The sequence below is a fragment of the Rhodococcus jostii NBRC 16295 genome, from assembly GCF_001894825.1.
GTDB lineage: Bacteria > Actinomycetota > Actinomycetes > Mycobacteriales > Mycobacteriaceae > Rhodococcus_F > Rhodococcus_F jostii.
Window position 1 is genome coordinate 55,489 of sequence record NZ_BCWY01000005.1, and the last position, 55,626, is coordinate 111,114.

Consider the following 55,626-nt stretch of genomic DNA (forward strand, 5'->3'; position numbering starts at 1 on the left):
ACCGTTCTCGGCCATCCGCAGTCCGATGCCGCGGAGCACGCTGGGCATCGAGCTGCCGATCAGTTCCCGGAACGGGCTCTCGCTGATCTGATCCTGCTTCTCCAGCTTGATGAACGTGGGGCTCTCCTGCATGCGGAGCCGGATGAACACGGCGACCGCGATCAGGAAGATGGAGGCCAGGAACGGCACCCGCCACACCCAGGCGAGGAGGAGTTCGCGATCGATCTGGCCGAGGATCGCGAAGACGCCGGACGCCATGAGGGTGCCGACCATGATCCCGACGAACGGGAGGGCGGAGAAGAATCCGCGTCGCGCGGTGGGGGAGTACTCGGCCATCAGGGTGGTGGCTCCGGCCTGCTCGGCGCCGGCGCCGAATCCCTGCAGCAGTCGCAGCGCGACCAGCATGATGGGGGCCCAGATGCCGACCTGTGCGCCGGTGGGCAGGACACCGATCAGGGTGCTCGCGCCGCCCATGATGGCGATGGTGATCATCAGGACTGCCTTGCGTCCGAGCCGGTCACCGAGGGCGCCGAAGAAGATGCCGCCGACGGGCCGGGCGAGGAACCCGACAGCGTAGGTGCCGAAACTGGCCATCAGGGCGGCCGACGCACCCATCGCGGGGAAGAACAGCTGGCCGAAGATCAGCGCCGACGCCAGGCCGTACAGGGCGAAGTCGTAGTACTCGAGCGCGCTGCCGATGGAACTGGCGAGCGTCGCGCGTTTGAGGTTGGCGGCGTAGTCCGGGTCGTCCGAGGCTCGCACGGGCACGCTGCTTCCTACTGGCATCTTCGATTCAGGGGACATCTTCTGCTCCGTTGTGGGACGGGACCACGTCGAGCGCGGTCACAAACAGGTCGGTGTAGTGACCCAGGTCACTTGCATGCGGAGGACGATACAGCGGATCGAGCTATTTGTCATACATAACTGCAAGTGTTGACTGAATCACATGATTAGTGCACAGTTTTTGTTCTGAACATATGGTCAGCATCGGCCCGTACCGGAGGAATCTGCAGTGAGCGCACACGACCCGAAGCCACTCGACGGGCGACTCCGCGTAGTCGCCGCGACCCCCGTGAGCGAGGAGCTCATCAGTCTCGTCACCCGGGCGGAACCGCGCATCGACTTCATCCGCGATCAGGATCTGCTGCCGCCCTCCCGGTTTCCGGGTGATCACGCCGGCGATCCGGCGTTCACCCGGGGCGCCGAGCAGCAGAAGGCGTTCGAGGACCTGGTCGATTCGGCGCAAGCCCTGTACGGCGTCCCGGACGAGAAGCCCGCGGCGCTGACGCGGACCGCGCGCGTCAACCCCGGACTCCGGTGGGTGCACACGATGCCCGCGGGCGGCGGCGCCCAGGTGAAAGCGGCCGGCCTCACCGACGAGCAACTCGCGCGCATCGCGTTCAGCACGTCCGCCGGCGTGCACGCGGAACCGCTGGCCGAGTTCGCGGTCTTCGGACTGCTGGCCGGCGCCAAGTCGCTCCCGCGCCTACTCGCGCAGCAGCGCGACAAGGTGTGGAGCGGGCGGTGGGCCATGGGCACCGTGTCCGGGCAGCGCATCGTGATCGTCGGGCTGGGCAGCATCGGCCGCGCGACGGCGCTGAAGCTGAAGGCGCTCGGCGCCACCGTCGTCGGAACGAGCCGGCGTGACACCGCGGTCGAGGGAGTCGACGAGATCGTGCACCCCGATCGGCTGGCCGACGTGGTCGGGGACGCCGACGGCATCGTCGTGACGCTGCCCGGAACCAGTGCGACCGAAGGACTCGTCAGCGCAAAGGTGTTCGGCGCCGTCAAACCCGGGGTGACGGTGGTGAGCGTGGGCCGGGGAACCGTCGTCGACGAGACCGCCATGACCGCGGCGATCGAGGACGGGCGGGTCGGGTTCGCCGCCCTGGACGTGTTCGCCTCGGAGCCGCTGGCGTCGGACAGCCCGCTGTGGACTCACCCCAACGTGCTGGTCAGCCCGCACACCGCAGCGCTGAACCCGGCGGAGGATCGACTGATCGCGGAACTGTTCGCGCGCAACGCCACCCGCTTCCTCGACGGGGAGACACTGATCAACAGGGTCGACACCGTCGAGTTCTACTGAGGATTCGGAGGTGGCGACCGCCTCAGGATTCGAGCAGCTTCGCCTTCGCCGCCGCGAACTCGTCGTCCGTGAGCACCCCCGCGTCCTTCAGGCGGGCAAGTTCCTGGATCCGCGACACCAGGTCGTCGCCCCCAGCGGGTGCGGGTGGCGGCGGCGGGGCCTGCTGGGCGTACTGCTGTTGCGCTGCCTGCTGTTCCGCGTACTGCTGCTGGGCGGCCTGGTCGATCCGCTCCTGTTCCTCCGCCTGTTTGTTGGCGGCGCGACGGTTCATCGCGTTGGACGTCGCCCGCGCGGTGCCCGTGATCACCGCGGTCCGGGCGACCGTGCCGAGCAGTCCGGGACGTCCCATGCGGCGTGGACCCCTGAAAACCATGTCGTTTCTCCGTTTCTGTGCGTGACGAGTCAGGTCGCCGCGGCGATGGCCGCCTCGACCACCTCGCGCGGGATGTGCACGTGGAGAGCGACCTCGCCACCTGCTTTTCGGGAGGCGGCCGCGACTTTTCGCGCCCACGTCTGCTCGTAGACGATCGCGACGGCGGACGAGCCCGGCTCCAGCGATTCGCGCACCACCTCGAGGTCCTCGTCGCTGATCAGTTCGTTGGCCTCGAGCGACAGGGCGGCGAGACCGATGCTGTCGAGGTCCTCGTCCACCTCGACCTGACGCATCGTTCCGTCCGTTCCCTTGGAGAGGAACACGAGGTCGAGGATGGTGACCAGACCCTTGTCGACTGCGTCCCGGAAGGTCTCGACCACTTCGGGATCGGCCTGCTCGCCCGGAAAGGTGAGAAAGAGAAACGCGACCGGACCGACATCTTCAGCTGAATTCGACATCTACTCTCCCTGCGCTGGGGTGCCCTGATGTCGATGATCACCACCGGCCGGGAGCGGCGCATCATCCACGACGGGTGATTCCGGGTGGTGGCGTTCATCCCTTACGGATGATGTCTCGTGATCCGGGCTCTGTGAGGCTCGAGCCCAGTGCTGTTTCCGGTGGTTCGAGAGACGGGGTGATGCATGCCTTCCGTGGGAGCCTCGCTGTTCTGGATCGTCGCGGGCGCGGTGGTGGCTCCGCTGCTGGCCGGGCTGTTTCCCCGGAAGCTGGTGCCGGAGGTCGTGCTGCTCCTCGTCGCCGGGATCGTGATCGGCCCCCACGTCTTCGATCTGGCGGTGGAGGGGAGCGAGATCGAGCTGTTGCGCGATCTGGGGCTGGGCCTGCTCTTCCTGCTCGCCGGGTACGAGATCGACACGGCCGAGATCACCGGCCGCGGCGGGCGGCGGGCCCTGGTGACGTGGCTGGTGTCGCTGGCGCTGGCGTTCGCGGTGGTGACGCTGCTGAGCCTCGTCCACGTGGTCGATGCGGGCACCGCGGTGGCGATCGCCATGACGTCGACGGCGCTCGGGACGCTGCTGCCGATCCTGCGGGACGCCGGAGCGCTCGACACCCGGCTGGGGAAGACGATCCTCAACCACGGTGCATTCGGTGAACTCGGCCCCGTCGTGGCGATGGCGGTTCTGCTCGGCTCCCGCGGGTCGGTGGCGTCGATCGTGGTTCTCGGACTGTTCACGGCCGCAGCGGTGCTGGTCGCGTTCATACCGGCCCGGGTGCGGCGCGAGGGTTCGCGCATCACCGCGATCATCCGGTCGGGGTCGGAGACGACGTCGCAGACCACGGTCCGGCTGACCATGCTGCTCCTCGTCGCACTCACCGTGCTGGCGGCGTCGTTCGGCCTCGACACCATTCTCGGCGCGTTCGCGGCCGGGTTCATCCTGCGGCGGGCCACCCCCGACGGCGACGAGACCCTGGAAACCAAGCTCGACGGCCTGGCGTTCGGGTTCCTGATCCCGATCTTCTTCGTCACGTCGGGCATGGCCATCGACGTCGCCGCGGTGGCATCGGAACCCGGAGTCCTGATCGCGTTCGTCCTCCTGATCATGCTGGTGCGGGCCGGACCGGTCTACCTCGCCGGCAGGTTCGACCGGGGAGCCGACGGCACGGACCCGCCCTTCACCGTCCGTGAACGCACCCAGCTGGCGCTGTACGCGGGAACGGGACTGCCGCTGATCGTGGCCGTCACCGGGGTGGCCGTCGACTCCGGCGACATGACGTCCGCCAACGCGTCCGTCCTCGTCGCGGCCGGCGCGATCACGGTCCTCCTCTTCCCGCTCGCCGCGACCTTGCTCGCCTCGAGCCCCGAACCGGCGGCCGACACGGCAGGCACCCCGCCGGGTGGCGACACGAACCCCGGGAGCAGACCGTGACTCGCACCGAAACGACGCAGGCACCGGCCCGGGCGACGATCATCCTCGCCACCCTCATCCTCGTTGCCGCCGTCGCCAACCTGAACCTGTCGGTCGCGAACGTCGCGCTGCCCGACATCGGCCGCGCATTCGACGCGAGTCAGACGCAGCTGAACCTCATCGCGGTGGCGTACTCCCTCGGGCTCGCCGCGTCCGTCCTCTATCTCGGGGCCCTCGGCGACCGCTACGGGCGCAAACAGATGCTGGTGCTCGGCATGGCGCTGTCGCTGCCGGCGTCGGCGATCGCCGGATTCGCGGGGAACTGCGAAATCCTGTTCCTCGCACGCGTTCTCGGCGGTGTGTCGGCCGGGCTCGCGTTCCCCACCACCCTCGCGATCATCACCGCACTGTGGTCGGGGCCGCCGCGGACCAAGGCGATCGCCCTGTGGTCGGCCCTCGGCGGCGCGATCTCCTCGCTCGGACCGATCGTGTCGGGCGCGCTGCTCGAGCAGTTCCAGTGGGGTTCGGTGTTCCTCGTGACCCTTCCCCTCGCCGGTCTCGCCCTCGTCTGCGCCATCGTGTGGGTGCCCGCCCACGTCAACGAGACGACCGATCCCGTCGACAATCTCGGTGGCATCATCTCCGTCGTCTTCATCGCCTCGCTCATCCTCGCGATCAACTTCGCCCCCGTCGACGGCGCGGGAGCGACCGCCCTCGGGCTCGGGGTGATCGCACTCGCCTCGGGCGCCGCGTTCTTCCTGCAGCAACGCCGGGCGGCGCACCCGCTGTTCGATCTGCACGTCGCCGCCCGACCGACGTTCTGGGTGGCCGCGGTCGGCGGGGTGATCGTGTTCGGCGCTTTGATGGGAGCGATGTTCATCGGGCAGCAGTTCCTGCAGAACGTGCTCGAGTACTCCACTCTCGCCGCCGGATCCGCGATCATCCCGGCCGCCGTCGCGATGGTCATCGTCGCGCCCCGCTCCGCGAAACTCGTCGAATCCCACGGCGCCCGATTCACGCTGCTGCTCGGCTACCTCTTCGTCGTCCTCGGACTGGTGGTCGCGCTGGTGTGGTGGGACGAGGACGCGACGTTCTGGTGGGTGGCGCTCGCCTACGCGTTCGTCGGTATCGGCGTCGGGTTCGCGGGAACCCCCGCGTCCCGCTCGCTGACCGGATCGGTCCCGGTGTCGCGCGCGGGCATGGCGTCCGGCACGTCCGACCTGCAACGCGACCTCGGTGGCGCGATCATGCAGTCGATCCTCGGCGCCGTGCTCACCGCCGGCTACGCGAAGTCGCTGTCGGCGCAGATCGCGGCGTCGCCGAACGCGAGCGAGGTGACACCGGAAACCCAAGCAGCACTGACCAAGTCGTTCTCCAGTGCCGAGGTGCTCGCCGAGCGGTACCCGCAGTACGCGGAGCAGATCATCACCGCCGCCCGCAACGCCTTCCTCGACGGCGACGACCGCGCGTACCTCGCCGCCATCCTCGTGGTGTGCGCCGGAGCCGTGGTGGTGTTCTTCTTCTTCCCGCGCCGGGACGAGGAGAAGCGGCTGCTGGCCGACTATGCGACCGAGAACACGGACTAGGGCGACCGAGGGAACGGACTAGGGCGAATGTACCGCTTGCCGCTTCGGAAGCGTCGAAAGGCACATTCGCCCCACGGTCGCGGAGTAAATTTCCGGCAGGGGCACCTCGACGACGGGACCGCACGATGACAGCTCAGGTCGTGACCAAGACGAATCGGCGACGGATCCTCACGGCAGCCGCAGCAGCATTGCTGCTGGTGGTGCCGGTGGCGTGCTCCGACGATTCGTCCTCGACGGGCGCCTCCGCCACCTCGACGACGGAACAGTCGGGGTCGCAGAGCACCGGGGCGGACGCGCAGATCGACCCCGGCGTCGCGGACCGGCTCGACGAGGCGATCGAGAAGACGATGTCGATGGCGGCGATACCCGGCGCGATCGTGGGCGTCTGGGGGCCGGACGGTAATTACGTGAAGGCGTTCGGTGTTGCGGACAAGTCGTCGGGCGAGCCGATGGAGTCCGACTTCTTCCACAGAATCGGCAGTGTGACAAAGACGTTCACGGTCACCGGCATTCTGCAGCTGGTCGACGAGGACAAGGTCGCTCTCGACGATCCGATCTCCAAGTACATCGAGGGTGTGCCGCTGGGTGATCAGATCACCCTGCGCGAACTCGCCCGGATGCAGAGTGGGCTACCCAATTATTCGGCCAACGAGGACTTCCAGAAGGCGTTGCTCACCGACCCGCAGACGCAGTTCACGCCGCAACAGTTGCTGGGGTACGCGTTCACGCAGCCCGCAACCTTCCCGCCCGGGCAGGGATTCGAGTACTCCAACACGAACACGATCCTGCTGGGACTCGTCGTCGAGAAGGTCAGCGGAATGCCGCTCCCGGAATACGTGACGCAGAAGATCATCCAGCCGCTGAAGATGGCGGATACGAGCTTCCCGACCACCAACGCCTTCCCCGAACCGCACGCGCAGGGCTACACCGAGCAGACCTTGGACGGCAAGGAAGCCACGGCCACCGACTGGAACCCGTCCTGGGGATGGTCGGCGGGCGCCATGATCTCGACCCTCGACGACCTGCGCATCTGGGCACCGGCGCTGGCCACCGGAACGCTGCTGCAGCCGGCCACGCAGGCGCAACGGCTCGAGACGGTGAACGCCCCGGGACTGGCGTCCGACGTCGGCTACGGTCTGGGCATCTTCGACATCGCCGGCTGGATCGGGCACAACGGCAGCCTGCCCGGGTACCAGACGGTGTGCATCTACCTCCCCGAGCAAAAAACGACCCTCGCGATCATGATCAACACCGACATCGCCTACGAGGACAGCGAGCCGAGTACGGCGCTGGCGGGGGCGATCACCGAGATCATCTCCCCGGAACACATCTATCACCTGAGAGCCGACGTGCAGAACCCGGACGCGTCGACCCCGGCGACGCCGACGCCGTCGGAGACACCGCAAACCTCCACGCCCGCCCCGCCCACCAGCTGACCCCAGGTGAGTGGCAATGCGTGCGCGAGCACACATTGCCACTCACATGCCTTGCCGCGGCCGCGCCGGGCTCAGTAGCGTGCAGGACATGACGATTCTGGTGACGGGGGCAACCGGGAACATCGGCAGAATGCTCGTCGACCACCTGCTCGCGCGGGGCGCGACGGACGTCCGGGCCCTCACCAATCATCCTGACAAGGCGCAACTTCCGGGTTCGGTCATGGTGGTCGAGGGATACCTCCGGAGGCTCGACAGTCTGCCCGCGGCGTTCGACGGAGTCGATTCCCTCTATCTCGCACCGACTCCCGACACCGCACCGGACGCACTCGCCCTGGCGAAGCAGGCCGGAGTGCGGCACGTCGTCGACCTGTCCGGTCCCCACGACGGCCACTGGGGCGACGTCGCGCGGGCCGTCGAGGCGTCCGGCATCGAATGGACGCATCTGTGGCCCGGCGAATTCATGGAGAACGCCGGAATCCTGGCCCCGCAGATCGCGGCGGGAGACACGGTGCGCGAACCGTATCCGACGGCAGCAAACGCGCCCATCGCGATGGACGACATCGCCGAGGTCGCGGCCGTCGCCCTCCTCGAGGACGGGCACGTCGGCGCGTCGTACGAACTCACCGGCCCCGAGACGATCACCCGCGCCGACCTCGTGCGCCTCCTCGGCGCCGCCCTCGGGCGGAACATCGAATACCGGCAGGTGTCCCTGGACGAGGCAGTGGAGGTGCTGAGCCCCGCGATGGGTGAGTACGCCCGCTGGTACCTGGACGGGATGGCGAGCCTCGTCGACGCTCCCCAGCAGTCGAACCGTCTCGTCGAGCAACTCACCGGACGCCCGGCAACCACCTTCGCGCAGTGGGCCGCAGCGCACGCCGGCGAATTCCGTTGAGGTCTCGTCGACCCGTCCCGGCTGCTCGAGTCAACGGTTCGGGGTGAGCGCGACGACGGGGATCGGCCTCGTCGTCTTCGTCTGATACTCGCTGTACCGGCCGTGGTTGATCTCGTTCATCGTCGCCCACATCCGGTCGTAATCCGGGTCGCCCGGCAGGACTTTCCGCGCCACCACCGTGATGTGCTCGCGGCCCACCTGGATCTCGCAAGTCGGCGCGGCCAGCACGTTGTGCATCCACGCCGGCGATGTGGGTGCGCCGCCCTTCGAGGCGACGACCAGGAAGGCGGCGCCGTCCCGGCCGTACGTCAACGCGGACGTGCGCGGCTGCCCGGACTTCCGGCCGACGCTGCGCAACAGCAGGGTCGGCATCCCGAACAGCAACCGGTGCCCCACCCAGCCGCCGCTGCGTTCGTACACGAACTGATGCAGCTGAAGGGTTTTCACGAACAGGTCGGCCACGGCGTCCTCGTCTCGGCACTCGGAACAGATCGTGCCCACACAGTAGACCGTCGTCAGGCGCGGCGAACCGCGTGCAGCACGGTGTCGCGAATGCTGACCGGCCTGCCCTCGGCGACGGGTTACGGGCTGTGGAAGGTGTAGATGCGGCAACCGCTCATGTTCGCGGCCGACACGACGCCGTCGGCTCGCGCAAAGTCACCCTTGCCCGCGAGGTTGTTGGCGAGGGCGGCCTGGTCGTCGCAGAAACTCTGATCGGTCGGGTTGGCCGGGGGATTGCTGATGTAGGTGTCGCCCGGTGCAGCCACGGCAAAGGCCACCGGACCGACGAGTGGGACGGCCGCTGCTGCAAACGCAATGGAGGCCGCCGCGACGATTCGGCGGATCATCATGCTCCTCCGACGGTGGTTCGAGTAGTTGGTGATGACATCATCCTGCACCGATCCGGGGCGCGCGACCAGACCCCCAGGGGTGGAAAATGCAACACCTTCACTGCCGAGGCGGGGAGTGCCCGTGTTCCAGAGCGTGCTGGACCTTGTCCGCGGCGACCACCGGATTCTCGTGCTCCCAGATCCGCACCACCGTCCACCCGGCGTCCGTCAGCCTCGTGTCGGTGTCACGGTCGCGGGTGACGTTCCCGGCGAGTTTGTCGGCCCACCACTGCGCGTTGTTCTTCGGGAACGTCGCGTGCTGCGGGCAGCTGTGCCAGAAGCAGCCGTCCACGTACACGGCCACCTTCCGTCGCGGAAACACCAGGTCGGCGCGACGCCGGACACCCTTCATCGGCGCCCGGTCCACGAAGTACCGGACCCCGCGCCGGTGCAATTCCCGGCGCAGAGCGAACTCGGGTGCCGTGTCGCGCCGCCGCTGCGCCCGCATCCGGGCGCTGGTCGCGGGATCGGTGGCGGGCATCGCGGATCCGTCCGCCTACGCGGCGGCCTCGGGGAAGCCGCCCATGCGGTCGAGGTGGCTCTCGACGTCGTCGATGAAACCGGGGACGAAACGCAGATTCCCCATCCGCGCCCGTTTCAGGAAGCCGGCGGTCGCTCGCGCCGACAGCAGTCGGGTGTCCTCGAGGAATCCGCTGAGATCCTCGTACGGTTCCTGCACCGGCCACGTCGACGTGTGCACCCGGAATGCCTGACGGTTGCTGCCCCACGCCGCCGCGGGCCAGGCGTCGCCCGGCTTCATCGGTGTCTCGATGCCCCGCTCGTAACCGGCCGGCTCGATCAGTCGCCGACCGACCCACGACGCCATCCGCACACTCACCGCATTGCCGACGAGCTTCCACCGATGACTGTTCCGCAGACCGGGCACCAGCGCGGCCGGCGCCGTCCAGTCGGGGTCGAAACCTTGCAGGCGTTCGGCGTCGACGAGTCCGGGGGTCACGATCTCGCCCGACGGCAGTCGCACGGCCGGCGGGCTCGCGATTCCGACGGACGAACCGCCCTTCAGCGTGGGCACCGCGTTGACGGCCCACCCGAGGCCGCGGGTGCCCTCGGTCCAGTAGAAGCCGCACGGGACGTCGGCGGGATCGTCGACGGGTCGTTCCCCGGCGTCCTCACCGAACAGGACCGCGCGCGGGTCCTCGGTTCGGGAGGCGAGCATCAGGACCCGCTGCCGACGCTGGGGGAGACCGAAGGCACGCGCATCGACCACCCGGTACGCCCACGTGTAGCCGAGGTCCTCCAAGGCGTCCGTGATGTGTCTCATAGCCGCGCCCCGGCCCAGCTGCAGCATGAACGGAACGTTCTCGATCAGGAGCCAGCGCGGGCCCTTCTTCCGCTTCACCAACCGGAACACTTCGTCGACGAGTCCGGAACGCGGGCCCGTGATGCCGGCGGTCCGGCCGGCCTGGGAGAGGTCCTGGCAGGGGAAACCGGCGGCCACGAGTTCGATGTCCTGGGGGAGGGAACGCAGCTTGGTGACGTCGGAATGCACAGGGACGTCCGCGAATCGGGTACGCAGAACCGCCTGGGCGCCCGGGTCGATCTCACAGAGCAGTTCGGTGTTCCAGCCGTGCTCTCTCAGACCCAACTCGAGCCCGCCGATACCGGCGAACAGGCCCACCATGCTCCCGGTTGACGTCACGGCACCCTTCCTCACGAACCAGTCACCCGAGAACGTTACTCGAGATCTGCGCCCGCTTTGACCAACGACCCGTGAGTACTTGTTAACCGCGGGCGGTTAACAAGTACTCACGGGCGCGAAGCGCACCTAGACTTCCCCTAGGTGGGAACACAGGGAGGCGCCATGATCTCGGGTTTCCGGCACCGGTCGCACCTGCTGCGTGACGCTCAGGGCAGCGGCCTCGTCGAAGCGTTCGTCATCATCGGGATCGTGACGATCCTGCTCACCCGTGCCTACCTTCACCTCACCGGATATCCGCAGGTCGGCGGCTCCTCGCTGCACATCGCGCACGTCCTGTGGGGTGGACTCGGAATGGTCGTGGCCCTCGTCACCGTGTTCTCGTTCCTCGGGATGAAACCGCGGGTCCTGGGTGTCGTGGTCGGCGGCATCGGGTTCGGGTTGTTCCTCGACGAGATCGGCAAGTTCGTCACCAAGACCAACGACTACTTCTACCGGCCGTCCATCGCGATCATGTACGTGGTGATCGTCGTGTTGCTGCTGGTCAACCGGTCGCTGCACGACGTTCGGCCGCCGACCCCCACGGAGGACGTCGCCAACGCCGCCGCGATCGCGCTCGGCGGGCTGGACCGCGGATTGGACCGCGGACGCCGGGACCAGGCGCTGGCCCAGCTACGCCGCGCCGCCGCCGGCGGGGCCGATCACGCGACGCTGACGTCGGTGCGGGATCTGCTCGCTCGCTGTCCCGACCGTGCCGGCCGCGCCGTCCCCACCGCTCGGGAACTGGCCCGGCGCGCGACCCCCGCCTTCGCCAAGGGTCGTGGCATGCTCTGGACCGCGGCCGTGCTGCTCACCCTGTTCTCCACCCTGGGACTGCTCAACGCCGTGGTCACCCTCGGCGACGACCTCCGCGGCGACGAGGGAACCGACATCACCACCATCGGCCAGCTCACCGGGTCCGCCATCGCCTTCGTGCTGTGCTGGGCGGCGATCGTGCGACTGCGGAACGGCAAGCTGTGGCCGCTGCAGTTCCTGCGGGCGGCCGCCCTGGTCACGGTCCTGCTCACCGAGGTGTTCGACTTCGTCGCCCAGGAGTTCGGGGCGCTGCTGAACGTGGCGGTCGGACTCGGTGCCCTCGTCGTGTTCTCGTCACGCATCGCGGTCACGGAACGCGCCCGGGCGCTGGCACTCGACAACTCTGCTGCAACGAAACTCGGCCCGTTGCCACCCCGGGAGCCGTCGTCGCTTACCGTAGACAGGTGAGCATCCAAGCCTCCGGTGCCTCGACCTGGCCCGCAGTACTGACGTGGCGGGCGGACAACGCACCCCGAATGGAATCGGTGCGCGTCCAGCTCAACGGCGACCGCATCAAGGCCGCAGGCCGGATCATCGGCGGCGAGTGCCCCGAGCATCCCGCGTTCAGCGCGTCCTATGACCTCGTCACCGACGAAAGCGGCGTCACCCGCCGGCTGTCGCTGCGGACGTCCGTCGCGGCCGGTGAGCGACAGATGTCGATCAGCCGGGACGAAGAGGGCACGTGGATGGTGGAGCACGGCGCCAACCACCAGCGGTCCACGTTCGACGGCGCGCTCGACGTCGACATGGTGCTCAGCCCCTTCTTCAACGCGCTGCCCATCCGGCGGTACGGCCTGCACCTCGGGTCCGAGGACGTCGAGGTCCCCGTCGTCTACGTGAACCTCCTGGACCTGCGGGTCGAGGGAGCGATCCTCACCTACAGCAGCGGCCCCGACGGCATCCACGTGCTGTCGCCGGTGTCGAGTTCGTCGGTGACCGTCGACCGAGACGGGTTCATCATCGACTACCCGGGCCTGGCCGAACGGATTTAGGCGGCGGAGCCGCTCGTGAGTGCTCAGCGAGTCTCTGCACTCGTCGAGCACTCACAGGCGGCGGAGCCGCCCTCCTCGCCGACCCGCGTCGCGCATCTCGTCGATCCAGCCGTCGCTGCCGGGGACGATGCCGGTGATCTCCCACGTCTCCTGGTTGTCGTACGTCAGGCGCGCGGTGTGACCGGCGTCGACGAGCGTCGCCGTGGACGACTGCTCCGACAGTTCGGTCCGCGCGTCCTGCAGCAGCACCAGGGCCTCGTCCAGGGCGACGAGCAGGGCGTCGCGGTTGCCCTCGCACATGGCCCGGACGAGTCCGGGCGAGCTGCCCGCGACCCGGGTGCCGTCGCGGAACGATCCGGCCGCCAGACCCAGCGCCAGCGGTCCGCCCCGGGCCCCGGTGATCGCGAGGGTCTCGGCCAGCAGGTGCGGCAGGTGCGAGATCCGTGCGACCGCCCGGTCGTGTTCCGCGGACTCGGCAGGTACGACAACGGAACCGCAGTCCAACGCGAGCTGCGTGACCTGCGTCCAGATGCCGGGGTCGACGCCGTCGTCGGTGCCGACCACCCACACGGCCTCCCGGAACAGGTCGGCGCTGCCGACGCTCCACCCCGACGCCGACGTTCCCGCCATCGGGTGCCCGCCCACGTAGCGGTCGGCGAGTCCCTGACGGGCCGCCGCCGCCGCGACTTCCGCCTTGACGCTGACGACGTCGGTGATCGAACAGTTCGGCGCGTACAGGGCGATCGCGGTCAGGGTCGCGGCGACCGCGGGCACGGGGACCGCGATCACGATCAGCGCAGACTCGGCCGATGCGCGCTGGAGCACCGCGACGAGGTCGGTGTCGGCGTCGAAGCCGTCCGCCCGGGCGGCGTCGACGGACGGCGCGGATCGGTTGTGACCCCATGCTTCGCGGCCCGCCCGGACCGCCGCACGCAGCAGTGAACCGCCGATCAATCCCAGGCCGAGCACGCACACCGGAGGTGCGGAAGCGGTATCAGACACCCGAACAGGTTGGCACATTCCAGTGCGGACTTCATTTACCGGCACCCCGCGGGCTACCGTTGCGCTCATGGGTGCACAGCGCGCGGAAAACAACAGCGCCTCCTCGGATCGGGCAGAGGATCTGGAGGGCTTCGGTGTCGCGGTAGTACACGAGGACGGCCGATGGAAGGTCAAGGCCCTCACGTCGGCTGCTCTGACCAGTCTCAGCGTCGCGGAGGAGGAGCTTCGGGCCCTCCGTAGCGCGGGCGCGTTCTTCGGTCTGCTGGACGTGGACGACGAGTTCTTCGTCGTGCTCCGGCCGGCGCCGTCGGGAACGCGGCTGCTGCTGTCCGACGCGACCGCCGCCATCGACTACGACATCGCCGCCGACGTCCTCGAGGCCCTCAACATCGAGGTCCCGGACATCGACCCGGACGAACTCGACGACATCGAACCCTGGGAGGAGGGCGACCTGTCGCTGCTCTCCGACCTCGGCCTGCCCGAACCCGTTCTGGCGGTCATCACGTCCGAGACGGACCTCTACCCGGACGAGCAGCTGGGGATGATCGCGCAGCGGCTCGGGTTCACCACGGAGCTCGCCGGAGTCCTCGACAAGCTTCCCCGGTAGTTTCCGGCCGCCGTGACACTTCAGGACGACGAGCGGATGATCCGCGCGGCGATCGAGGCGGCCCGGGCCGCCACCGACGCCGACGTGCCCGTGGGTGCGGTGGTGTTCGACGCCGACGGTGTCGAGGTGTCGCGGGCCGTGAACTCGCGGGAGGCGATGTCGGATCCGACGGCCCACGCGGAGATCATCGCGTTGCGGGCGGCCGCGAGGGTGTACGGCGACGGGTGGCGCCTCGAGGGGGCGACGCTGGCGGTGACCCTGGAGCCGTGCACGATGTGCGCGGGCGCGCTCGTGCTGGCCCGGATCTCCCGGGTCGTGTTCGGGGCATGGGAGCCGAAGACGGGTGCCGTGGGCTCACTCTGGGACGTGGTCCGCGATCGCCGGCTCACTCATCGTCCGCAGGTCAGGGGCGGTGTACTCGAGGACGAATGCGCCGGCATCCTCGAGGATTTCTTCCGTGAACGCCGCTGACCGGTTTCAAACGCTTTCGTGGGGTACTCGACAGTATGTGGCCGGGTCCACCTGACCCGTGCTTCTCTGGAGGAAGGCGCCGACGAGGTGCCGCCGGACCCGGAGTCGGGTCCGAAAACGGATTCACGGAGGTATCTCATGGGAATCGCTGACAAAGCTTCGAACAAGGCAGAAGATCTGAAGGGCCAGGCCAAGGAAGCCACCGGCAAGGCGACGGGCGATCCGGACCTGCGCGACGAAGGCAAGGCCGACCAGGCGTCATCGGCGGTAAAGGATGCCGGTGAGAAGGTCAAGGACGCCGCCAAGAACCTCAAGGACAAGCTGACTTAAACGGCTTCACCTGGCGATTTCGGGCTCGGGCGCCACATCCGGTAAAGTCACCGGCGGTGGCGTGTCCGAGCGGCCTAAGGAGCACGCCTCGAAAGCGTGTGACGGGTAACCCCCGTCCGAGGGTTCAAATCCCTCCGCCACCGCCAAAGCTCCCCACCTGCACACGCAGGTGGGGAGCTTTTTGTGTATCCGGCCCGCGATTGTTCGTTAGCGTGTCCTGAACGGGAAGGGGCACGGGCATGCGCATCGACTCGACGGGCAGGACGGCGCTGGTCACCGGATCGACGCAGGGCATCGGCGCCGCGATCGCCGCGGGCCTGGCCCGGTCCGGTGCGCGGGTGGCGATCAACGGACGCACCGAGGAGTCCGTGGGTGCCGCGATCGAGCGACTCCGCTCGGAGGTCCCGGGCGGCGAGTTCGTTCCCGCGGCCGCCGACGTCACGACGGACGACGGCGCGCGGCGGGTGATGAACCTCGTGCCGACCGTCGACATCCTCGTCAACAATCTCGGGATCTTCGGCTCGCAGCCCGCCCTGGAAATCGACGACGACGAGTGGCGCCGCTACTTCGAGGTGAACGTGCTGTCGGCGATCCGGCTGACCCGCATGGTGCTGCCCGGCATGATCGAGCGGTCCTGGGGCCGGGTCCTCGACATCGCCAGCGACTCCGCGATCGTGATCCCCGCCGAGATGATCCATTACGGGATGTCGAAGACGGCGTTGCTGGCGGTCTCACGCGGATTCGCGAAGGAGGCGGCGGGGACGGGCGTCACCGTCAATGCCGTCCTCGCCGGTCCGACGCATACGGGCGGTGTGGAGGATTTCGTCTACAGCCTGGTCGACACGGACCTGCCGTGGGACGACGCTCAGCGCGAGTTCATGAAGAAGTACCGGCCGCAGTCGTTGCTGCAGCGCCTCATCGAGCCCGAGGAGATCGCCAACATGGTCGTCTATCTCGGTTCGGCGCAGGCGTCGGCGACCACCGGAGCGGCGGTGCGCGTCGACGGCGGCTATATCGATTCGATCGTCCCGTGACGGCCGTTCACAGCGCACTCCCAGGTCGTAGCGAGTGACAGCCATTGAAGCTGCAACTAGCCTGATCTCATGAAAAAGCTGTGGTGGTTGGTCGGCGCAGTAGTCGTTGTGGTTCTCGCGGTGCTGGTCGGACCGTGGTTCTACGGCCAGTTCATCGCAGAGGACGACGCTCCGGCGGCCTCGGTGTCCACCGAGGGCGCGGAAGCGGCCACCGGGTCGGTCGACGGGCAGTGGACCGTCACACCGGGCCAGGGCTCCAACCAGACCGCAGCGGGGTACACCGTCCACGAGATCCTCAACGGCGCCAGCGTCACCGTGGTCGGGTCGACCGGCGACGTCACCGGCACCGCGACCGTCGAGGGCGAGAAACTCACCGCCGGCGAGGTGACGGTGCAGGTGGCGACCATCGCGACCGATCAGTCCCGCCGCGACAACCAGTTCCGCGGCAACGTCATGGACACCGGCACCTTCCCGACCGCCACGTTCATCGTCGACTCTCCGGTCGACCTGTCGGGGCTGCCGGCGGACGGCTCGGTGGGAACGGTCACCGCGCAGGGCACGCTGACCCTCAAGGGGCAGTCGCGTCCGGTGGCGGTCGACATCGACGTGTTGCGCTCCGGCGACGACCTCATCGCGTCGGGCAGCATCCCGGTGACGTGGACGGACTTCGGTGTGACGCCGCCGTCACTGGGCTTCGTGACCGTGGACGGCAACGGCACGGTCGACTTCCTGGTCAGCTTCGCGCGCTCCTGAGCCCGGACGCTCCCTGACCGGGTGCGGAGGCAGGTGCCGAGAGTAGGCCCTCGGCGGCATCGACGAGACCGACCGCCCACGTCGGGGGGAGGTCCGAGGGCTCGGATCCGCCCGCCGACTCGTGGTCGGCGACCGTGTGCAGCACCACGTGGCTGAGCATCCGGAGTCGTTCGTCGATCGTGGGACCGGGCATCGGCGCGAGGCAGCGATGGATTCCCTGCCACACCAGCCGAAGGCTGCGGGCAGCGTCCCAGTCCCAGCCGACGCGGTAGCGCGGATCGATGGTGAGTTGCACGAGAAATCGGCCGTAGTGGCTGTCCGCCTCGGCGGTGCCGGCGACCAGTGGGTAGACGAACGCTTCCAGCAGTGACCGCAGACTGCTGTCCTGCCCCTGTGCGTGCATTGCGGCAAGCATCTGGAGACGTTCTTCGTTGATGCCGGTCATCCGGTGTTCGAAGATTGCTGCGACAAGTGCGTCCTTGTCGCCGAAGTGGTATTGGACCGCCGCGGTGTTGCGCTGGCCGGCGGCGGTGCCCACCTCGCGGAGTGAGACCGCGCCGATACCTCTTTCGCCGAACAGCCTTTCCGCTGTGAGGATCATTCGCTCACGCGTGGACTCGGTTACCCCGGTTGCGCCGGCCATGACCCTCCTCGGTCTCGTCGTGAACTGCCATTCTGTCAGAACCCTTGCGAAAATTAATGCATGTGTTTTAACTTCGTGACGCATGCCACTTAGTAGGAGGGTCCGCGTAGCGGTGCGACTGTCGCCGACCGTAGGGCCTCGAGGCAGGAGTGTTCCGATGACATTGCGAGTTCCGTGTTCGGCGCCGTCCGGCAGGAGCGGTGCCCGGGCGTGGTTGATCGTCAGCCTGCTGACCGTGCTGATGGTGATCAACTTCGCCGACAAGCTGGCATTCGGGTTGGCGGCGAAGTCGATCACCCAGGAATTTCATCTGTCCCTGGAGTCGTACGGGCTGATCTCCAGTGCGTTCTTCTTTCTCTTCTTCGTCACCGCCGTGGTCGGTGGATTCGCCGGCGACCGGTTGCGCACGAAGTGGCTCATCCTCGGTATCGCGCTGGTCTGGGCGGTGGCTCAGTTCTCCATGGCGGCCGCGGGTGGGGTTGCGATGATCCTCGCCTCCCGCGTGCTGCTCGGCGCCGCGGAGGGGCCGACCTACCCCCTGATCAATCACGCCTCGTTCGCATGGCTGCGCAACTCCGACCGCAGCCTGGGGAGCGCGCTGCTGACCTCGGGTGGCGCGTTGGGGGTGCTGATCGGCGCTCCGGTGCTGACCTACATGATCGTCCACCACGGGTGGCGTTCGGCATTCGTCATGACCGCGGTGGTGGGTCTGGTGTGGTGCGTCGTGTGGCTCGTGCTGGGGAAGGAAGGGCCCTCCGCGGAGGGCGAGTCCGTCACTGCACGAGATGAACTCGGCGCAGGCCCCCGGGTTCCCTATCGGCTGATCTTCACCAGCGGAACGTTTCTCGCGGCGAGTTTCGGTGCCTTCGCGGCGTATTGGACCGTCGCGATCGGACTCTCGTTCGGTCCGCTCTACCTCCAGGACGTGCTGGGCCTGTCCCTGGCAGGCACGAGCAACGTCATGGTGGTCAGGGAAGTATTCACCGTCGCGATCGCCTATGTCGGACTGGGTTTTCTGATCACGCGTCTACTCGCGCGCGGGGTGTCCAGCCGTGTCGCCCACGGAGCGCTGGGCGGGGTGCTGCTCCTCGTCTCGGGACTGTCGGTGGTGCTGGTGGTCGAGGTCCCCGGACTCGGCGCGAAGCTCGGGCTGTGGATGGTCGGCGTGCTGGCGGTTGCACTGTTTCCGATCGGCGCGACGCTGTGCGCGGAGATCGCGCCCGTGCAACAGCGGGGCGGTGTTCTGGGGACGTACTCAGCGCTCTACGCCCTGGCGGGAATCATCGCTCCCGCGATCACGGGCCGTCTCACGTCGGGCGGGCACGACGCCACCACCGGTCTGGAGCACGCGTGGCTCGTGATGGGTGCGGTGCTCGTCGTGGCCGGAGCGGTGGTGATTGCGTTCGTCCGACCGGCGCGCGACGCCCGGAGGCTGAGGGCGTCCGCCGCGGCGGTGCGTGTTCCGGCCCATCCGTAGGCGCGCGACCTTCTCGACAACCTCTGTTCACATTTCACGAAGGAGACCTCTCATGACGTTCGAACCCAAGGCGGCGACCGCGGAGACGATCGCAGCCAATCAGGCTGTGCTCGAACAGTTGCCGTTCGACGACCGCCGATCCTACGACGATGCTCGGCGAGGATTCATCGCCTCGATCGCCCCGAAGATCGTCACGGGTCCGGACGGATCGACGGTGTGGGATCTGGAACGCTTCGGATTTCTCGCGGGCTCGTCGCCGGACACGGTCAACCCCAGCCTCTGGCGGATGGCCCAATTGAACATGAACCACGGCTTGTTCAAGGTGGTCGACCGCATCTATCAGATCCGTGGCCTCGACATCTCCAACATGACCGTCGTCGAGGGCGACACCGGTTACGTCGTCATCGATCCCCTGCTCACCGCGGAATCCGCGGCCGCGGGCATGCAGTTGGTACGGGAACATCTCGGCGACAGGCCGATCCGAGCAATCATCTACACGCACAGTCACTCCGATCATTTCGGTGGCGTGAAGGGCATCGTGTCGGAGGACGACGTGCGGTCGGGCGCGATCAGGATCGTGGCGCCGACAGGGTTCATGGCGCACGCGATCAGTGAGAACGTCTACGCGGGCACACCGATGACCAGGCGTGCGCACTACATGTACGGCGTCACGTTGCCACCCGGCGCGCGGGGGCTCGTCTCCACCGGTCTGGGCATCGCATTGGCCAGGGGCACAACCACTCTCCTCGAGCCAACCGACCTCGTCACGGAGAGCGGGCAGGAACTCACTCTCGACGGAGTTCGGATCGTCTTCCAGTTCACTCCGGACTCCGAGGCGCCTGCGGAGATGAATTTCCACTTCCCCCAATTCCGCGCACTGTGCATGGCGGAGAACGTCTCTCACAACATGCACAACCTCTACACGCTGCGAGGTGCGCAGATCCGCGACGCTGCGGCCTGGAGTGACTACATCCACGAGGCGCTGGAGCAGTTCGGTGCGGAATCCGATGTCCTGTTCATCAGTCACCACTGGCCCGTGTGGGGCAGGGCGAACATTCAGGAATTCCTGGAGAAGCAACGGGACCTCTATCGATTCCTGCACGACGAGACTCTGCGGCTCGCCGCTCACGGCCACACCATGGTCGAGATCGCCGAGATGATCGAACTACCGGACAGTCTCGACTCGTTCTGGGCGAACCGCGGCTACTACGGCACCCTCGATCACAACGTCAAGGCCGTGTATCAGAAGTACCTCGGCTGGTTCGACGGCAATCCTGCCAACCTGCATCCGCACGAACCAGTGGCGGCCGGCGCACGCTACGTCGACTTCATGGGCGGACCGGATGCCGTTCTCGAGAAGGCGCGCCGATCTTTCGACGACGGCGACTACCGGTGGGTCGTGCAGGTCGTCAATCATGTCGTCTTCGCCGACCCGGGAAACCGGGATGCGCTGAACCTGCAAGCGGACGCCCTCGAACAACTCGGTTACCAGGCCGAATCGGCACCGTGGCGCAACTTCTACCTCACCGGCGCCCAGGAGTTGCGTGACGGCGTGGCAGTACGAGGTCGTGGAGCGGCGTCGCCGGACGTTCTGGCAGCCATGACCACAGACATGCTGCTGAACTACCTGGCCATCAGACTCAATGGGCCCAAAGCTGCCGAACACGACCTCGGCATTCGGATCCGGGTGTCCGACACCGAAGAACAACGCCTCGTGCGAGTGCGACGCGGCGTCCTGATCCGCAGCGCCCACCCCCAGAAGGCCGACGCGCCTGCCGACGTCTCGGTCGAACTGGACCGCGGCACGCTGGCGATGCTGGTGCTCGGAAGACTCTCCGTGGACGACGCGATCGCCGCGGGCGCCTCCGTCCTCAGCGGTGACAGTGAAGCGTTCTACGAGTTGTTCGCGTTGTGCGATCACTTCGAGCCCAGCTTCGACATCGTGACGCCGTAGGGAAGTGCGTGCGGTCCAGCGCCTATAGGGACAACCGAACGGTCCGACCTCGTATTGCCCGTTGATGACGTGGCGGTACTTGGATGTGATGGAGGCATCGCTCCTGAGGTGCCGGCAACGGGCATCACGCGGGGCCACACTACCTGAGCCGAGACATGTCGGAGGTCTTCATGGCGATTACGGATATGCACTCCCGCGATGTCGGTCGCAGACCCCACCGGGTCGGCGATCGACGCGCGTGGGGCATCGTGCTGTTCCTGTTCTTGTTCCTCACTCTGAATTTTGCCGACAAGGCGGCGGTCGGACTGTCGAGTCAGCAGATTCGCCACGACCTCGGCCTCACCGCCGGCCAGTACGGGCTACTCAGCAGTGCATTCTTCTGGTTGTTCGCGGTGGGTGCGGTCACGTTGTCCGCAGTTCTCCGCAAGATCTCCTACACCTGGGGCGCAGCGCTTCTCATGCTCGCCTGGATTCTCAGCATGGCGCCGCTCACGGTGCCGACATCGTTCGGTGTGCTGATCACGTGCCGAATTGTGCTGGGCTTTTTCGAAGGACCTGCACACGCGCTGTGCCAGTCGATCGTGGCCGACCGTTTCGCTCCCGAAAAGCGGGCGACGGCCGGCGCCATCGTCAATGCGGGTTCGTCGGTCGGCCCTCTGATCGCCGCACCCACCCTCACCTGGGTGATTCTGGCGTGGTCGTGGCACGCCGCCTTCGTCGTCCTCGTCGCGGTCGGGGTGCTCTGGCTGATCGGTTGGCTGTGGTACGCAGACCAGTTGCCGTTCAGGAAGACCGAAGGAGGTGACGGCACTCCTGAGGTCCACGATGCGAACAGTGACATCGTCGTTCCCTTCCGTCGTCTCCTGATGCTGCGAAGCTTCTGGGGCCTGGTGATGCTGTCCTTCGCCGGTTACCTGATCTCCTCGTTGAAAGTGGCGTGGTTGCCGGCCTACCTGAACGAGGGACTCGGATACTCGGCGGGCACGGTGGGAGCGCTGGTGACGATTCCCTACGTCGTCGCGGTCGTGGTCCTGCTGTCCGCGGGGATACTGTCGGGCCGATTACTGCGCAGAGGCCACTCGTCGCGGGTTGCCCGCGGGTATCTCACAGGTGCGTATCTGGTGGCCGGCGGCCTGTCGATGATGATCTTCACCCAGCTCGACCCGGGGCCGATGCAACTGGTGTTCGTGATCGCGGCGTTCGCGGTCAACAGTGTCGCCTTCTCGGTGGCGTTCGCCGGTGCGTCGGACTTCCTTCCTGCCCGTCAACGAGTCGCGTTCTTCGGCTGCATCATTGCCGCGTACAGCGTCGCCGGGATCGTGGCGCCGTATGCGCTCGGGCTCATCGTCGAGCATTCGCCCACCGCCGCCGCCGGGTATTCGACCGGCTTCCTCTGCGTCGGCGTCACCGTGTGCGTGCTGGGTGTGATCGGCGGTGTGATGCTCGACCCGGAGAAGGCCCGAGCGACGCTCGAGGATCTGACTGCCGTCGATGCGGAGCGGGAGGGCCGGTGAGTACGAACAGGAACGGCGGACCGCTGTCCGGCATCCGGGTACTCGACCTCGGTCAGTACATCGCCGGGCCGAGTGCGGGACAGACCCTCGCCGACCTCGGTGCGTCCGTGCTGAAGGTGGAGAGTCTGCGCGGCGATCAGGCGCGTCGAGTCGGAGTCTTCGGTGAGGCGATGGTGCGGGCTTACAACCGGGACAAGGACAGCATTGCCCTCGACCTCGGTCATCCGGAGGCGCGGACGATCCTTCATCGGCTGCTGGCAGACACGGATGTGCTGGTGCAGAACTTCCGATCCGGATCCGCGGAGCGGCTGGGAATCGGGCCCGAGGAACTGCGTCGGCGCTATCCCCGCCTGGTGTACGCGAGCGTCACGGGATTCGGGTCGGAGGGACCGTCGCGAACGAGGCCGGGACTCGACATCGCCGCACAGGCGGAATTCGGTCTCATGCACGCGACCGGTGCCGCCGACGGTGCGCCCCAACGGCTCGGATTCCCCGCCGCGGACGTGACGGCGGCCAATGCGCTGGCGACGGGCATACTCGCCGCACTGTACGAACGGGAATCGACCGGACGGGGTGCACACGTCGAGACGTCGTTGATGGAAGCCGTGTTGTCCGTACAGTCCACGAGCTGGGGGGAGTACACCCTTACCGGCGACGCCCCGCGTCGCCGGGGAAACGGTCAGGCCCACGCGGCACCTGCAGCCGACGTCATTCGGGTCGCCGACGGAATGATCGTCCTGTCCGCGTACACCAGCGAAAAATGGTCTGCACTCTGCCATCTCGTCGGACGTCCCGACATGATCGGCGATCTACGGTTCGTCGACAACGCCGCGCGGGTCGAGCACCGGGCCGAGTTGCTGTCGACCCTCGGCGACGCATTCGCCGGAATGACGCGGGACCAGGCGGTTGCGCTGCTCTCGTCGGCCCAGATCGTCTGCGGCGCAATCCGATCCTTCGACGACGTCGTCGAGGACAAGGATGTGCTCGCATCCGGCATCCTCGTCGAAGTCGCTGCATCGGAGGGTGATTCGTTCACCAGCCCGGGTCTGGCATTCACTCTCGACGGGCGTCGCCGCACCTCTTCGGCGGCCGCACCCGCGGTGGGCCGGGACACCGTTCCCGTCCTGGAGCAACTCGGCTTCACGGACGATGAAATTTCCAGGCTGTTCGACGGCCACGTCGTCGCCGGCGCCACTTCCCACCGAACCACGTCGAAAGGCACTCGCTCATGATCGACCCCGACGTTCTCGACCAGGATTTCCCGACATACCTGAAGACCATCGCCGAATTCACCGAGAACGAATTGATTCCCGCCGAGAACGAGATGGTGGAGGCCGGTGAGGTTCCTGCCCGCATCCTCGCGCGAATGGCTTCTCTCGGTTTGTTCGGCATTTCCATCCCGCGCGCGTATGGCGGTCTCGAGTGGTCGATGGAACAGCAGGTGCGGCTCACTCTCGAGTTCACCCGCGCGTCGTGCGTCTACCGGTCACGCTTCTCGACCGTGATCGGATTGTGCTCGCAGGCGATCCTCGACCACGGCACCGAGGAGCAGCGCAGGAGGATGCTTCCCTCAATGGCCGCCGGTGAACTGGTCACGGCGTTCGCGCTGACGGAGGAGTCGGCGGGTTCCGATGCCGCCCACCTGCGTACCACCGCTGTGCGCGACGGCGACGGGTATGTGCTGGACGGGAGCAAGCGGTACATCACGAACGCCGCGTGGGCGGACGCGTTCCTGGTCTTCGCCCGCACGAGCGAGTCCGACGAGGGGGCGGGCGGGGTGTCGGCCTTCATCGTGGATGCCGCGTCGCCCGGTGTGCGGACGGCCCTGCCCACCGTCATGAACGGGCACGCGGAGGCACCCGTCGGTGAGATCTACTTCGACGGTGTGAGGGTGCCCGCCGCCAACCTCCTCGGTGACGTCGAAGGCACGGGACTGTCGATGGCGTTGCGCGGCATCAACCACGCCCGCCTGCACGTCGCGGCGACCTGCGTCGGCCAGGCGACCCGGATCCTGGAGGAGACGACGGCACACGTCCTGGGCCGCAAGCAGTTCGGTGCTCCGCTGGCCGATCTCGGCGCAGTCCAGGCGACCCTCGGCGCGTGCTTCGCGGAGCTCGAGGCGGGACGGGCCCTGACCGTCGAGTGTGCTCGAACCTTCGACGAGGGTGCGATTCCACGCCACCGCATCGCGGCGGCCAAGCTGTACAGCTCGGAGATGGCGAGCCGGGTGGCCGACCGCTGTGTTCAACTGCTGGGCGGCGAGGGCATCGTCGGCCCGCACCCGGTGCCGCGCATGTGGCGCGATGTCCGCGCATTGCGGATCTATGAGGGATCCTCTCCGGTCCACGAACGAAACCTGGCCAAGGCGATGATCCGACAGGTGGCAACCGACGGCACACTTCCCAATTCGTATCGCGTGTGAGCGAGGACGGCGGCCGGTTCGACGAAGGGATGATGGACTGATGGACATCCGTCAGCTCGAGTACTTCCTCGCTGTGGTCGAGCACGGCGGCGTCAACCGCGCCGCCCAGCACCTCCACGTGGCGCAGGCATCGCTCTCGCAGGGCATCCGTCAACTCGAGCGTGAACTGAAGCTGAGCCTGTTTCACCGCACCGGGCGGAACCTGGTACTCAACCCGGCCGGGCAGCTGCTGCTGGAGCCTGCCCGGAAGGTGCTCGACGACCTCCTGGCAGCGCAGGACATCATGCGCGGGGCCCGCGAACTGCAGGTGGGGTCGATCACTATCGGGACGATGCCGGAGATGTCGAGTGAGGCCGTCGCCGCCTGGAGTGGATCGTTCACTCGATTGCATCCCGACATCCGGATCGATCTGTCCGAGTTCGCGAGCGCGGCAGACCTGTGCGATGAGGTGCTCACGGGCCACTGCGAGCTGGGATTCACGACGTTTCCGGTGCCGACCGACAACCTCGACAGTGTGGAGTTGGGTGTGCAACGACTCTTGCTCGTCATGCCTCCGGGCACCGATCCGGTCGACGCCCGGGAGCCGCTCGAACTGGCCCGGCTCGAAGGTGTTCCGCTGGTGACGAGCAGTTCGGCACTGCGCGAGAACGACATCGTCGCCACCGTGCTCCGGCGCGAGTCGGTGGTTCCCCGAATCAGCGCGCAGGTGCCGAATCGACACGCGCAGATGACCCTCGTGCTCAATGGTGCGGCGAGCGCGTTCCTTCCCTTGCGGATGGCGACGGCCGCACACAGATCAGGAGCGGTGGTGGCGGAAACACGACCCGAAATTTGTACGCCGTTCGGAATCGTGCACCGGCCGGGCTCGCTGAACCCGGCGGCGAAGAGCTTCGTCATCCAGAGCCACGCGGACCTGGCGCACTGGAACGCGCTCATCGCCGGCCATCGAGCGGACGGTGCCTCGCTGCTCCACGCGGCACTGCTCGCCGACGACGAACTGAACGCCGACAGACGCACCGCGTCGGACGCCGAGAGACGCACCGCGTCGGACGCCGAGAGACGCACCGCGTCGGACGCCGAGAGACGCACCGCGTCGGAGGAAACGATCGCGAATGCCTGACGGGTTCACGTTTCGCTCCGGGAAGGACCCGGATCCACGGTTCACACTGGCCAACGAACGGACGTACCTGGCGTGGCTGCGGACCGCGACGGCGTTCGTGGCCTCGGGTGTCGGCCTGGAAGCGTTCGCGGGGGAGGCGCTTGCTCCGGCGATCCGCACGCCTCTCGCCGCCGTTCTGCTGATCGCCGGCGGTGTGATCGCGATTGCGTCGTTCACCCACTGGATTGCCGCCGAACGCGCGCTGCGGGCCGGACGGTCGTTGCCGGTGCCGGTGATGATGCCGATCGCCGGCGCGGTCCTGGCCGTCTGCGCGTCGGCTCTCCTCTTCGGCCTGGCGACAACCTGAGTGAGCGATCTGCCATCACCCGACAAGGGACTCCAGGTCGAGCGGACATCGCTCGCGTTCACGCGTACGGCGCTCTCGATACTCGGGGTGGTTGCGGCATCGCTTCGCTGGCTGCCGCCGATCGGGTCGGCGACGGTCGTGGGTCCGGTGATCGCCGGCCTCCTCGTCGTCGGGGTCACGACCGTCGAGTGGCGCCACCGGCCTGCGCGCCTGTCGCTGTTCGCCACCGAACGCGCCCGGCCGATGACGGGCACGGGTGCGTTGCTCGGGTTGAGCGTCGTGGTGCTGAGTGTCGCCGGACTGTCGGCGATTGTCCTCTGAGAACGGTCGGTGCTCGTTCACCTCACGGACGTGGCGGCGATCATTTCGTCGTCGCCAGGTCTTCGCGCGCTCTTGACGGCGCCCACCCGGGCGGTCCGAAGACGTAACCCAGCTTGTCGCGCCAGGACGAGGCCCGGCGCCAGTCCCGTGCGATGGCGGCGTATTCGTGGGTCTGCAGCTTCCATATGTTGTAGGTGCCCACCGGCTTGGTGAGTCCGTAGGTGGGGCGGTGGGTTTCGGGTTGGAAGGTGCCGAACATCCGGTCCCACACGATGAGGATTCCGGCGTAGTTGCGGTCGAGGTATTCGGGGTCGCAGCCGTGGTGGACGCGGTGGTGGGAGGGTGTGTTGAAGACGAATTCGATGGGGCGGGGGAGTGTGTCGATGCGCTCGGTGTGGACGAAGAACTGGTAGACGAGGTTCACGGAGAATCCGATGAACACCATCCACGGGGGAATGCCGATCAGCGGCAACGGAATCCACATCAGGATCTCGGCGCTGTTGTTCCATTTCTGCCGCAGCGCGGTGGAGAAGTTGAAGTACTCGCTCGAGTGGTGCGCCTGGTGGGTGGCCCAGATCAGCCGGATGCGGTGTGACATCCGGTGGTACGTGTAGAACAGCACGTCGACGCCGAGGATGAGGATCACCCACGTGTACCAGGCGTCGGCGGGCAGATGCCACGGCGCGAGGTACACCCAGATGGCGGAGTATCCGATCAGGGCGAGGAGTTTCCAGAACGTCGTCGTCAGAATCGACACGGCACCCATCGCGACGCTGGCCCGCGCGTCGCGGCGTTCGTAGCCGCCCCGAACCGGGCGGGACCGTCCGTCAGGGTCGGTGGCTGCGTCCTCGAGGTGCCGGGCTGCGAACCATTCGATCGCCAGAAACAGGACGAACGCCGGGATGGCCAGTGTCACCGGTTCGTGCAGTGGCATCAGCAGCGCCGAGTTCCAAGCCGACGTCACGGTGTCCCACATTGCTTCCTCCGCGACAAGACGAGCGTCCAGGTCAATGTACCGCGACGTGACGGGCATCACTGAGTTGCCCATTTTCATACTCGGGTGGTAGGAATTCGGTGTGCACATCACCGCCAAGGTGGACTACGCCGTGCGGACGCTGATCGAACTGGCCGCTGCCGGGCCGTCACCGTCCAAGGCCGAATTCCTGGCACAGTCGCAGACCATCCCGCACAAGTTCCTCGAGGCCGTCCTCGCCGATCTCCGGCGCGGGGGACTGGTGAACAGCAGGCGCGGCCCCGACGGCGGCTACTGGCTCGCCCGCCCCGCCGAGGACATCACCATCGCCGACGTGATCCGGACCGTCGAGGGCCCGCTGGCGTCGGTGCGCGGTGAGCGACCCGAGGACGTCGACTACTGCGGTCCGGCCGCCCCACTGCAGGACGTGTGGATCGCGGTGCGAGTGAACCTGCGTGCCGTGCTCGAGAACGTGAGCCTTGCGGACGTGGCGAATGGACAGTTGCCGAGTTTCCTCACCACTCTCACCTCCGACCCGGGGGCCTGGGAGCGTCGTTCCCGCCCGGCTACGTCGGCGGACGAGGGCGCAGTGCGCGGCTGATCGTCCGGCCGGCGGCGCGCACCAGCGGGACCAGCGCATTCACTGACGCGCCCTCCGCCGACACGACCAGTGACACGGCCGCGATCGCCGTTCCGGGGCGTTCGAAGATCGGTGCCGCGACGGAGACGGCGTCGAGGGTCACCTGCCGATCACTGATCGCGACCTCGGATCGGCGGATCTCGGCGAGCGTCCGCCGCAGTACGACGGGGTCGGTGACGGTCCGGTCGGTGAACTTCTCGATCGGCCCGGCCAGCACCTGATCCTGCACGTCGGCGGGCATGTACGCGAGCAGGGCCAGGCCGATGCCGGACGCCGTCAGCGGGAATCTGCCGCCGACGCGGGTGTGCACAGGCACGGCCTTCTGGCCGGCGATGCGTTCGACGAACACGACCTCGGTGCCCTCGCAGATTCCGAGTTGGACGTTCTCCCGGGTGATCTGCGACAGGTCCTCCATGACGGGCATCGCCAGTTCTCGGAGCATCGTGCCGCGGGGTGCGAGCGACGCGATCTCCCACAGCTTGAGGCCGACGGTGAAGCGTCCGCTGCTGTCCCGCTCGAGCGCGCCCCATTCGATGAGATCACTGGTCAGCCGGTGCACGGTGCTCAGCGGGTACCCGGACTTCCGGGACAGGTCGCTGAGGGTCAGCCGCGGAGCCGCGGGCGTGAAGAGTTCGAGGAGCCGCAACGAGCGGATGGTCACCGAACCGGTGATCGCCATGGCTCGTTCTCCATCTCACAGTTCCAATGTCAGACGTGGGCAGGTCGCACGCGAGACGCAGATCATCATAGTGTCGTTGGCGGCCTGCTCGTCTGCTGTGAGCAGGGAATCCCGGTGGTCGACCGTGCCGCCGAGGACGGCCGTCTCGCAGGTTCCGCACGTCCCCTCCTCGCAGGACGAGAGCACCTGGACGCCGGCGGCGGTGACGGCCTGCAGGATCGACTGCTCGGGGGCGACGGTGACGGTCGTGCCGCTGAGCGTCAGCTCCACCTCGAATCCCTCGGCCCGAACCGGCTCCTCGAGGTCCTTGGCGGCGAAGCGCTCGATGTGCAGGGCGCCCGACGGCCAGCCGTCGCAGTGACCGGTGACGGCGTCGAGCAGCGGCGCGGGTCCGCAGCAGTAGACGAGCGTGTTGTCGCGGACCTCGCCGAGCAGGCCGGGCAGGTCGATCAGGCCGCGCTCGTCCTGGGGATGGACCACCACCTTGTCGCCGAAGTGCGCGACCAGGGTGTCGGCGAACGCCATCGAACTGCGGCTGCGTCCGCCGTACACCAGGGTCCAGTCGGCGCCGGCGTTCTCCGCCGCCCGCGCCATCGTGAGGATCGGGGTGATTCCGATGCCACCGGCGATGAACACGTACCGCGGCGACGGCTCGAGTTCGAATTGATTGCGCGGCCCGCGGACGGTGACGCGGTCGCCCTCGCTCAGCTTGTCGTGCACGAACTGGGAACCGCCGCGGCCCAGCGTCTCCCGCAGCACGGCGACCCGCCACGTTCCGGTGTCGGCCGGGTCGCCGCACAGCGAATACTGCCGGGTGAGCTCCGGGGTGAGCACCAGATCGATGTGCGCGCCGGGCGTCCACGCCGGCAGGTCGGCGCCGGACGGGTCGCGGAACTCGAGGACGACGACGCCGTCGGCGCCAGTGGTCCTGGTGGACAGCTGCAGGTCGAGTACGGGTTCGGGTGCGGTAGGCATGGCGGTCTCTCCGGGGTCAGACGGGAACGGGAGCGGATTCCGGCGCGGCAGGAGGTGGCGTAGCAGGCACCGGCGGCTCGGCGAGGTGGTGTCCCTCGGGGTGGGCGAGCAACCACTCCCACAGGGCGGCGGGTTCTTCGGCCACGTGGCGGGCACCGCAGTGGCACTCGCCCTCGAGCAGATCCGAGCCCGGGAGCCACACGATGCGCATCACGTTGGTGCCGCGGAGCATTCTGGTCGGTTCCACGGGCTCAGCCCGCCGCCACGGCGGTGACGGCACGGGGCGCGTCCACCAGCTTCTTCAGGATCCGGCGTGCACCCAGTCCGCCGGCGTCGATGTTGATCGACAACTCCTGGTAGCCGTCCTTCTCGGTGTCCAGGGCCTGCTGCAGGACGTTCAGCGCCACGACGTCCTGCATCACGACGGTCCGGTTGTTCTCCGCCAGGAACGTCGTGACCTCGTCGTCGCCGAGGGCGAAGTCGCGGGCCACCGCCCAGAAGTCGAGGGTGGAATTCTCGGTGGACGGGGTGATCGCGTAGACGATCTCGGAGTGGAACGCGTGCGGGTCGGAGCCGTCGTCGCCGGGCAGCGGTGCGCCGACCGGGGCGATGCGGCTGTGCAGCAGGTACAGGCACGGCGGCGTGTACTCGATGTCCTGCCAGCGGGTGATGCGTCCCTCGATGCCGGTGGACGTGGAGTAGAACGGCGGGCACTCGGCGTCGTGCATGTGCCGGGACACGTAGATGATGTTCCGGTCCTCGTCGATCTCCGTGGTGATCGGGGTTTCGGCCACCTCGGGGGTGCCGATGTAGCCGCCGTGCAGGTACGTCTCGTGGGAGAGGTCCATCAGGTTGTCGACGAGCAGGCCGTAGTTGCAGTCGATCGGTTCCATACCGGACACCACCGTGTAGTCGGGGGAGTCCATCCACGGTGCGCGGGGGATGCGGGTGGGGTCGCCCTGCTCGGGGTTGTCCGGGTCGGCGATCCACACCCACACGAACGAGTCCTGCTCGACCACCTGGTACGAGCGCAGCCGGGCGGTGCGGGGAACGCGGGCCTGGCCGGGCACGAACACGCAGCCGCCGTCGCTGCCGTAGGTGAAACCGTGGTAGCCGCAGACCACCGTGTCGCCGTCGAGCCGGCTCGGCGCCTCCGACAGCGGGTAGCGGCGGTGCACGCAGCGGTCGCTCATCGCGACGGCGTCGCCGGCCTCGGTCCGCCAGAACAGGATCGGCTCCTCGCAGATGGTGCGGGAGAGCAGTTCGCGTCCGATCTCGCGGCCGTAGGCTGCGACGTACCACTGGTTGCGGGCGATCGTGGACATGAGGGCCTCCGGAATGTGCTGGGCTGCGGCGTAATTCGTGACGCCGGACTCGGTGAGGCATCGGCGTCGTCCCCATCACTGTGCGGCACCGGAGGTGATCCACCACACTCGGTTTCCGAATGTCGGAAGGATGAATTCCGTCAGGGCTTGCGCACGAGATAGGCGAACATCGTCACCGACATGTGAAAGTCGCCGCTGCGGGCGGCGGCGTTCAGCTGGTCGAGCAGTGCGACGCGCTCGGCCTCTGTGATCGCTCCCTCCGCGACGGCGGCGACGGACATCATCTGAACGAGCGGGCCGGTGGCGTCGTCGGGATCCTGGATCAGGGCCTCCGTGCCGATGTCCTCGACAGCGAGTCCGGCGGCGGTGAGCTGCCCGGGGAGTCGGCGCCCGGAGTGCGGGTTGGCGGTGCGCGAGAGCATCACGTCCATGATCCGCTGCAGCATCTCCGGTTCGCCGGGGTGCATGATCGCCGTCCCCCAGTCGCTGTCGACGATGACCGCGCGGCCGCCCGGTCGGAGGACCCGCGCGACCTCCGCCGCCGCGCGTTCCGGTTCGCTCAGGTGCTGGAAGACGCGCTCGCTCCGCACCACATCGAGGCGCTCGTCGGGGAAGGGCAGCGAGTACGCGTCGCCGACGACGAACTGCGCGGACGAGCCCGCCTCCTCGGTCCGCTCCCGGGCGAGGATCACCATCCCGGGGTTCGGGTCGAGTCCGATCGCGCGACCCGAGGCGGTGACCGCCGAGGCGAGGGCCCGTGTCTCCGATCCGGTGCCCGATCCGATGTCGAGTGCGCTCTCGCCGGGCTGCACGTGCAGGGCGGCCTGCGACCACTCGCGCAGCCGCCGGATACCCGGGCGCGCGGCTTGCAGGTCGAGAACGGAGGCGAGTTGGTCCAGTGCGGCGCGGTCGATCTCGTCCGCCCGGAAAGACAGCGGCGCCGTCGGATCGGACATGTTCCCACCGTAACGCCCCGGTGACTCCCGCCACAGTGTTGCGAGAACTGTGGGCAACAACATAAAAATTGCGCTCTCGCGCAAATTTGCAGAGCTCTGCAAGTTCTGTACCGTGGGAATAGTGATTTCGGAAATCGGACTGCGGGACCGCAAGAAGGCCGCCACCCGCGCAGCCCTCAGCGGCGCCGCCGCACGCCTGGCCCGTGCGCTGGGCATCGAATGCGTCACCGCCGACGCGATCGCGTCCGAGGCGGGGGTCTCGACTCGGACGTTCCACAACTACTTCTCCAGCAAGGAGGAGGCGGTACTCGCGCACTTCGAGCAGTCCGTCCACGACTGGGTGAACCTGCTCCGCGCCCGCCCCGAGGACGAGCCGATCTGGGATTCCCTCGAGCACGTGGTGGTCCAGATCGTCACCGATCCCGCGAAACCGCTCGAAGAGACCGCCGTGATGATGGAGCTCGTCGAGACCAGCCCCGCGCTGCTCGCGAAGAAGCTCGAAGTGCACCTGCGCGTCACCCGTCTGATCGGTGAGGTGATCGCCGAACGCACGGGCACGAACATCGACACCGACCTCTACCCCAACCTGCTGCATCTGACAGTCGGATCGGCGTGCAAGGCGGCGATCGACCTGTGGATGAGCGGCAGGTCCGGTGCGAGCGGACCCGAAGAACTGGTCCGTGACGCCATGCGTCAACTCCGGCAGGGAATCCCGCAGCCGTAGCCGGCTGCCCCGAACCACTCCTCGTTCCACCGACTCAGAAGGAGCCTCTCGTGGCCACCTATCTCTACCGGATCGGCAGATTCGCCTACCGGCGAAAAGGCGCGGTCCTCAGCGTCTGGTTGGTGATCCTGGTCCTCATGGGCGTCGGGGCGGCCACGCTGTCCGGGCCGACCAAGGACTCGTTCTCCATCCCGGGCACCCCCGCGCAGCAGGCGCAGGACCTCATGGCCGAGCGCTTCCCCGAAGCCGCCGGCAGCGACCCGATGAACGCGGTCAGCGCGCGATACGTGTTCGCCGCACCCGAGGGCCAGACCCTCGAGAGCGAGCAGAGCCGTCAGGCGATGGACGCGGTGCTCACCAAGGTGCGCGGCATCGAGCAGGTGCAGGACGCCGCCAAGGTCGATCCCGCCACCGCCTCGGGCGCCGACGCCGCGAAGGCACTGGTCAACCCCGTCACCGCGAACGAGCAGCTCGTCGAGATGGCGAAGTCGTCCGCGGCAGACAAGGACATCAGCGAACAGACGGCCGTCGCGAACGCGGAGGCGCTGTCGCCGCTCAACTCCGACAAGACCGTCGGCTACGTCGAGGTGCCGTTCAAGGGCGGCATGGGTGACGTCGACCAGGCGCTGCGCGATCAGATCTCGTCCGCGGCCGACGCAGGCCGCAACGCCGGACTGACCGTCGAGATCAGTGGTTCCGCCGCCAACGAAGCCGAGCCGCCGGGCGGTGCCACCGAACTCGTCGGCATCGGCGTGGCCGCCGTCGTGCTCGCCCTGACGTTCGGTTCGCTCGTCGCCGCGGGCCTGCCGCTGATCACCGCGATCATCGGCATCATGATCGGCAGTCTCGGCATCACCGTCGCCACCGGGTTCACCGATCTCAGCTCGATGACGCCCACGCTGGCCATCATGATCGGCCTGGCCGTCGCCATCGACTACTCACTGTTCATCGTGTCCCGATTCCGGCACGAACTCTCGCTCACGGAGGACCGCGCCGAAGCGGCAGGACGTGCCGTCGGCACCGCCGGATCCGCCGTGGTGTTCGCCGGGCTCACCGTCATCATCGCGCTGATTGCCCTGCGCGTCGTCGGGATCCCGTTCCTCTCCGACATGGGTGCGGCCGCCGCGTTCACGGTGTTCATCGCCGTCTCGATCGCGCTGACCCTCCTGCCCGCGATCCTCGGGTTGTTCGGGAAGAAGGCGTTTGCCGGGAAGATCCCGTTCCTCAGCAGTCGTGACCTCGAAAACGACGAGGGCAAGCCGAGTCTCGCGCTGCGCTACATCAGCGCCGTGGTCCGCCGGCCCGCGATCCCGCTGATCGCCGGAGTCGTGGTGCTCGGGGCGCTCGCCATTCCCGCGACGGGGCTGAGCCTGGCTCTGCCGAGCGAGGGCACCGGCGACCCCGCCACCAGCTCGCGGCAGGCCTACGACCTGGTGAGCGAGGGCTTCGGCCCCGGCAAGAACGGTCCGCTGCTCGTCGTCGTCGATGCCAAGGACGTCACCACCGGCACCCCGTCCGAGGCGTTCGGTGAGGTCGTGAAGACCATCACCGCGCAGGACGACGTGTCCAACGCTCAGGTCGTGGGAGTGAACAAGGCCGGCGACACCGCGCAGATTCTGGTGACGCCGAGCAGTGCCCCGAGCGATCCGGCCACCATGAGCCTCGTCGACAACATCCGTGGGGCCGAGGCCGCCCTGCACGACTCGATCGGCGTCAACTACGGCGTCACCGGGCAGACCGCGCTCGAAGGCGACGTGTCCGAGACGCTGCAGGACGCGCTGATCCCGTACCTCGCGGTGGTCGTGGGCCTGGCGTTCCTCCTGCTGCTGCTGGTGTTCCGCTCGGTGCTCGTGCCGCTGACCGCCACGCTCGGATTCCTCCTCAGCGTCGCGGCCACCTTCGGTGCCACGGTCGCGGTGTTCCAGGAAGGCTGGGGCGGCATCATCTCCAACCCGCAGCCGATCGTCAGCTTCATGCCGATCTTCCTGATCGGTGTCGTGTTCGGTCTCGCGATGGACTACCAGGTGTTCCTGGTGACCCGGATGCGGGAGGAGTACGTGCACGGCGCGACCGCGAAGCAGGCCGTCACCGTCGGTTTCAACCACGGCGCCCGGGTGGTCAGCGCCGCCGCGGTCATCATGATCTCGGTGTTCGCGGCCTTCATCGCCGAACCGAACTCGTTCATCAAGTCGATCGGCTTCGCCCTCGCGGCGGCCGTGTTCTTCGACGCCTTCGTCGTCCGCATGGTCATCATCCCGTCCGTGATGGCACTGCTCGGCGACAAGGCCTGGTGGCTGCCGAAGTGGCTGGACAAGATCCTGCCCAACGTCGACATCGAGGGCGAGAAGCTGAAGAAGGTGCTGCACGACGCCGACGAGCCGCTGCAGCCCGTCCGGTAGGCGGCTCCGCCGCCCGTGAGTGGTTGACGAGCCTCTGGACTCGTCAACCACTCACAAGGCCGCAGGCCCCCCGAAAATCCGCGGGCCTGCGGTCGTTTCTGTTGGTAACCTTCGGACATAATGATGACCCGCCAGGATCGCTGCCCATGTTGAATGCCCTGCTCACCACGTACCTCCGCCCGTACAAGCGGGAACTCACGGCGGTCGTCCTGTTCCAGCTCGTCGCGACCGCGGCCGCCCTGTACCTGCCCAGCCTCAACGCCGATCTCATCGACAACGGCGTCACCAAGGGCGACACCGCGTACATCCTGTCGACGGGCGTCATGATGCTGCTCGTCACCGTCGTGCAGATCATCTGCTCGATCGGTTCGGTGTTCTTCGGTGCCCGTGCCGCAATGGGTTTCGGGCGCGACGTGCGCCGCGCCGTGATGCATCAGGTCGGGAGCTTCTCGTCCCGCGAATTCGGCCGCTTCGGCGCGCCGTCCCTGATCACCCGCAACACCAACGACGTGCAGCAGGTGCAGATGCTCGTCGTGATGAGCTGCACCATCCTCGTGATGGCGCCGATCATGTGCGTCGGCGGTGTCGTGATGTCGATCCGGGAGGACGCCGGGCTCGCCTGGATCCTGGCGGTCACCGTGCCGGTACTCGCACTGTCCATGGGCTTCGTGATCTCGCGGATGGTGCCCGCGTTCCGGGAGATGCAGACCCGCATCGACGGGGTCAACCGGGTGCTCCGTGAGCAGATCACCGGCATCCGGGTGGTGCGGGCATTCGTCCGCGAGCGCTCCGAGATGCAGCGGTTCGGCGACGCGAACGAGCAACTCACCCAGACCGCCCTGCGGGTCGGCAGGCTGACCGCGGTGATGTTCCCCCTCGTGATGGTCATCGCGAACATCACCAGCGTCGCCGTCATCTGGTTCGGCGGTCACGAGATCAACGGCGGCACCATGCAGGTCGGCTCGCTCACCGCGATGCTCAGCTACATCATGCAGATCCTGATGTCGGTGATGATGGCGTCGTTCATCGCGATGATGGCGCCCCGCGCCACCGTCTGCGCCGAACGCATCGGCGAGGTGCTCGCCACCGATTCCACCGTGGTCCCGCCCGCGGAACCGGTCACCGTGCTGGAGAACCCCGGCGTGGTGGAACTGCGCGACGCCCAGTTCAAATTCCCCGGCGCCGACGAACCCGTGTTGCGCGACATCAGTTTCCGCGCCGAACCCGGCAAGACCACCGCGATCATCGGCGGCACCGGCTCCGGTAAGACGACGCTGCTGTCGCTGATCCCACGCCTCATCGACGCCACATCCGGTGCGGTCACCGTGTCCGACACGGACGTGCGTCGCATCGACCTGGACGTCCTGCGGGCCGGCATCGGGCTCGTTCCGCAGCGGCCGTACCTGTTCTCCGGCACCGTCGCCACCAACCTCCGGTACGGCAAACCCGACGCCACCGACGACGAACTGTGGCGGGCACTGGAGATCGCGCAGGCCGCCGATTTCGTGCGCGCCATGCCCGAGGGCCTCGACACGCCGATCGCGCAGGGCGGCACGACCGTCTCCGGTGGACAGCGGCAGCGTCTCGCCATCGCCCGCGCGCTGGTGCGTCGTCCGTCGATATACCTGTTCGACGACTCCTTCTCCGCCCTCGACCTCACCACCGACGCCCGGCTGCGTGCGGCCCTCAAACCCGAGACTTCGGACGCGTGCGTCATCGTCGTCGCCCAACGTGTGTCGACCATCGTGGAGGCCGAGCAGATCGTGGTCCTCGAGGACGGCGCGGTGGTCGGAATCGGAACGCACGACGAACTACTCGAGACATGTCCGTGTTACGTCGAGATCGTCGAATCCCAACGATCGGTCCAGGAAGCACTATGAGCGATCGCGCAACCACCACCGCCGAAAGGCCCGCCGGCCCGCGTATTCCGGGACCGGTCGCGCCGGGTGCCCCGGGGTCCAAGCCGCACGATCTGTGGCCGTCCACCAAGCGGCTGCTGAGGCGGCTGCGTCCGCACCGCATCACCGTCGGCGTCGTTCTCCTCGTCGCCGCCGTGTCCGTGGTGCTCACCTCGATCGCGCCGCGGATGCTCGGTCAGGGCACCAACCTGATCTTCGACGGCATCATCGGCAAGCAGTTGCCCGCCGGGATCTCGAAGGAACAGGCCGTGGCCGCACTGCGGGCCGACGGTCAGAACACGTTCGCCGACATGGTGTCCGGCATGGCCGTCGTGCCCGGTGTCGGTATCGACTTCAGCGCCCTCGGCCGGGTGCTGGCGATCGTGCTGGCCCTGTACCTGGGGTCGGCGGTGTTCATGTGGCTGTCGGGTTTCCTGCTGAACATCGTCGTGCAGGGTGTCGTGAAGAATCTGCGCGCCGAGGTCGAACGGAAGATTCATCGGCTTCCGCTGCGTTACTTCGACTCCCACTCCCGCGGCGACCTGCTCAGCCGCGTCACCAACGACATCGACAACGTGTCGCAGTCGTTGCAGCAGACGATGAGCCAGCTGATCGTGTCGGCGATGACGGTGATCGGCATCCTCGTGATGATGATCGTCATCTCGCCCCTGCTCGCGTTGATCGCGGTGCTGACGGTGCCGCTGTCGATCCTGGTGACCGCGCAGATCGCGAAGCGGTCCAAGACGCACTTCGTGTCGCAGTGGAAGTCCACCGGCGCCCTCAACTCTCACGTGGAAGAGGCATACACGGGCCACGAACTGGTCACCGTGTTCGGCCGCAGCCGTGAGGTGGAGGCCCGGTTCGAGGAGCAGAACGAGGCCCTCTACCAGGCCAGCTACCGGGCCCAGTTCATCTCCGGTCTGATCATGCCCGCGATCATGTTCCTCGGAAACCTCAACTTCGTGGCCATCGCCGTCCTCGGCGGCATGCGGGTGGCGTCCGGCACCATGAGCCTCGGCGACGTGCAGGCGTTCATCCAGTACTCGCGCCAGTTCACCCAGCCCCTCACCCAGATCGGGGCGATGGTCAACCTCATGCAGTCGGGTGTGGCGTCCGCCGAGCGGGTGTTCGCCGTCCTCGACGAGGACGAGGAGGAACCCGACCGCACCGATGCCCCGACCCCGGCGAATGCGCAGGATGCGGGTCGCGTCCATACGTCCGGCCGGGTCGAGTTCTCCGACGTGTCGTTCAGCTACTCCGCGGAGACGCCGCTGATCGAGAACCTGTCGCTGGTGGCCGAACCCGGTCAGATGGTCGCCATCGTCGGACCCACCGGCGCCGGCAAGACCACCCTCGTCAACCTGATCCTCCGGTTCTACGAGCTCGACGGCGGCAAGATCCTCCTCGACGGCGTCGACATCGCCGAGATGTCGCGCGACGACCTGCGGTCCCGCATCGGCATGGTGCTGCAGGACGCGTGGCTGTTCGGCGGCACGATCCGCGACAACATCGCATACGGGCGGCCCGACGCCACCGAGGAGGAAATCCAGGCGGCCGCGCGGATCAGCTACGTCGACCGGTTCGTCCACTCGCTGCCCGACGGCTACGACACCGTCATCGACGAAGAGGGCAGCAACATCAGCGCCGGCGAGAAGCAGCTCATCACCATCGCCCGGGCGTTCATCTCGCAGCCGTCGATCCTCATCCTCGACGAGGCGACGAGCTCCGTCGACACCCGCACCGAGCTGCTGGTGCAGCACGCGACCGCGGTCCTGCGCAGCGATCGCACGAGTTTCGTGATCGCGCACCGGTTGTCGACCATCCGCGACGCCGACCTCATCGTCGTCATGGAGGACGGCCGCATCGTCGAGCAGGGCAGCCACGAGAACCTGCTCCTCACCCGCGGCGCGTACTTCCGCCTGTACAACAGCCAGTTCGTGGGCGCCACTGCGTAACCGCCTGTGAGTACTTATCAACCGCGGGCGGTTAACAAGTACTCACAGGCAGGCGGCGGCACCCCCGGCTTGGAACGTGGCCGTGTCGCAGTAGGCGGACCGCGGGTAGTAGGGACCCATGGTGGTCGCGGGGTCGGTGTGCTGGTTCTGCGACGCCTGCACCGACTGCGGGTAGAAGGCGTCGGACGGCAGCATGTACCGCAGGAACAGCACCTTCTTCGCGACGTCGGTGGAACCCCAGGGGATGACGGTGACGGTGGGGTCGGATGCGGCGCGGGCGGGGACGTCCTGTGGGGCGGCGACGACGTAGGTGTAGTTGCCGTCGCTGTCGGTGCGGGTCTGGAAGTCGGCGGCGCAGGCGACGACCGGGTAGGGCGTCACCTGGTCGTTCTGGCACATCGACCAGTACCGCACCTGGCGGCCGGGGGCCGTGACGGGTTGGCCTGCACGGGTGTCGGGGAAGGTGGGCGCCCGGCCCTGTACGACGACGATGCGTCCGGGCTGGTACGTCAGCCCTGCCCCGACGTATTTGTTGTCGCCGTTGGGGAACAGGCCCGATGTGCTGGCGGGGTTCACGAACGTCGCCTCGGGCACGTTGCCGGGAAACGCACCGGACGCGGCTCCGGCGATGATCTGGTCGAATCCGGCCTCCGCGACCTGTCCGATGGGGCTGTTGTCGTAGTCGGACGGGTCGAATTCGGTCCCGCACGTCGGCACCGGCGACGTTCGGCCCCCGGACGTCAGTGTCACGTCGGGTAGCGGAACTCCGCCGGTGGGGGAGGCGGGGTCGTCGGGGACGTACACCCGGATGATGAGGAACCCGACCGGCACCGACTGCGCATCGGCCCCGGCCGGGAGGGCCTGAATCTGGTTGCGCGCGTGGTCGGCCGGCCCGGTCACGACCGCGGCGTGCCAGCGCCTCTGTGCGGTGGGCAGGGTGCCGGCGGCCGCGTCGGCGAACGGGTTTCCGCTGCCGGGGTCGGGGCCGATCTGGTTGTCGCGCAACGTGTCGACGGTGTCGAAGTTCGTCCCGTACGTGTTGAGGGAGAAATAGCGGGCAGCCGGGTAGGTGCCGCTCAGATCGATGGTGTCGCCGGGTGCCACAGCATAGGGCAGAACCCAGTACGTCGCGTTGGCGTCGGGGAAGGCGACGTCGAGCACGGTCGAGTCGGACATGAACTGCCACGCGCACTGCGCCGTCGGGGCGGGCTGAGCGGACGCGACCGACACCGCGCCCGACCACAGCATCAGGACCCACACGGCGGCAACGGCTTTCCCTGACATGGCCGTCAGAACACTTCCCCGAACGCGGTCAGCTTCTCGATGCCCTCGCGGTCGATCTCACCGGGGGTGTACCGGTTGATCAGCTGGATGTAGGCGAGGTAGCGCGCCATCGCGTCGGCGCTCTGCTGAGCGAACGCCGGCGGAAGGGGAGCGGCCAGCTGACTCGGCAGGTACTGGGTCATCAGCTGGGCGGCCATCGCCGGGCCACGCGGGTCGTGATCGAAGGTGTTGTCGAGTTCCGCCCGCCCGCGTTCGGTGGCGTAGTCGTAGAACTCGTACTGGAACGACGCGGGGTCGACGAAGGACGTGGGCCCCAACCACTTCGAATACACCGCGACCTTCGCCTCGGGGGTGCGCAGCACGTAGATGTGGCTGGGGGAGTTGTTCCAGTTGACCCCCTGCGGTGCGTGTTCGTTGGTGGCGAGCAGGACGTGGTCGCGACCCGCCGCGGCGTTGCTCCGGAGCAGCGGCAGGAGGTCGACGCGTTCGGCGTAGGTGGCGAACAGGTCCCCGGACATCCAGTTCCGGTCGCCGTGCCCGAGCGTCGCGAGCAGCGGCACCACGTCGACGCTCGACGTGAGCTGGCCACGCGGGGTGTCGGTGTCGCCGGTGAACCGCCCGGTCGGGTCGGCGACGATCAGCGGGATGTGAAACGCCTCGTCGTAGGCGGTGGACAGCTTGCCGGCGACGAAGCCGTGCGCCCCGGCGTATTCGCCGTGATCGGACGTCATGACGAACACGGTGTTCGCCGCGACGTCTTCCGGGAGCGAGTTGATCACCGTGCCGATGTGGTGATCGACCATCGTCAGCACATTGGTGTAGCTGTCGAGCGCGCGCTCCCAGTACGTGTACGGCGCGAACGCGATGTGCCGGTCCGGATCGGTTCCCTGGCCGTAGGGCTGGAGGTAATAGTTCGACAGATTCTGGACGTCGTCGGTGACACCGCCCCACACCAGCGCCTGGAACTCCCGCGCGAACACCTGGGTGCTCGGTTTCGACTGCAGCGCCTTCTCGGGTTCCCAGTTCGGCGGCACGGACGGATAACCCAGCCGCGGGGGATCACTCTCGGCAGTGGTCACCGACCAGGCCCGGGCGGGGCTGAGCGGGGGAACGTTGTTCGCGTACAGCGACTGGTAACGCTCCGCTTCCGTTCCGGCCCAGAAGAACTGCTGGTCGTGGGGATTGACGAAGCTCGCAGTCAGGCAGAACGGGCCGTCGCCAGATTTACGCGTCGACAACCAGGCCGCGGCCTGATCGGCGATGTGCCCGTCGAATTCGAATCCCTCACCGTTCATTCCGATGATGTCGGGCATGGTCAACCCGTCGAACCCATACTCCTCGAGATAGCCGGGGGCGAGCCCCGAGTCCTCGTCGGGCGACGGCGACAGATGCCACTTGCCGACGTACGGCGTGACGTACCCGGCCTGCCGCAGCAGCTTGCCGTACGTCGGAAAGTCCCTCCCCATCGCCGGCGACGGGACGGGGGAAGCCCGATTACCGGTCCGCGTCTGCAACATCCAGTTCTGCAGCGGGTACAAACCGGTGACGAAACACGCACGACCCGGACTGCACGCCACCCCGGCCGTGTAATGCTGCGTGAATTTCACCCCCGGCGCCCACAGCTTGTACAGGTTCGGCATGAACCGCTGCAGGAACTGGTCCGCGGTAGTGATCCCGGCCGGAAAGACCTGCGGAAACCGCATCTCGTCGACGACGATGAACACGATGTTGGGCTGCACGTAATTGTTCGGCTGACGGCGCAGCGGTTTCTCCGACGCATCCGCCCGACGGTCGAAGAGGCCCGACATCACGGTCACCCCACCCGCCACCGCCGCACCCGAGAGAAACGTTCGCCTGTCGATCCGATGTCCGGACTTCTCGTCGGTCATGGCGGTTCCTCCGGTCGAAGCGATGGGATCGTCTCACTCTCTGTACCCACTTTCGAACGAAGTAGTGATGTGTCGGCGGAAATGTCGCGCGTGATTGGATACACCGGTGAATGCCGTAGTCCCGACCCCGCCCGATCCGTTCTTCACCGTCGGCACCCGACTCGAGGGGAAGCTGGGCCGCAGCGGGACCATTCACACCCCGCACGGCGACATCGCGACGCCGTCCTTCGTGGCCGTCGGCACCAAGGCCACCGTCAAGGCGGTGCTGCCCGAGAGCATGAAGGAATTGGGCGCGCAGTCGGTGCTCGCCAACGCGTACCACCTGTACCTGCAGCCCGGGCCGGACATCGTGGACGAGGCCGGCGGTCTGGGCAAGTTCATGAACTGGGACGGCCCGACGTTCACCGACAGCGGCGGATTCCAGGTGATGTCGCTGGGCGTCGGGTTCAAGAAGGTCCTCGCGATGGAAGCGGTCGGGGTGCGTTCCGACGACGTCATCGCCAAGGGCAAGGAACGCCTCGCGACCGTCGACGACGACGGCGTGACGTTCAAATCGCACCTGGACGGGTCGCGGCACCGGTTCACCCCCGAGGTGTCGATGCAGATCCAGCATCAGCTCGGCGCCGACATCATGTTCGCGTTCGACGAGCTCACCACCCTGCTGAACACCCGCGGCTACCAGGAGCAATCGGTGGAGCGGACGCAGGCGTGGGCGGTGCGGTGCATCGCCGAGCACGAGAAGCTGACCGCGGAGCGCTCGCACCGCCCGTATCAGGCGCTGTTCGGGGTGGTGCAGGGCGCACAGTACGAGGACCTGCGGCGGCAGGCGTGCCGGGGGCTGGAGTCGATCACGGGTGAGAGCGGACGCGGCTTCGACGGGTACGGCATCGGTGGTGCGCTGGAGAAGCAGAACCTGGGCACCATCGTCCGCTGGTGCAACGAGGAACTACCCGAGCACAAGCCTCGGCACATGCTCGGCATCAGCGAGCCGGACGATTTCTTCGTCGCCATCGAGAACGGCGCCGACACGTTCGACTGCGTGAATCCCTCACGCGTCGCGCGCAACGCTGCGATCTATCACCCGGACGGCCGATTCAATATCAACACCAGCCGCTTCCGTCGTGATTTCACACCCATCGACGAGAACTGCGACTGCTACACCTGCGCGAACTACACCAGCGCCTACATTCATCACCTGTTCAAGGCGAAGGAAATGCTGGCGTCCACGCTGTGCACCATCCACAACGAGCGCTTCACCGTGCGGTTGGTCGATCAGATCCGCGACAGCATCGACGGCGGCTACTTCGACGAGTTCAAGGCCGAGACGCTGGGCCGCTTCTACCGCACGTGAGCGGGAATGCGTCCTCGAGCACACATTCCCACTCACGTGGGGGTCAGAGCTGGTAGGTGGGCTCGCGCTTCTTCACGTAGGCGATGACGCGGTACGTGATCGGCATGACCAGCACCTCCACGAGGGTCTTCCACAGGAACCCGACGATCACGTAGTTCACGAAATCGCTCCACGTGCTGATGCCGATCGCGCCGGCGGCGATGGAGCAGAAGATCAGGGTGTCGGCGAACTCACCGACGATGGTCGAGCCGATGAGCCGCGCCCAGAGGTGCTTCTCCTTGGTGCGCTCCTTGATCAGGACCAGCGTCACCGAGTTCAGCATCTGCCCGACGAGGTATCCGGCCAGCCCGGCGAGCAGGAGTCGCGGATAGACGCCGACGACGGACCGCAGCGCTTCCTGGTTCTCGTAGAAATCGGCGGAGGGCAGTTCGATGAGGAGCCAGAAGCAGAACGCGGCCAGGATCAGGGCACCGAAGCCCAGGTAGATCGCGCGACGCGTCGACTTGAACCCGTACACCTCGCTGAGGACGTCGCCGAGGATGTAGGCCAGCGGGAACAGGAAGAAGCCGCCGTCGGTGATGATCGGCAGGATCTGCAGCGGCCCGAGCGTCAGCGACGAGTCGGCGAAGAATGCGACGCCTTTCGTCGCGCAGATATTCGAGATCAGCAGCGTCGCGGTGAAGAGGGCGACGAACGTGGGGTAGTACCCGCGGCTGACGTGCGCAAACGTCGCGTGGTCGGCTGTTTTGGTCTGCTGATCTGAGGCTGTCACGCCGCAATCCAAGCACCTGCAGGTGGAGGGGCGCGAATCAGGAACGGGTGAACGTACCTTTTGTCCGATCTGAAGCGATCAAAGGTACGTTCACCCGCGCGGTAGGACGGGTGTCAGGTCAGCCCTGGACGACGCGCGTCCCGCCGGCCAGTTCGTCGTGCTTGCCCTGCTTGGTGGGGCTGCTGTTGATCGTCACGCCGATGACGACGGCGGCGACGACGCCGAGAAGTCCGAACAGGAACCCGAGGAACGGGAAGCCCCCGAGCGCGGACAGGACATAGAAGCCGTTCCGGGTCAGCGACTGCTGCTGGGTGGGCAGTCCGCCGTTCGGGCCCTCGACGCGCAGGCCCAGAATCTGCTTGCCCAGGGTCTGGCCCCTCGTCGTCTCGAGGAGCACGAAGTAGCCCACCGCGGCGGCCGCGGTGAGGATCGCCCCGAGGACGCTGCCGAGGAAGCTGCCCAGCACCAGCGAGATGACGGCGGTGACCACGGCCATCGGAATGCCGACGATCAGGCCGTCGATGACCCGCGCCCCGAGGCGCGGAAGAAGTTCGCCGGCCCTGGCCGGGTCGATTCCGAAGTCCGGCTGAGCGAACGGCTGGGTCCCGAACTGCTGCGCCGAATCGAACTGCGGCTGCTGTGCGCCGAACTGCTGCCCGTACTGCTGCTGCCCCGCACCGTTGTAGTGCGGTTGCCCGTACTGCTGCCCGCCGAACGGCTGTTGTCCCTGGCCTGGATCGAATCCGCCAGAAGTCATGTGTTCCCCCTCGAATCTCGAGTCCTGAATGTCTCGGATGACGCATGAGCACACTACGCAAGGGGTGGGAGTGACTCGAGTGACGGGAGTGGCAAAACGGGTGGGCGTGCTTCCGTCCCGCAGGACAGGAGCACGCCCACCCGTGGGGCGCGAACGGTCAGGCCGAGACGTAACGGCCGGTGAGCACGCGGTATGCGTAGGTCGACGCGATAATCGTGATCGGGATCGAGACGAGGAGTCCGACACCGCAGAGGATTGCACCGACGATGTTGATGCCGACGAGGGCCAGGGCCAGCAGCAGCACCGGGCCGACATTCTGCGAGATCACACGGAAACTCGACTTGATGCCGGTGATCGCGTCCTCGTTCTGGTCGATGACGAACTGCAATGTCCACCATGTCAGGAAGACCACGATGAGGCCGGGGATGATGAGCAGGACGAAACCGATCGTGGCGGCCACACCGATGATGACGCTGGCGATGATGATCGCCCCGACATTGGTGAACTGGAAGAACGAACCGAACGCCGGCTTGTTCCCGTCCACCTCGTGCAGTGCGCCTCGCACGAGTGCCGCGTTGATCAGGTAGCCGACGATGGTGGTGACGATCGTGCCGATGATGCGCCACACCGAGAACGCGGCACTCATGTCGGACGAGGTGCTGAATCCGCCGAAGACGAGGTTCAGCACCACCTGGATGATCGCGGCGATCAGAAGAATGCCGATCCAGATGAGCGCGTTGTCCTTGAATTTGTTCCAGCCGTAGCCGATCGCGTCACCGACGGAGAACTGTCCCGGCGTCTGCCCGGGGGCACCGTAATCCGACATGGGCGGGGGCGGCGGATATCCGCCGGGCGGCGGACCCTGCGGAGGGGGCGGGTAATTGCCCTGCGGCGGCGGGTAGTTTCCGCCGGGCGGCGGTCCTTGCGGCGGCGGAGGGTAATTACCGGGAGGCGGTGGGTAGTTACCGCCGGGAGGCGGTGGGTAGTTTCCGCCGGGCGGGGGTGGCGGATATCCGCCGGGCGGCGGACCCTGCGGCGGCGGAGGGTAATTTCCCGGGGGCGGTGGATAACCACCGGGCGGCGGCGGAGGATTGCCCTGCGGGGGGTATCCGCCCTGGTCACCGCCTTCGGGTTTGTCGTTTGGGTCGTGTCCACCAGTCGTCATGTGATCCCCTCAGCAAGAGTTGAGTGCTCGCGCGTGACAGTGCGAATAAACACTACGTGGACAATCCTTTACTCGCCTCCCTTTGGTCTGCTTCTTCTCCTGCGGTTTTCATGCTTTACGCTGGTTATCGTGACTAATTCTGGGGGATCGGACGATTCGAATCCGTACAACGGGCAAACACCACCGACTTACGGTGAGGTGCCCGGTTTACCGCGCGACGGCTACGGGGTCGACGAATCCGGTTATCCCACCTATTCGGCGCCCACCGAGAAGTACCCCGACTACCAGCAACCGGGTGCGTACGGGACGCCGCCGAATCCGTATGCGGCGCCGAATCAGTACGGCGGCGACCAGTACGGGGCGCAGGGTCAGCAGTACGGGGGGCCCAACCCCTACGCCGCCCCGAATCAGTACGGCCCGCAAGGCCAGTACGGCGGTCCCGCCCCGCAGTACGGCGCACCGAACCCGTACGGCACACCGAATCCGTACGGCGCGCCCTACCCGCAGTCGCTCGGGACGAACGGTCTCGCGATCGCGTCCCTGATCACCTCGATCATCGGCGGCTGCTTCTACGGTCTCGGTTCCATCGTCGGAATCGTGCTGGGCGTCATCGCGCTGGGTCAGATCAAGAAGTCCGGTCAGGAGGGCCGGGGGCTCGCGATCGCCGGAATCGTCATCGGCGGAACCTACATCGCCGCGTGGATTGTGTTCTTCCTGATCATGGTGATTGCGGCGGCGTCGGGGGCCTGACCACCCACGGTTCGCACGGCAGTCGGGCGGGATCGAAGCGGTCGAGGACGATCCCGAGATCCACGACCTCGCCCGGTGCCGCGAGTCCGAGCGACGTCGCCAGCACACCGAGGACGTCGCTCGGGGTGCGTCCCAACGCTTTCAGGTCGGTGAGGGTGACGGCACCGTCGCGTTTCGCCAGCCGTTTGCCGTCCTCGTTGAGTGCGAGCGCCACGTGCGCGTAGATGGGGGCGGTCAGTCCGAGCAGTCCCGCGAGGTACGCCTGGCGCGGCGCGGACGAGAGCAGGTCGTCGCCGCGCACCACCTGATCGATTCCCTGGGCGGCGTCGTCGACCACCACGGCCAGGTTGTAGGCGGGTGTTCCGTCGCCGCGACGGAGCACGAGGTCGTCCACCATGCCGGAAAAGCTTCCGTGCAGGACGTCGTCGATGGTGAACGAGGTGACGTCGGCGCGCAGTCTCAGGGCGGGTGGGCGTCCACCGGCGAGCCGGTCCGCGTGTTCGTCCGGGGTCAGGTTGCGGCAGGTCCCCGGGTAGGCGCCCTGGGGGGAGTGGGGTGCCGATGCCGCCTTCTGGATTTCTCTTCTCGTGCAGAAGCACTCGTATGTCAGGCCGGCGGCGTGCAGCTTCGCGATCGCGTCCTCGTAGCGCTGCAGCCGGTGCGACTGCGACACGACGTCGCCGTCCCAGTCGAGGCCGAGTTCCGTGAGGTCGGTCAACTGCCGTTCCCGGGCTCCCTCGCGGACGCGGTCGAGGTCTTCGACGCGCAGCAGGAAACGCCGGCCGGTCGCGCGGGCGAAGAGCCACGCCAGCACGGCCGTCCGCAGGTTGCCGACGTGCAGGTCGCCGGACGGGCTGGGCGCGAACCGACCCGCACCCGCCGGACGTGACAGTGGTTCGTTCAGACGAGACGAATGTGACATCGGCCGACGGGTCAGCTGGCCAGCTCGATCGACGACGACGGCGCGGCGTCGGCGCCCTGCAGAATCATGCCGATCTGGATGTCGAGCGCGTGCTCGAGGTACTCCGGCGGATACAGCGTCGGACTGCCGATCGCGTCGAGGGCGAGACCGTCGACGGTGGCGAGCAGAAGCGCCGCACGGGTTTCCGCTTCCGGTGTGCCGATCCTGATCAGCACGGCGGACAGCCCGGTGCGGATGGTGAACAGGGTCTTGCGCCGGATCTCGGCGAGCGACGGGGAGGTCGCGGCCCGGACGGCGAAAGCCGCCAGGACATGCGCCTCCCGAGACCTCGCCTCGTCGAGCGGCAGCAGCTGGGACATCGCGGAGAACAGGGCCCGGGCGGGGTCGTCGCCGCGGTCGATCTCCGACAGTCGGGTGAGCAGTGTGTCGACGAGGGTTCGCAGCGCGAACGCGAACATCTCGTCCTTCGTGGAGAAGTGGTGCTGGACGGCACCGATGGACACACCCGCCCTCTTGGCGACCTCGCGCACGCTGGCACCCTCGAGACCCGACTCGGCCGCGACGTCGAACAAGGCTGCTGCCAGGTGTTCGGGGCTGGTGGACGAGTATCGGCGTTCGCGCATGCCCCGAACATTACTGACGTATTGAATCAATACGTGCGTCAGGTGCCCGTGTCGCCTCGAGTGGCGGGTGGGATTTCGATTATCGGCGGACGTACGTCAGGAAGATCATCCCGCTTTCGAACGCCCGGCTATCGGCCAGCCGGAACCGTTGCGGACCGAATTCGCCGTCGAACAGGGGAATGCCGGTGCCGATCACCACGGGATTGACCTTGATCCGAAGCTCGTCGATCTCGGGCTGCACCGCGGCGGCGAGCTTTCCGCCGCCGCACAACCAGATATCCTGGCCGTCCTCCTTCTTGAGTTCGCGCACCTTCTCGATCGCATCGCCCGACACGATCTCGACGTCCGGGTCGGGCGACTCGGTGATCGTCGTCGAGAACACGTACTGCCGCAGGTGCGCGTAGGGGCTGGTCACGCCGAGGTCGAGGCCGGGCTGGTAGCTGCTGCGGCCCATGATCAGGGTGTCGAAATGCCGGTTGGGGGCATCGATTCCCAGCGGTGCCCGCATGTGGGTGGGGACCGTCTCGGGGTATTCGGCGATCATCACGGGCATGTGATCGCCCTCGATCTCGAAGAGAGTGCCGGTGGGGTCTGCGCCGTCGGCGCCGGCGATGAATCCGTCGAGGGTGCTGGCGACGTAGTAGACGAGTTTTCGCATGTGGGTCCTCCCGCAGTCGGTAACCACTCCAGTTGTAGTACTATGTGTGCAGTGGTTGCAAGTCCTTTTGTGAAGGAGGGTCGATGGCGCAGAACCCGGAACGCCGCGCGGCACTCGTGAACGCGGCGATCGAAGTGCTCGCGCGAGAGGGCGCCCGCGGACTCACCTTTCGCGCGGTCGACGCCGAGGCCGAGGTGCCGAAGGGAACCGCATCCAACTACTTCGCCAACCGCGACGACCTGTTCGACCAGGTCGGCAAACGGATTCACGAACGCATGGGACCCGACCCCTCGGTGATCGAGGAAAGCGGTCGCAGGCCGCAGAACCTCGCGCTCGCGATCGAATACATGCAGGGGCTGTTCGACAGGATCGCCCGCGACCGGACGGGGTACCTCGCACTGCACGAGTTGCGCCTCGAGGCGGTCCGGCGCCCAGAGTTGCGGACCAAGTTGACCCGCACGATCTCCGAGAACCTGGAGCGCGACATCGGGTTCCATCTCGACTCGGGGCTACCCGGTGACCGCAGCACCGTCGTCATGCTCTACCTCGCGATGAGTGGGCTCATCGTCGAACACCTGACCCTGCCCGGTGTGCTCGAGACGGTCGACACCGAACGGCTCATCGCCGACCTCGTGACGCGTGCCGTCGCTACGCCGGAGGCCTGAGCGCGTAGTCGTCCACGTACTCCTGGCCCGACAGCGCCATCAGGGCCTGCATCAGCTCGTCCGTCGCGGCCCGCACGATGTGCCGGTTGTCGCGCAGTGCCGCGTACCGGGAGAAGTCGAGCGGCTCGCCGACGGTCACCGTCACCTTGCCGAACCGCCACATCGCCGACCCGACGGGGTTGACCCGCCGTGTTCCGTGCATGGCGACGGGGACGACCGGGGCGCCCGTCGCGAGGGCGACGCGGGCGATTCCGGTCTTGCCCTTGTGGAGCCGGCCGTCGGGTGACCGTGTTCCCTCGGGATAGATTCCCCAGACCTTGCCGTCGCCCAGGATTTTCCGGGCGGTATTCAGGGCGGATTCCGCCGCCGAGGCTCCGGATCGGTCGATCGGCACCTGGCCGGCCGCGGTGAAGAACCACCGTTTCGCCCGCCCCTTCGCGCCGCTCTCGGTGAAGTATTCGCTCTTGGCGACGAACGTGATGCGCCTGCGCACCATCAGGACGAGGAAGAACGAGTCGACGACGGTGAGGTGGTTGCTCGCCAGGATCACCGGCCCCGACTTCGGGATGTGCTGTGCGCCGTCGATCGTGGGCCGCCCGAAGATCCGCAGAACCGGTCCGATCAGCGCGTATATCAACTACTCGTCCCTGAAGGGGTCGGGTTTGCTGCTCACGTTCCCGCTGGCTGCGGAGGGGTGGCTGCTATGGGCACGGTTGATTGGGCGGCCCTGTACGTGCGATGTCCGAGTGCGGCGATGTTGCGGGCCGCGTTGTGGTCGGAATGACCGGTCCACTGGCAGTGTCGGCATCGGAATGTTGCTTGCGAGACCCGGTTCGCCTTGTCGCAGTACCCGCACTGTGAGCACGTTCGCGAAGTATTCCGGGGGTCAACGACAGCGACGGGCACCCCAGCCATCTCGGCCTTGTAGGTGATCTGGGCGCGTAGCTGGGCGTATCCCAGGAATGGAGTTGGGTCCGTTGCCCTCGGGCTAGCCGTACCCGGTCGCGGATACCTGACAGGTCTTCCATCGCGATCCCACGACCGGTGCGTTGTGCCTTGGCAACAATACTTTTCGACAGTTGATGGTTGACGTCGGTGGCGAACCGCTGTTCCTTTCGTCGCCGTGTCTTCAGTTTCCGCTTCGCCGATTTCGTGCCAACTTTCTGCAACGTCGCGCGCAGGGCGGCGTTCTTCTTCCGGCGCGCCGTCACCGCCCCGGCGGACCACCGCACGTCGAGCGTGGCCGGATCGTCGTCGGTGGTGACGGCGAGGTTCACGATCCCCAGATCCACACCCAACCAGCCCGCGGCGCTGTCCGGCGGCGGGGCCGGTTCCGGTGAGGCTTCGTCGACGGTGGCATACAGGTAGAAGAGACCGTCGCGGTAGACGAGGTCGGTTTCACCCTTGCGGGCGGCGAGGAGTTCGTGTTGCCACGGCGCGCACACGAACCGCACACCCCGCATCCGGCCCGCCGTGGTCCAGATCGACACGGTCGAGGAATCCATTTGCCACGACAGGCACCTGTCGTCGAACGGTTGGGCAGCATGCGGCCGGAATTTGACCGCGGCATCGGCCACTGCCGTATACCGTGTCGACCCGGGCCGACCGTAGTTTCCGTTGGTCAGGTTCCCCTGCCGGGTGGTGTATGCGTCGGCAACTTTCCGCAGAACATGCAACGCCGGCTGCGCGGAGAGGCCCCGCGTCTTCACCCTCGGATATAGCGCGACCTGCAGCGCCCGCCGCGACCGTAATCCCATCGACTGCGCCACCCCGGCAACCTCGTTGGCAACCTCGTTGCACAACGCCAACGTCGCTTCTAGCGCCGCGAACTGATCAGGACGGGGGACGAGCTTGACTACGACAATCCGTTTCACCTCGCACCCACCACCTCTCCGAGCCGACGAGCGTTTCACCGGCCTGATGCTGACGCGGTGTGAACAGATCATGGCAGCGGGGTCCGACACGTCCGGGAAGCACTCACAAAATGCGACGGCGACACCGCTCACGTGCACCCAATTGATCCGTTACCCACCCACAGGGCAACTCTCACCCTGGGGCAACAGGATCGCCGGTGTATCCGCCCGCCGCCCGCCGCCCGCCGCCCGCCGCCCGCCGCAGGAGTTCTCCGAGCGGACAGCTGCGTCGCGCAACTGGTCGAGTTACATCTCAGGGCACGGGGATGACGGCGCGCGGCAGATCGGCCCGCAATTCCACATCGGTGACGAAGTCCCCGTCGCCGGGCTCGTAGCGACGCTGCGGATCGAAGTCCTCCACCCGGAAACTGTCCAGCGTGGGGGAGTGCGTGGTGACGGCGAGCGCCCCGCCGTCGAGGTCGAATTGCAGGAGCCGCTGAAAACCGGTCTCGCGGAGCCCTTCCACGCTGAAGTACTGGTAGTCGGCCAGCAACTCCACGACCTTCCGATCCGTGTCGCCCACCTTCCGATCGGTGACCGTGGTCTGCCCGTCGACGTGTCCTGCGAGCACCAGGAACACCGTCTCGAACGGAACGACGAGCCGGTTCCAGATCTGCTGTCCCGCACTGGTCCCGATGTCGCCGAACCCGCTCATCCGCAGTGAGCCGTCCTCATCCAGGTAGTAGTGGCTGCCGATCACCACGTTACGATCCGGGTGATCGGCGAGCACGCCCTCGGCCCACTTCAGGACGTGCTCGGGCGGGTTGTAGCCGATGTAGAGCATCAGGAATTTCGCGCCGGCGATGTCCAGCAGATCGTAATGCGCCGAATTGTCGGTGTCCGTGACGGATTCGCCCCAGTACGGCCGGTCGCGGAACCGCCACGGGCCGAAGAACTCGTTGTAGAGCGCGTGGTTCTTCTCGTGCTCACCTGGGATGAGCCGTCCGCCGACGTTCCACAGATTGTCGTGGTTCCCGGGCAGGACACCGTAGGGAATGCCGGCGTCCTCGAGCGTCGCCATCGCCTTGTCCGCGACCTCGAACTCGGGCCGGGCACGGGACTCGGGTGCTCCCGGGCGGATCCAGCTCTGCACGAGGTCGCCGGTGTGCATGGAATAGGCGATCTTGCGTGCGGCGGCGTTGTCGGCGGTCCAGCGGGTCATGTCGAAGTACACCTCCGGCCGGTCCCGCGACACGTACTGGGTGTCGGTGATGTGCTGCAGCGCGAAGTCGTACGTGTCCGGGTCGGCGAACTGCTGATCGGCCGTCGCATTGGCGTCGCGGAAACTCCGGTCCCGCCGGGGACTGTCGATGACGAGGATCTGAGCGGAGTCCGCATCCTCGATCCGGGCGGTCAGGGTGACGGGGCTGCCCGGGGCGGACGGTTGCGCCGTCGCGACCGGCTCACCCCAGCTGTCCGCATCCTCGTCCCACACGTGCATCGCGAGGTCGTCGAGATTGACCGAATGTCCCTGCCAGGTCACGTCGCTGCCGTCGTCGGTATCAGGGGGAAACCGGACCTCGTACCGCATGTACGGGTACTCGTCGAAGCCGTGGCTGGTGGCCGACATGCCGTCCGACTCCTCGCCCGGAACCCGCTGCGACGGGGTGGCCTCGCCGGTGGTCCCGGCGAACATCACCGCCGACGCGAGCGGCGCCGACGTGGTGAGGCCGCGGGCCGGCAGTCCCGACGTGCCGCGGGGCTCGGGATCGGCCAGCGCCACCATGTCACCGCCGAGCAGCGCCGCGGCGAGTGACACCGCAGTCAGCGCGGCAAACCTTCCCGGCACGCTCATGACCTGAGGTTACAAGCGCGGCCGGGAAGGTGCCGACCGTCAGGCCTTGCGACCGAGGAAGGCCAGGACCCGGGTCTGCTCGTCGGCGTCCGCGGGCACGTCCACGGCCGGACCGCACACGCCGGCTGTGCGGATGTTGTCGCCCAGCCCCTCGGCGACGCCGCCGACCCACGTCAGGTCGTCGGCGGGAATTGTCTCGTCGAGACCGGTGGCCCGGGCCAGGTCCCAGCCGTGGATCACCAGGTCGAAGCAGTAGAAGCTGTCGACCGTCTTCCCGAGGTCGGTGCGGCCGAAGTGCCCGTCGTACTCGCGGCCCGCGAGGGCGGGGTCGTCCAGGATCTTCTGCATCGAATCGCGGGTGGACGCCCACGCGGCAGCCGGATCGTCGTCCACGGACGGACTCTCCGGTAGTTCGAGATCCACGACGGTGACGATGTAGCGCTGGGTGTCGATCACGTGCCGCACGACGTCGCGGGCCGTCCAGCCGTCGCACGGGGACGCGTCGTCCCAGCGGTCGGCGGGCACGGATTCGACCCGGTTCGTGAACTTGGCGGCGAGGTCGCGGTAATGGGCGGCGGGGGTTTCGGTTGTCGAGGTCATGCTGCCGATTCTTCTCCCGTCCAGCGCCCGGGCGCTTGAACATTTCCGACATCGACGACGGAATCCGCCCCGTGCCAGCCGGGTGCCTCGCCGGCGAGGAGCGCGGACGGGGTCAGCGAGGAGATCCGGCGGCACTCCCGCGACAGGTGCGCCTGGTCGCTGTAGCCGGCGGTGGCGGCGAGTTCGGCGAGTCCGGTCCGCGCCCCCGACTGCGCCAGGGCCATGAACCGTTGCAGTCGCAGGATGCCGCGCAGTGTCGCCGGCCCATATCCGAACGCGTCGTTGCACCGACGCTGGAGTTGCCGCTCGGTGACCGAGGCGGCGTCGGCGAGCGCGCCCACGTTCCAGGAGTGCCGGGCCAGGGCCTGCCGCACGTTGCCGATCAACGGGTCGGCGTCGGGCCCGCGGTCCCGCCACGCGCGCACGGCGTTCTCGAACAGGGCGATGCGTTCCGCACAGTCGGACGCGTTGTCGAGGCGATCGGTCAGCGTCCGTTCCCACGTGGACCCGAGCACGTCCCCCAGCCCGACCCGGATGTCGCGGACCTCGGCGGCCGACGTCCGCAGCAGATGCGCGCCGGCGCCGGGACGGAAACGGACGCCGACGGATTCGGTGCCCGGAGGCAGCGTGAACGACCAGGCCGCGGTTTCGGGACCGCACACCCGGATCCCGACTCCCCGGATCCACAGGATGTCCATGCACGCGTCCGGGACCAGCAGATGTTCGCCTTCCGTGCGCGCCGACCATCCGCACACCAGGGTGTCGGTGAGGTCGGACGACGGCGAGGTCGGTGTGTACCAGCCCATGTCATGGAGCGTAATCACGAATACCGACACGTGCGGGCCGGTCACATCGCCCGAAGTGCCCGCACCAGCACGCAACTCGAGGTGAACTGTATGCACGGGTCCGCAGAGGTTCCCCGGAGGCCCGCCACTTCGCCGTCACAGAGAACGAGGACTCCATGAGACGAACATGGGCGCTGGCAGCGATCGCCGCCGTCAGCCTGACCTTCTCGAGTTGCGCCTACGACAGCACCGACTCCGGCGACACGGGCGGAAACGCACCGGTGTCGCCGACACCGACATCCCCGCCCGTGGCGCCCGGCACCCCGGTACTGAAGATGGGACCGACGACGCTCGGCGAGGTGATGGTCGACGACGGCGGTATGACCGTCTACGTGTACGACAAAGACGAGGTCGGCTCCGGTGCCAGTTCGTGCCGCGACACGTGCCTGCAGTCGTGGCCGCCGGTCACCTCGGTCACCGAGAACCCGACGGTTCAGGGACTGCACGAAGTCGTCATCGACACCATCCCGGCAGCAGACGGCACCCA

The 55,626-nt window shown here is 67.3% G+C and carries 56 protein-coding genes, 1 tRNA gene and 1 pseudogene (2 of these 58 cut by a window edge); 30 read left to right on the forward strand and 28 right to left on the reverse strand.

Annotated elements, in window-relative coordinates; translation table 11 throughout:
• A protein-coding gene (locus tag RJ1_RS05480; RefSeq protein WP_073358958.1) for an MFS transporter crosses the window boundary here: on the reverse strand, positions 1-786 show its 5' portion. It extends 612 nt beyond the left edge of the window; 786 of the gene's 1,398 nt are visible here — the first part of the coding sequence; the start codon lies at positions 784-786; its stop codon lies off the left edge, out of view.
• 226 nt (positions 787-1,012) lie between these two features.
• On the opposite strand from RJ1_RS05480, the gene RJ1_RS05485 reads away from it, so the two are divergent.
• On the forward strand, positions 1,013-2,086 hold the full coding sequence (locus tag RJ1_RS05485; RefSeq protein ID WP_073358959.1) for a D-2-hydroxyacid dehydrogenase: 1,074 nt from the start codon (positions 1,013-1,015) through the stop codon (positions 2,084-2,086).
• 22 nt (positions 2,087-2,108) lie between these two features.
• Here RJ1_RS05485 and RJ1_RS05490 read toward each other — a convergent pair whose 3' ends face one another.
• Together RJ1_RS05490 and RJ1_RS05495 are read right to left on the reverse strand one after the other, a co-directional pair.
• Positions 2,109-2,459, reverse strand: coding sequence for an SHOCT domain-containing protein (locus RJ1_RS05490; RefSeq protein ID WP_073358960.1), 351 nt, complete (start codon positions 2,457-2,459; stop codon positions 2,109-2,111).
• Between the two features lie 29 nt (positions 2,460-2,488).
• The gene (locus RJ1_RS05495) at positions 2,489-2,917 is read right to left on the reverse strand and encodes a DUF6325 family protein (protein WP_073358961.1); all 429 of its coding nucleotides are present in this window, start codon (positions 2,915-2,917) and stop codon (positions 2,489-2,491) included.
• 183 nt (positions 2,918-3,100) lie between these two features.
• Here RJ1_RS05495 and RJ1_RS05500 point away from each other — a divergent pair, with 183 nt between their 5' ends.
• The 4 genes from RJ1_RS05500 (at position 3,101) to RJ1_RS05515 (ending at position 8,238) form a co-directional block, all read left to right on the forward strand.
• Entirely contained in the window at positions 3,101-4,345 is a 1,245-nt protein-coding gene (locus tag RJ1_RS05500) for a cation:proton antiporter (RefSeq protein ID WP_073358962.1), read from the forward strand.
• Complete coding sequence (locus tag RJ1_RS05505) at positions 4,342-5,910, forward strand: MFS transporter (protein WP_073358963.1); 1,569 nt, start codon at positions 4,342-4,344, stop codon at positions 5,908-5,910. The genes RJ1_RS05500 and RJ1_RS05505 overlap by 4 nt, the downstream gene beginning before the upstream one ends.
• A gap of 125 nt (positions 5,911-6,035) precedes the next feature.
• Positions 6,036-7,346: a serine hydrolase domain-containing protein gene (locus RJ1_RS05510; RefSeq protein WP_073358964.1), complete on the forward strand. Its 1,311-nt coding sequence runs from the start codon at positions 6,036-6,038 to the stop codon at positions 7,344-7,346.
• A gap of 88 nt (positions 7,347-7,434) precedes the next feature.
• A complete protein-coding gene (locus tag RJ1_RS05515) occupies positions 7,435-8,238 on the forward strand; it encodes an NAD(P)H-binding protein (RefSeq protein WP_073358965.1) in 804 nt (267 codons plus the stop codon).
• A gap of 30 nt (positions 8,239-8,268) precedes the next feature.
• Here RJ1_RS05515 and RJ1_RS05520 read toward each other — a convergent pair whose 3' ends face one another.
• The 4 genes from RJ1_RS05520 to RJ1_RS05535 form a co-directional block, all read right to left on the reverse strand.
• The gene (locus RJ1_RS05520; protein ID WP_073359121.1) at positions 8,269-8,700 is read right to left on the reverse strand and encodes a nitroreductase family deazaflavin-dependent oxidoreductase; all 432 of its coding nucleotides are present in this window, start codon (positions 8,698-8,700) and stop codon (positions 8,269-8,271) included.
• A 119-nt stretch (positions 8,701-8,819) separates the two neighbouring features.
• Complete coding sequence (locus tag RJ1_RS05525) at positions 8,820-9,086, reverse strand: hypothetical protein (protein ID WP_240319818.1); 267 nt, start codon at positions 9,084-9,086, stop codon at positions 8,820-8,822.
• A gap of 100 nt (positions 9,087-9,186) precedes the next feature.
• On the reverse strand, positions 9,187-9,609 hold the full coding sequence (locus RJ1_RS05530; protein ID WP_073358967.1) for a very short patch repair endonuclease: 423 nt from the start codon (positions 9,607-9,609) through the stop codon (positions 9,187-9,189).
• Positions 9,610-9,624: 15 nt separating this feature from the next.
• The gene (locus tag RJ1_RS05535; RefSeq protein ID WP_073358968.1) at positions 9,625-10,770 is read right to left on the reverse strand and encodes a DNA cytosine methyltransferase; all 1,146 of its coding nucleotides are present in this window, start codon (positions 10,768-10,770) and stop codon (positions 9,625-9,627) included.
• Between the two features lie 180 nt (positions 10,771-10,950).
• Between RJ1_RS05535 and RJ1_RS05540 the strand changes: the two genes are divergently transcribed.
• Positions 10,951-12,048 (forward strand): hypothetical protein, encoded by a 1,098-nt coding sequence (locus RJ1_RS05540; RefSeq protein ID WP_073358969.1) that lies wholly within the window; start codon positions 10,951-10,953, stop codon positions 12,046-12,048.
• Positions 12,045-12,632 (forward strand): putative glycolipid-binding domain-containing protein, encoded by a 588-nt coding sequence (locus RJ1_RS05545; RefSeq protein WP_005248751.1) that lies wholly within the window; start codon positions 12,045-12,047, stop codon positions 12,630-12,632. Before RJ1_RS05540 ends, RJ1_RS05545 begins: the two co-directional genes overlap by 4 nt.
• Positions 12,633-12,683: 51 nt before the next feature.
• Here RJ1_RS05545 and RJ1_RS05550 read toward each other — a convergent pair whose 3' ends face one another.
• Entirely contained in the window at positions 12,684-13,652 is a 969-nt protein-coding gene (locus tag RJ1_RS05550) for a prephenate dehydrogenase (RefSeq protein ID WP_073358970.1), read from the reverse strand.
• 49 nt (positions 13,653-13,701) lie between these two features.
• Between RJ1_RS05550 and RJ1_RS05555 the strand changes: the two genes are divergently transcribed.
• From RJ1_RS05555 to RJ1_RS05580, 6 genes are all read left to right on the forward strand, one after another.
• On the forward strand, positions 13,702-14,241 hold the full coding sequence (locus RJ1_RS05555) for a tRNA adenosine deaminase-associated protein (protein WP_073358971.1): 540 nt from the start codon (positions 13,702-13,704) through the stop codon (positions 14,239-14,241).
• A 12-nt stretch (positions 14,242-14,253) separates the two neighbouring features.
• The gene (locus tag RJ1_RS05560) at positions 14,254-14,712 is read left to right on the forward strand and encodes a nucleoside deaminase (protein ID WP_005561213.1); all 459 of its coding nucleotides are present in this window, start codon (positions 14,254-14,256) and stop codon (positions 14,710-14,712) included.
• Positions 14,713-14,850: 138 nt separating this feature from the next.
• Positions 14,851-15,042, forward strand: coding sequence for a CsbD family protein (locus RJ1_RS05565; protein ID WP_009477222.1), 192 nt, complete (start codon positions 14,851-14,853; stop codon positions 15,040-15,042).
• Between the two features lie 55 nt (positions 15,043-15,097).
• Positions 15,098-15,188, forward strand: a tRNA-Ser gene (locus tag RJ1_RS05570).
• 93 nt (positions 15,189-15,281) lie between these two features.
• Positions 15,282-16,076 (forward strand): SDR family NAD(P)-dependent oxidoreductase, encoded by a 795-nt coding sequence (locus RJ1_RS05575; protein WP_073358972.1) that lies wholly within the window; start codon positions 15,282-15,284, stop codon positions 16,074-16,076.
• A gap of 69 nt (positions 16,077-16,145) precedes the next feature.
• Entirely contained in the window at positions 16,146-16,829 is a 684-nt protein-coding gene (locus tag RJ1_RS05580) for a YceI family protein (protein WP_073358973.1), read from the forward strand.
• Here RJ1_RS05580 and RJ1_RS05585 read toward each other — a convergent pair.
• Complete coding sequence (locus tag RJ1_RS05585) at positions 16,810-17,472, reverse strand: TetR/AcrR family transcriptional regulator (RefSeq protein WP_073358974.1); 663 nt, start codon at positions 17,470-17,472, stop codon at positions 16,810-16,812. The two genes, RJ1_RS05580 and RJ1_RS05585, sit on opposite strands and share 20 nt — an antisense overlap.
• A gap of 157 nt (positions 17,473-17,629) precedes the next feature.
• On the opposite strand from RJ1_RS05585, the gene RJ1_RS05590 reads away from it, so the two are divergent.
• From RJ1_RS05590 to RJ1_RS05625, 8 genes are all read left to right on the forward strand, one after another.
• Entirely contained in the window at positions 17,630-18,949 is a 1,320-nt protein-coding gene (locus tag RJ1_RS05590; RefSeq protein WP_073358975.1) for an MFS transporter, read from the forward strand.
• Between the two features lie 52 nt (positions 18,950-19,001).
• Positions 19,002-20,903 (forward strand): alkyl/aryl-sulfatase, encoded by a 1,902-nt coding sequence (locus RJ1_RS05595; protein WP_073358976.1) that lies wholly within the window; start codon positions 19,002-19,004, stop codon positions 20,901-20,903.
• Positions 20,904-21,073: 170 nt separating this feature from the next.
• On the forward strand, positions 21,074-22,417 hold the full coding sequence (locus tag RJ1_RS05600) for an MFS transporter (RefSeq protein ID WP_073359122.1): 1,344 nt from the start codon (positions 21,074-21,076) through the stop codon (positions 22,415-22,417).
• Positions 22,414-23,649: a CaiB/BaiF CoA transferase family protein gene (locus RJ1_RS05605; protein ID WP_073358977.1), complete on the forward strand. Its 1,236-nt coding sequence runs from the start codon at positions 22,414-22,416 to the stop codon at positions 23,647-23,649. The genes RJ1_RS05600 and RJ1_RS05605 overlap by 4 nt, the downstream gene beginning before the upstream one ends.
• Positions 23,646-24,839 (forward strand): acyl-CoA dehydrogenase family protein, encoded by a 1,194-nt coding sequence (locus tag RJ1_RS05610; protein ID WP_073358978.1) that lies wholly within the window; start codon positions 23,646-23,648, stop codon positions 24,837-24,839. The genes RJ1_RS05605 and RJ1_RS05610 overlap by 4 nt, the downstream gene beginning before the upstream one ends.
• A gap of 40 nt (positions 24,840-24,879) precedes the next feature.
• Positions 24,880-25,959, forward strand: coding sequence for a LysR family transcriptional regulator (locus RJ1_RS05615; RefSeq protein ID WP_083400549.1), 1,080 nt, complete (start codon positions 24,880-24,882; stop codon positions 25,957-25,959).
• Positions 25,952-26,305: a YidH family protein gene (locus tag RJ1_RS05620; protein ID WP_073358979.1), complete on the forward strand. Its 354-nt coding sequence runs from the start codon at positions 25,952-25,954 to the stop codon at positions 26,303-26,305. Before RJ1_RS05615 ends, RJ1_RS05620 begins: the two co-directional genes overlap by 8 nt.
• Complete coding sequence (locus RJ1_RS05625) at positions 26,306-26,626, forward strand: DUF202 domain-containing protein (RefSeq protein WP_073358980.1); 321 nt, start codon at positions 26,306-26,308, stop codon at positions 26,624-26,626. It begins immediately after the preceding gene.
• 40 nt (positions 26,627-26,666) lie between these two features.
• Here RJ1_RS05625 and RJ1_RS05630 read toward each other — a convergent pair whose 3' ends face one another.
• The gene (locus RJ1_RS05630; protein ID WP_073359123.1) at positions 26,667-27,602 is read right to left on the reverse strand and encodes a sterol desaturase family protein; all 936 of its coding nucleotides are present in this window, start codon (positions 27,600-27,602) and stop codon (positions 26,667-26,669) included.
• 100 nt (positions 27,603-27,702) lie between these two features.
• Between RJ1_RS05630 and RJ1_RS05635 the strand changes: the two genes are divergently transcribed.
• Positions 27,703-28,200, forward strand: a complete 498-nt coding sequence (locus RJ1_RS05635; RefSeq protein ID WP_073358981.1) for an RrF2 family transcriptional regulator — start codon at positions 27,703-27,705, stop codon at positions 28,198-28,200.
• On the opposite strand, the gene RJ1_RS05640 is transcribed toward RJ1_RS05635, so the two are convergent.
• The 5 genes from RJ1_RS05640 to RJ1_RS05660 form a co-directional block, all read right to left on the reverse strand.
• Positions 28,166-28,918 (reverse strand): IclR family transcriptional regulator, encoded by a 753-nt coding sequence (locus RJ1_RS05640; RefSeq protein WP_073358982.1) that lies wholly within the window; start codon positions 28,916-28,918, stop codon positions 28,166-28,168. The two genes, RJ1_RS05635 and RJ1_RS05640, sit on opposite strands and share 35 nt — an antisense overlap.
• A gap of 15 nt (positions 28,919-28,933) precedes the next feature.
• The gene (locus RJ1_RS05645; RefSeq protein WP_073358983.1) at positions 28,934-29,893 is read right to left on the reverse strand and encodes a PDR/VanB family oxidoreductase; all 960 of its coding nucleotides are present in this window, start codon (positions 29,891-29,893) and stop codon (positions 28,934-28,936) included.
• A 16-nt stretch (positions 29,894-29,909) separates the two neighbouring features.
• Positions 29,910-30,125, reverse strand: a complete 216-nt coding sequence (locus RJ1_RS05650) for a hypothetical protein (protein ID WP_073358984.1) — start codon at positions 30,123-30,125, stop codon at positions 29,910-29,912.
• A gap of 19 nt (positions 30,126-30,144) precedes the next feature.
• Complete coding sequence (locus tag RJ1_RS05655; RefSeq protein ID WP_073358985.1) at positions 30,145-31,218, reverse strand: aromatic ring-hydroxylating oxygenase subunit alpha; 1,074 nt, start codon at positions 31,216-31,218, stop codon at positions 30,145-30,147.
• A 140-nt stretch (positions 31,219-31,358) separates the two neighbouring features.
• Positions 31,359-32,174: a class I SAM-dependent methyltransferase gene (locus RJ1_RS05660; RefSeq protein WP_073358986.1), complete on the reverse strand. Its 816-nt coding sequence runs from the start codon at positions 32,172-32,174 to the stop codon at positions 31,359-31,361.
• Between the two features lie 121 nt (positions 32,175-32,295).
• On the opposite strand from RJ1_RS05660, the gene RJ1_RS05665 reads away from it, so the two are divergent.
• The 4 genes from RJ1_RS05665 (at position 32,296) to RJ1_RS05680 (ending at position 39,150) form a co-directional block, all read left to right on the forward strand.
• Positions 32,296-32,898 (forward strand): TetR/AcrR family transcriptional regulator, encoded by a 603-nt coding sequence (locus RJ1_RS05665; protein WP_073358987.1) that lies wholly within the window; start codon positions 32,296-32,298, stop codon positions 32,896-32,898.
• Positions 32,899-32,948: 50 nt separating this feature from the next.
• On the forward strand, positions 32,949-35,297 hold the full coding sequence (locus RJ1_RS05670) for an MMPL family transporter (RefSeq protein ID WP_073358988.1): 2,349 nt from the start codon (positions 32,949-32,951) through the stop codon (positions 35,295-35,297).
• Between the two features lie 146 nt (positions 35,298-35,443).
• On the forward strand, positions 35,444-37,177 hold the full coding sequence (locus RJ1_RS05675) for an ABC transporter ATP-binding protein (protein ID WP_073358989.1): 1,734 nt from the start codon (positions 35,444-35,446) through the stop codon (positions 37,175-37,177).
• Positions 37,174-39,150, forward strand: a complete 1,977-nt coding sequence (locus tag RJ1_RS05680) for an ABC transporter ATP-binding protein (RefSeq protein ID WP_073358990.1) — start codon at positions 37,174-37,176, stop codon at positions 39,148-39,150. Before RJ1_RS05675 ends, RJ1_RS05680 begins: the two co-directional genes overlap by 4 nt.
• 42 nt (positions 39,151-39,192) lie before the next feature.
• On the opposite strand, the gene RJ1_RS05685 is transcribed toward RJ1_RS05680, so the two are convergent.
• Together RJ1_RS05685 and RJ1_RS05690 are read right to left on the reverse strand one after the other, a co-directional pair.
• Positions 39,193-40,434 (reverse strand): hypothetical protein, encoded by a 1,242-nt coding sequence (locus RJ1_RS05685; RefSeq protein ID WP_073358991.1) that lies wholly within the window; start codon positions 40,432-40,434, stop codon positions 39,193-39,195.
• A 5-nt stretch (positions 40,435-40,439) separates the two neighbouring features.
• Complete coding sequence (locus tag RJ1_RS05690; protein ID WP_073358992.1) at positions 40,440-42,323, reverse strand: sulfatase-like hydrolase/transferase; 1,884 nt, start codon at positions 42,321-42,323, stop codon at positions 40,440-40,442.
• A gap of 106 nt (positions 42,324-42,429) precedes the next feature.
• Between RJ1_RS05690 and tgt the strand changes: the two genes are divergently transcribed.
• The gene (gene tgt, locus RJ1_RS05695; protein WP_073358993.1) at positions 42,430-43,674 is read left to right on the forward strand and encodes a tRNA guanosine(34) transglycosylase Tgt; all 1,245 of its coding nucleotides are present in this window, start codon (positions 42,430-42,432) and stop codon (positions 43,672-43,674) included.
• Positions 43,675-43,717: 43 nt separating this feature from the next.
• Here tgt and RJ1_RS05700 read toward each other — a convergent pair whose 3' ends face one another.
• The 3 genes from RJ1_RS05700 to RJ1_RS05710 all read right to left on the reverse strand — a co-directional run bounded on the left by RJ1_RS05700 (position 43,718) and on the right by RJ1_RS05710 (position 46,029).
• Positions 43,718-44,446, reverse strand: coding sequence for a queuosine precursor transporter (locus RJ1_RS05700; protein WP_073358994.1), 729 nt, complete (start codon positions 44,444-44,446; stop codon positions 43,718-43,720).
• Positions 44,447-44,564: 118 nt separating this feature from the next.
• Positions 44,565-45,203, reverse strand: a complete 639-nt coding sequence (locus RJ1_RS05705) for an RDD family protein (RefSeq protein ID WP_073358995.1) — start codon at positions 45,201-45,203, stop codon at positions 44,565-44,567.
• A gap of 157 nt (positions 45,204-45,360) precedes the next feature.
• Positions 45,361-46,029 carry a DUF2189 domain-containing protein gene (locus RJ1_RS05710; RefSeq protein WP_073358996.1) on the reverse strand — a complete coding sequence of 223 codons (669 nt, stop codon included), beginning with the start codon at positions 46,027-46,029 and terminating at the stop codon, positions 45,361-45,363.
• A gap of 537 nt (positions 46,030-46,566) precedes the next feature.
• Between RJ1_RS05710 and RJ1_RS05715 the strand changes: the two genes are divergently transcribed.
• Entirely contained in the window at positions 46,567-47,118 is a 552-nt protein-coding gene (locus tag RJ1_RS05715; protein ID WP_073358997.1) for a DUF4190 domain-containing protein, read from the forward strand.
• On the opposite strand, the gene gluQRS is transcribed toward RJ1_RS05715, so the two are convergent.
• The 3 genes from gluQRS to RJ1_RS05730 form a co-directional block, all read right to left on the reverse strand.
• Positions 47,087-48,040, reverse strand: coding sequence for a tRNA glutamyl-Q(34) synthetase GluQRS (gluQRS, locus tag RJ1_RS05720; RefSeq protein ID WP_073358998.1), 954 nt, complete (start codon positions 48,038-48,040; stop codon positions 47,087-47,089). The two genes, RJ1_RS05715 and gluQRS, sit on opposite strands and share 32 nt — an antisense overlap.
• 11 nt (positions 48,041-48,051) lie before the next feature.
• Positions 48,052-48,663, reverse strand: a complete 612-nt coding sequence (locus RJ1_RS05725; RefSeq protein ID WP_073358999.1) for a TetR/AcrR family transcriptional regulator — start codon at positions 48,661-48,663, stop codon at positions 48,052-48,054.
• A 79-nt stretch (positions 48,664-48,742) separates the two neighbouring features.
• Entirely contained in the window at positions 48,743-49,321 is a 579-nt protein-coding gene (locus RJ1_RS05730; protein ID WP_073359000.1) for a dihydrofolate reductase family protein, read from the reverse strand.
• An 83-nt stretch (positions 49,322-49,404) separates the two neighbouring features.
• Here RJ1_RS05730 and RJ1_RS05735 point away from each other — a divergent pair, with 83 nt between their 5' ends.
• Positions 49,405-49,986 (forward strand): TetR/AcrR family transcriptional regulator, encoded by a 582-nt coding sequence (locus RJ1_RS05735; protein WP_073359001.1) that lies wholly within the window; start codon positions 49,405-49,407, stop codon positions 49,984-49,986.
• On the opposite strand, the gene RJ1_RS05740 is transcribed toward RJ1_RS05735, so the two are convergent.
• The 5 genes and pseudogenes from RJ1_RS05740 to RJ1_RS05760 form a co-directional block, all read right to left on the reverse strand.
• Positions 49,970-50,623: a lysophospholipid acyltransferase family protein gene (locus RJ1_RS05740; RefSeq protein ID WP_073359002.1), complete on the reverse strand. Its 654-nt coding sequence runs from the start codon at positions 50,621-50,623 to the stop codon at positions 49,970-49,972. The genes RJ1_RS05735 and RJ1_RS05740 overlap by 17 nt on opposite strands.
• A pseudogene (locus tag RJ1_RS05745) lies at positions 50,624-51,860 on the reverse strand (RNA-guided endonuclease InsQ/TnpB family protein).
• A 292-nt stretch (positions 51,861-52,152) separates the two neighbouring features.
• Entirely contained in the window at positions 52,153-53,694 is a 1,542-nt protein-coding gene (locus tag RJ1_RS05750; RefSeq protein WP_073359003.1) for a metallophosphoesterase, read from the reverse strand.
• Positions 53,695-53,733: 39 nt separating this feature from the next.
• Positions 53,734-54,294, reverse strand: coding sequence for a TIGR03086 family metal-binding protein (locus RJ1_RS05755; RefSeq protein ID WP_073359004.1), 561 nt, complete (start codon positions 54,292-54,294; stop codon positions 53,734-53,736).
• On the reverse strand, positions 54,291-55,100 hold the full coding sequence (locus RJ1_RS05760; protein WP_073359124.1) for a helix-turn-helix domain-containing protein: 810 nt from the start codon (positions 55,098-55,100) through the stop codon (positions 54,291-54,293). The genes RJ1_RS05755 and RJ1_RS05760 overlap by 4 nt, the downstream gene beginning before the upstream one ends.
• Before the next feature lie 155 nt (positions 55,101-55,255).
• Here RJ1_RS05760 and RJ1_RS05765 point away from each other — a divergent pair, with 155 nt between their 5' ends.
• Positions 55,256-55,626, forward strand: the 5' portion of a protein-coding gene (locus RJ1_RS05765) for a COG4315 family predicted lipoprotein (RefSeq protein WP_073359005.1). 145 nt of this gene lie beyond the right edge of the window; only the first 371 of its 516 coding nucleotides appear in the window; its start codon is at positions 55,256-55,258; its stop codon lies off the right edge, out of view.

Excerpts from the sequence above, each read along its gene's own strand:
- RJ1_RS05490 (WP_073358960.1), bottom strand. The coding sequence starts at position 2,459 with ATGGTTTTCAGGGGTCCACGCCGCATGGGACGTCCCGGACTGCTCGGC.
- RJ1_RS05495 (WP_073358961.1), bottom strand. The coding sequence starts at position 2,917 with ATGTCGAATTCAGCTGAAGATGTCGGTCCGGTCGCGTTTCTCTTTCTC.
- RJ1_RS05500 (WP_073358962.1), top strand. The coding sequence starts at position 3,101 with ATGCCTTCCGTGGGAGCCTCGCTGTTCTGGATCGTCGCGGGCGCGGTG.
- RJ1_RS05510 (WP_073358964.1), top strand. The coding sequence starts at position 6,036 with ATGACAGCTCAGGTCGTGACCAAGACGAATCGGCGACGGATCCTCACG.
- RJ1_RS05515 (WP_073358965.1), top strand. The coding sequence starts at position 7,435 with ATGACGATTCTGGTGACGGGGGCAACCGGGAACATCGGCAGAATGCTC.
- RJ1_RS05525 (WP_240319818.1), bottom strand. The coding sequence starts at position 9,086 with ATGATCCGCCGAATCGTCGCGGCGGCCTCCATTGCGTTTGCAGCAGCG.
- RJ1_RS05530 (WP_073358967.1), bottom strand. The coding sequence starts at position 9,609 with ATGCCCGCCACCGATCCCGCGACCAGCGCCCGGATGCGGGCGCAGCGG.
- RJ1_RS05535 (WP_073358968.1), bottom strand. The coding sequence starts at position 10,770 with ATGGTGGGCCTGTTCGCCGGTATCGGCGGGCTCGAGTTGGGTCTGAGA.
- RJ1_RS05540 (WP_073358969.1), top strand. The coding sequence starts at position 10,951 with ATGATCTCGGGTTTCCGGCACCGGTCGCACCTGCTGCGTGACGCTCAG.
- RJ1_RS05550 (WP_073358970.1), bottom strand. The coding sequence starts at position 13,652 with ATGTGCCAACCTGTTCGGGTGTCTGATACCGCTTCCGCACCTCCGGTG.
- RJ1_RS05555 (WP_073358971.1), top strand. The coding sequence starts at position 13,702 with ATGGGTGCACAGCGCGCGGAAAACAACAGCGCCTCCTCGGATCGGGCA.
- RJ1_RS05565 (WP_009477222.1), top strand. The coding sequence starts at position 14,851 with ATGGGAATCGCTGACAAAGCTTCGAACAAGGCAGAAGATCTGAAGGGC.
- RJ1_RS05575 (WP_073358972.1), top strand. The coding sequence starts at position 15,282 with ATGCGCATCGACTCGACGGGCAGGACGGCGCTGGTCACCGGATCGACG.
- RJ1_RS05580 (WP_073358973.1), top strand. The coding sequence starts at position 16,146 with ATGAAAAAGCTGTGGTGGTTGGTCGGCGCAGTAGTCGTTGTGGTTCTC.
- RJ1_RS05585 (WP_073358974.1), bottom strand. The coding sequence starts at position 17,472 with ATGGCCGGCGCAACCGGGGTAACCGAGTCCACGCGTGAGCGAATGATC.
- RJ1_RS05590 (WP_073358975.1), top strand. The coding sequence starts at position 17,630 with ATGACATTGCGAGTTCCGTGTTCGGCGCCGTCCGGCAGGAGCGGTGCC.
- RJ1_RS05595 (WP_073358976.1), top strand. The coding sequence starts at position 19,002 with ATGACGTTCGAACCCAAGGCGGCGACCGCGGAGACGATCGCAGCCAAT.
- RJ1_RS05600 (WP_073359122.1), top strand. The coding sequence starts at position 21,074 with ATGGCGATTACGGATATGCACTCCCGCGATGTCGGTCGCAGACCCCAC.
- RJ1_RS05610 (WP_073358978.1), top strand. The coding sequence starts at position 23,646 with ATGATCGACCCCGACGTTCTCGACCAGGATTTCCCGACATACCTGAAG.
- RJ1_RS05615 (WP_083400549.1), top strand. The coding sequence starts at position 24,880 with ATGGACATCCGTCAGCTCGAGTACTTCCTCGCTGTGGTCGAGCACGGC.
- RJ1_RS05620 (WP_073358979.1), top strand. The coding sequence starts at position 25,952 with ATGCCTGACGGGTTCACGTTTCGCTCCGGGAAGGACCCGGATCCACGG.
- RJ1_RS05630 (WP_073359123.1), bottom strand. The coding sequence starts at position 27,602 with ATGTGGGACACCGTGACGTCGGCTTGGAACTCGGCGCTGCTGATGCCA.
- RJ1_RS05640 (WP_073358982.1), bottom strand. The coding sequence starts at position 28,918 with ATGGCGATCACCGGTTCGGTGACCATCCGCTCGTTGCGGCTCCTCGAA.
- RJ1_RS05645 (WP_073358983.1), bottom strand. The coding sequence starts at position 29,893 with ATGCCTACCGCACCCGAACCCGTACTCGACCTGCAGCTGTCCACCAGG.
- RJ1_RS05650 (WP_073358984.1), bottom strand. The coding sequence starts at position 30,125 with ATGCTCCGCGGCACCAACGTGATGCGCATCGTGTGGCTCCCGGGCTCG.
- RJ1_RS05655 (WP_073358985.1), bottom strand. The coding sequence starts at position 31,218 with ATGTCCACGATCGCCCGCAACCAGTGGTACGTCGCAGCCTACGGCCGC.
- RJ1_RS05660 (WP_073358986.1), bottom strand. The coding sequence starts at position 32,174 with ATGTCCGATCCGACGGCGCCGCTGTCTTTCCGGGCGGACGAGATCGAC.
- RJ1_RS05675 (WP_073358989.1), top strand. The coding sequence starts at position 35,444 with ATGTTGAATGCCCTGCTCACCACGTACCTCCGCCCGTACAAGCGGGAA.
- RJ1_RS05680 (WP_073358990.1), top strand. The coding sequence starts at position 37,174 with ATGAGCGATCGCGCAACCACCACCGCCGAAAGGCCCGCCGGCCCGCGT.
- RJ1_RS05685 (WP_073358991.1), bottom strand. The coding sequence starts at position 40,434 with ATGTCAGGGAAAGCCGTTGCCGCCGTGTGGGTCCTGATGCTGTGGTCG.
- RJ1_RS05690 (WP_073358992.1), bottom strand. The coding sequence starts at position 42,323 with ATGACCGACGAGAAGTCCGGACATCGGATCGACAGGCGAACGTTTCTC.
- RJ1_RS05705 (WP_073358995.1), bottom strand. The coding sequence starts at position 45,203 with ATGACTTCTGGCGGATTCGATCCAGGCCAGGGACAACAGCCGTTCGGC.
- RJ1_RS05710 (WP_073358996.1), bottom strand. The coding sequence starts at position 46,029 with ATGTCGGATTACGGTGCCCCCGGGCAGACGCCGGGACAGTTCTCCGTC.
- gluQRS (WP_073358998.1), bottom strand. The coding sequence starts at position 48,040 with ATGTCACATTCGTCTCGTCTGAACGAACCACTGTCACGTCCGGCGGGT.
- RJ1_RS05725 (WP_073358999.1), bottom strand. The coding sequence starts at position 48,663 with ATGCGCGAACGCCGATACTCGTCCACCAGCCCCGAACACCTGGCAGCA.
- RJ1_RS05730 (WP_073359000.1), bottom strand. The coding sequence starts at position 49,321 with ATGCGAAAACTCGTCTACTACGTCGCCAGCACCCTCGACGGATTCATC.
- RJ1_RS05735 (WP_073359001.1), top strand. The coding sequence starts at position 49,405 with ATGGCGCAGAACCCGGAACGCCGCGCGGCACTCGTGAACGCGGCGATC.
- RJ1_RS05750 (WP_073359003.1), bottom strand. The coding sequence starts at position 53,694 with ATGAGCGTGCCGGGAAGGTTTGCCGCGCTGACTGCGGTGTCACTCGCC.
- RJ1_RS05755 (WP_073359004.1), bottom strand. The coding sequence starts at position 54,294 with ATGACCTCGACAACCGAAACCCCCGCCGCCCATTACCGCGACCTCGCC.
- RJ1_RS05760 (WP_073359124.1), bottom strand. The coding sequence starts at position 55,100 with ATGGGCTGGTACACACCGACCTCGCCGTCGTCCGACCTCACCGACACC.